Annotated in this window: 52 protein-coding genes, 4 tRNA genes, 1 pseudogene and 1 CRISPR repeat array (2 of these 58 cut by a window edge); of the genes and pseudogenes, 23 read left to right on the forward strand and 34 right to left on the reverse strand. The window is 69.2% G+C overall.

The features are described 5' to 3' along the window. Nucleotides 1–282 carry the 3' portion of a BTAD domain-containing putative transcriptional regulator gene (locus M8C13_RS06625; protein ID WP_252479585.1) on the forward strand. The gene continues 378 nt to the left of window position 1, outside the view, so the window shows 282 of its 660 coding nt (coding positions 379–660); its start codon lies beyond the left edge, outside the window; its stop codon occupies nucleotides 280–282. 50 nt (nucleotides 283–332) lie between these two features. Here M8C13_RS06625 and M8C13_RS06630 read toward each other — a convergent pair whose 3' ends face one another. The 13 genes from M8C13_RS06630 to M8C13_RS06690 form a co-directional block, all read right to left on the reverse strand. Beyond that, nucleotides 333–941: a hypothetical protein gene (locus M8C13_RS06630; protein ID WP_252479586.1), complete on the reverse strand. Its 609-nt coding sequence runs from the start codon at nucleotides 939–941 to the stop codon at nucleotides 333–335. A 44-nt stretch (nucleotides 942–985) separates the two neighbouring features. Beyond that, nucleotides 986–1621: a DUF6801 domain-containing protein gene (locus tag M8C13_RS06635; protein ID WP_252479587.1), complete on the reverse strand. Its 636-nt coding sequence runs from the start codon at nucleotides 1619–1621 to the stop codon at nucleotides 986–988. Nucleotides 1622–1829: 208 nt separating this feature from the next. Continuing rightward, complete coding sequence (locus M8C13_RS06640) at nucleotides 1830–2588, reverse strand: hypothetical protein (RefSeq protein ID WP_252479588.1); 759 nt, start codon at nucleotides 2586–2588, stop codon at nucleotides 1830–1832. Between the two features lie 11 nt (nucleotides 2589–2599). Then, nucleotides 2600–3133, reverse strand: coding sequence for a hypothetical protein (locus M8C13_RS06645; RefSeq protein ID WP_252479589.1), 534 nt, complete (start codon nucleotides 3131–3133; stop codon nucleotides 2600–2602). Next, complete coding sequence (locus M8C13_RS06650; protein WP_252479590.1) at nucleotides 3130–4344, reverse strand: MCE family protein; 1215 nt, start codon at nucleotides 4342–4344, stop codon at nucleotides 3130–3132. Before M8C13_RS06650 ends, M8C13_RS06645 begins: the two co-directional genes overlap by 4 nt. Further along, a complete protein-coding gene (locus tag M8C13_RS06655) occupies nucleotides 4344–5444 on the reverse strand; it encodes an MCE family protein (protein WP_252479591.1) in 1101 nt (366 codons plus the stop codon). Before M8C13_RS06655 ends, M8C13_RS06650 begins: the two co-directional genes overlap by 1 nt. Further along, entirely contained in the window at nucleotides 5444–6532 is a 1089-nt protein-coding gene (locus M8C13_RS06660) for an MCE family protein (RefSeq protein WP_252479592.1), read from the reverse strand. The genes M8C13_RS06655 and M8C13_RS06660 overlap by 1 nt, the downstream gene beginning before the upstream one ends. After that, nucleotides 6529–7518 carry an MCE family protein gene (locus M8C13_RS06665; RefSeq protein WP_252479593.1) on the reverse strand — a complete coding sequence of 330 codons (990 nt, stop codon included), beginning with the start codon at nucleotides 7516–7518 and terminating at the stop codon, nucleotides 6529–6531. Before M8C13_RS06665 ends, M8C13_RS06660 begins: the two co-directional genes overlap by 4 nt. Further along, entirely contained in the window at nucleotides 7515–8534 is a 1020-nt protein-coding gene (locus M8C13_RS06670) for an MCE family protein (protein ID WP_252479594.1), read from the reverse strand. The genes M8C13_RS06665 and M8C13_RS06670 overlap by 4 nt, the downstream gene beginning before the upstream one ends. Next, on the reverse strand, nucleotides 8531–9781 hold the full coding sequence (locus M8C13_RS06675; protein WP_252479595.1) for an MCE family protein: 1251 nt from the start codon (nucleotides 9779–9781) through the stop codon (nucleotides 8531–8533). Before M8C13_RS06675 ends, M8C13_RS06670 begins: the two co-directional genes overlap by 4 nt. A 9-nt stretch (nucleotides 9782–9790) precedes the next feature. After that, a complete protein-coding gene (locus tag M8C13_RS06680; RefSeq protein ID WP_252479596.1) occupies nucleotides 9791–11041 on the reverse strand; it encodes a hypothetical protein in 1251 nt (416 codons plus the stop codon). Between the two features lie 3 nt (nucleotides 11042–11044). Continuing rightward, nucleotides 11045–11665, reverse strand: coding sequence for a DUF6801 domain-containing protein (locus M8C13_RS06685; protein WP_252479597.1), 621 nt, complete (start codon nucleotides 11663–11665; stop codon nucleotides 11045–11047). 485 nt (nucleotides 11666–12150) lie between these two features. After that, on the reverse strand, nucleotides 12151–12423 hold the full coding sequence (locus tag M8C13_RS06690; RefSeq protein ID WP_252479598.1) for an MFS transporter: 273 nt from the start codon (nucleotides 12421–12423) through the stop codon (nucleotides 12151–12153). A 164-nt stretch (nucleotides 12424–12587) separates the two neighbouring features. On the opposite strand from M8C13_RS06690, the gene M8C13_RS06695 reads away from it, so the two are divergent. Genes M8C13_RS06695 through M8C13_RS06715 form a run of 5 tightly spaced genes read left to right on the forward strand, consistent with a single transcriptional unit; the run spans nucleotide 12588 to nucleotide 17679 of the window. Next, nucleotides 12588–15101 carry an RNA helicase gene (locus M8C13_RS06695; RefSeq protein WP_252479599.1) on the forward strand — a complete coding sequence of 838 codons (2514 nt, stop codon included), beginning with the start codon at nucleotides 12588–12590 and terminating at the stop codon, nucleotides 15099–15101. Nucleotides 15102–15104: 3 nt separating this feature from the next. Beyond that, complete coding sequence (locus tag M8C13_RS06700; RefSeq protein WP_252479600.1) at nucleotides 15105–15695, forward strand: Uma2 family endonuclease; 591 nt, start codon at nucleotides 15105–15107, stop codon at nucleotides 15693–15695. A gap of 45 nt (nucleotides 15696–15740) precedes the next feature. Continuing rightward, complete coding sequence (locus M8C13_RS06705) at nucleotides 15741–16088, forward strand: RidA family protein (protein WP_252479601.1); 348 nt, start codon at nucleotides 15741–15743, stop codon at nucleotides 16086–16088. Continuing rightward, on the forward strand, nucleotides 16088–16726 hold the full coding sequence (locus tag M8C13_RS06710) for a transcriptional regulator (protein WP_252479602.1): 639 nt from the start codon (nucleotides 16088–16090) through the stop codon (nucleotides 16724–16726). Before M8C13_RS06705 ends, M8C13_RS06710 begins: the two co-directional genes overlap by 1 nt. Next, nucleotides 16723–17679 carry a threonine/serine dehydratase gene (locus tag M8C13_RS06715; RefSeq protein WP_252479603.1) on the forward strand — a complete coding sequence of 319 codons (957 nt, stop codon included), beginning with the start codon at nucleotides 16723–16725 and terminating at the stop codon, nucleotides 17677–17679. The genes M8C13_RS06710 and M8C13_RS06715 overlap by 4 nt, the downstream gene beginning before the upstream one ends. Here the strand turns inward: M8C13_RS06715 and M8C13_RS06720 are convergent. Both M8C13_RS06720 and M8C13_RS06725 read right to left on the reverse strand, forming a co-directional pair. Further along, entirely contained in the window at nucleotides 17676–20423 is a 2748-nt protein-coding gene (locus tag M8C13_RS06720; protein WP_252479604.1) for an ABC transporter permease, read from the reverse strand. The genes M8C13_RS06715 and M8C13_RS06720 overlap by 4 nt on opposite strands. A 68-nt stretch (nucleotides 20424–20491) precedes the next feature. Further along, nucleotides 20492–21082: a PadR family transcriptional regulator gene (locus tag M8C13_RS06725; protein ID WP_252479605.1), complete on the reverse strand. Its 591-nt coding sequence runs from the start codon at nucleotides 21080–21082 to the stop codon at nucleotides 20492–20494. Between the two features lie 188 nt (nucleotides 21083–21270). Between M8C13_RS06725 and M8C13_RS06730 the strand changes: the two genes are divergently transcribed. The 3 genes from M8C13_RS06730 to M8C13_RS06740 all read left to right on the forward strand — a co-directional run bounded on the left by M8C13_RS06730 (nucleotide 21271) and on the right by M8C13_RS06740 (nucleotide 24250). After that, a complete protein-coding gene (locus M8C13_RS06730) occupies nucleotides 21271–21921 on the forward strand; it encodes a response regulator transcription factor (RefSeq protein ID WP_252479606.1) in 651 nt (216 codons plus the stop codon). An 83-nt stretch (nucleotides 21922–22004) separates the two neighbouring features. After that, nucleotides 22005–23066, forward strand: coding sequence for an L-threonine 3-dehydrogenase (gene tdh, locus M8C13_RS06735; protein ID WP_252479607.1), 1062 nt, complete (start codon nucleotides 22005–22007; stop codon nucleotides 23064–23066). Next, nucleotides 23066–24250 carry a glycine C-acetyltransferase gene (locus tag M8C13_RS06740; RefSeq protein ID WP_252479608.1) on the forward strand — a complete coding sequence of 395 codons (1185 nt, stop codon included), beginning with the start codon at nucleotides 23066–23068 and terminating at the stop codon, nucleotides 24248–24250. Before tdh ends, M8C13_RS06740 begins: the two co-directional genes overlap by 1 nt. On the opposite strand, the gene M8C13_RS06745 is transcribed toward M8C13_RS06740, so the two are convergent. Further along, nucleotides 24247–24873 carry a uridine kinase gene (locus tag M8C13_RS06745; protein ID WP_252479609.1) on the reverse strand — a complete coding sequence of 209 codons (627 nt, stop codon included), beginning with the start codon at nucleotides 24871–24873 and terminating at the stop codon, nucleotides 24247–24249. The genes M8C13_RS06740 and M8C13_RS06745 overlap by 4 nt on opposite strands. Before the next feature lie 73 nt (nucleotides 24874–24946). On the opposite strand from M8C13_RS06745, the gene M8C13_RS06750 reads away from it, so the two are divergent. The 3 genes from M8C13_RS06750 (at nucleotide 24947) to M8C13_RS06760 (ending at nucleotide 28085) form a co-directional block, all read left to right on the forward strand. Continuing rightward, entirely contained in the window at nucleotides 24947–25426 is a 480-nt protein-coding gene (locus tag M8C13_RS06750) for a DUF4383 domain-containing protein (RefSeq protein ID WP_252479610.1), read from the forward strand. 466 nt (nucleotides 25427–25892) lie between these two features. After that, entirely contained in the window at nucleotides 25893–27008 is a 1116-nt protein-coding gene (locus tag M8C13_RS06755) for a glutamate--cysteine ligase (protein ID WP_252479611.1), read from the forward strand. 9 nt (nucleotides 27009–27017) lie between these two features. Beyond that, a complete protein-coding gene (locus M8C13_RS06760; protein ID WP_252479612.1) occupies nucleotides 27018–28085 on the forward strand; it encodes an rRNA adenine N(6)-methyltransferase family protein in 1068 nt (355 codons plus the stop codon). On the opposite strand, the gene M8C13_RS06765 is transcribed toward M8C13_RS06760, so the two are convergent. Next, on the reverse strand, nucleotides 28039–29040 hold the full coding sequence (locus M8C13_RS06765; RefSeq protein ID WP_252479784.1) for a putative RNA methyltransferase: 1002 nt from the start codon (nucleotides 29038–29040) through the stop codon (nucleotides 28039–28041). The two genes, M8C13_RS06760 and M8C13_RS06765, sit on opposite strands and share 47 nt — an antisense overlap. A 182-nt stretch (nucleotides 29041–29222) precedes the next feature. Here M8C13_RS06765 and M8C13_RS06770 point away from each other — a divergent pair, with 182 nt between their 5' ends. Continuing rightward, nucleotides 29223–30143, forward strand: a complete 921-nt coding sequence (locus tag M8C13_RS06770; protein ID WP_252479780.1) for an endonuclease/exonuclease/phosphatase family protein — start codon at nucleotides 29223–29225, stop codon at nucleotides 30141–30143. Here the strand turns inward: M8C13_RS06770 and M8C13_RS06775 are convergent. The 7 genes from M8C13_RS06775 to M8C13_RS06805 form a co-directional block, all read right to left on the reverse strand. Further along, nucleotides 30140–31633, reverse strand: a complete 1494-nt coding sequence (locus M8C13_RS06775) for an FAD-binding protein (protein WP_252479613.1) — start codon at nucleotides 31631–31633, stop codon at nucleotides 30140–30142. The two genes, M8C13_RS06770 and M8C13_RS06775, sit on opposite strands and share 4 nt — an antisense overlap. A 133-nt stretch (nucleotides 31634–31766) precedes the next feature. After that, nucleotides 31767–32606, reverse strand: a complete 840-nt coding sequence (locus M8C13_RS06780) for a TauD/TfdA family dioxygenase (RefSeq protein ID WP_252479614.1) — start codon at nucleotides 32604–32606, stop codon at nucleotides 31767–31769. Between the two features lie 27 nt (nucleotides 32607–32633). Further along, on the reverse strand, nucleotides 32634–32990 hold the full coding sequence (locus tag M8C13_RS06785; RefSeq protein WP_252479615.1) for an L-tyrosine/L-tryptophan isonitrile synthase family protein: 357 nt from the start codon (nucleotides 32988–32990) through the stop codon (nucleotides 32634–32636). A gap of 495 nt (nucleotides 32991–33485) precedes the next feature. Continuing rightward, nucleotides 33486–33560: transfer RNA gene (locus M8C13_RS06790), tRNA-Val, on the reverse strand. Between the two features lie 56 nt (nucleotides 33561–33616). Then, the gene (locus M8C13_RS06795) at nucleotides 33617–34024 is read right to left on the reverse strand and encodes a TIGR02611 family protein (RefSeq protein WP_252479616.1); all 408 of its coding nucleotides are present in this window, start codon (nucleotides 34022–34024) and stop codon (nucleotides 33617–33619) included. A gap of 66 nt (nucleotides 34025–34090) precedes the next feature. Further along, entirely contained in the window at nucleotides 34091–34942 is an 852-nt protein-coding gene (locus M8C13_RS06800) for an anti-sigma factor domain-containing protein (protein ID WP_252479617.1), read from the reverse strand. Further along, the gene (locus tag M8C13_RS06805; protein WP_252479618.1) at nucleotides 34939–35517 is read right to left on the reverse strand and encodes a sigma-70 family RNA polymerase sigma factor; all 579 of its coding nucleotides are present in this window, start codon (nucleotides 35515–35517) and stop codon (nucleotides 34939–34941) included. Before M8C13_RS06805 ends, M8C13_RS06800 begins: the two co-directional genes overlap by 4 nt. 332 nt (nucleotides 35518–35849) lie before the next feature. Here M8C13_RS06805 and M8C13_RS06810 point away from each other — a divergent pair, with 332 nt between their 5' ends. The 4 genes from M8C13_RS06810 to M8C13_RS06825 all read left to right on the forward strand — a co-directional run bounded on the left by M8C13_RS06810 (nucleotide 35850) and on the right by M8C13_RS06825 (nucleotide 36726). Further along, complete coding sequence (locus M8C13_RS06810) at nucleotides 35850–36275, forward strand: SsgA family sporulation/cell division regulator (protein WP_185007996.1); 426 nt, start codon at nucleotides 35850–35852, stop codon at nucleotides 36273–36275. 159 nt (nucleotides 36276–36434) lie between these two features. Then, nucleotides 36435–36507 (forward strand) — tRNA-Gly (locus tag M8C13_RS06815). A 71-nt stretch (nucleotides 36508–36578) separates the two neighbouring features. After that, nucleotides 36579–36650: transfer RNA gene (locus M8C13_RS06820), tRNA-Cys, on the forward strand. A 1-nt stretch (nucleotide 36651) separates the two neighbouring features. Continuing rightward, nucleotides 36652–36726, forward strand: a tRNA-Val gene (locus M8C13_RS06825). Between the two features lie 150 nt (nucleotides 36727–36876). Here M8C13_RS06825 and M8C13_RS06830 read toward each other — a convergent pair. The 3 genes from M8C13_RS06830 to M8C13_RS06840 all read right to left on the reverse strand — a co-directional run bounded on the left by M8C13_RS06830 (nucleotide 36877) and on the right by M8C13_RS06840 (nucleotide 39331). Continuing rightward, the gene (locus tag M8C13_RS06830) at nucleotides 36877–38157 is read right to left on the reverse strand and encodes a site-specific integrase (protein ID WP_252479619.1); all 1281 of its coding nucleotides are present in this window, start codon (nucleotides 38155–38157) and stop codon (nucleotides 36877–36879) included. A gap of 152 nt (nucleotides 38158–38309) precedes the next feature. Then, nucleotides 38310–38870 (reverse strand): hypothetical protein, encoded by a 561-nt coding sequence (locus M8C13_RS06835; RefSeq protein ID WP_252479620.1) that lies wholly within the window; start codon nucleotides 38868–38870, stop codon nucleotides 38310–38312. 131 nt (nucleotides 38871–39001) lie between these two features. After that, nucleotides 39002–39331 (reverse strand): excisionase family DNA-binding protein, encoded by a 330-nt coding sequence (locus M8C13_RS06840; protein ID WP_252479621.1) that lies wholly within the window; start codon nucleotides 39329–39331, stop codon nucleotides 39002–39004. Nucleotides 39332–39751: 420 nt separating this feature from the next. Here M8C13_RS06840 and M8C13_RS06845 point away from each other — a divergent pair, with 420 nt between their 5' ends. The 3 genes and pseudogenes from M8C13_RS06845 (at nucleotide 39752) to M8C13_RS06855 (ending at nucleotide 43458) form a co-directional block, all read left to right on the forward strand. After that, nucleotides 39752–40591 carry a helix-turn-helix domain-containing protein gene (locus M8C13_RS06845; RefSeq protein WP_252479622.1) on the forward strand — a complete coding sequence of 280 codons (840 nt, stop codon included), beginning with the start codon at nucleotides 39752–39754 and terminating at the stop codon, nucleotides 40589–40591. A 1269-nt stretch (nucleotides 40592–41860) separates the two neighbouring features. Beyond that, nucleotides 41861–42031, forward strand: coding sequence for a hypothetical protein (locus M8C13_RS06850; RefSeq protein WP_252479623.1), 171 nt, complete (start codon nucleotides 41861–41863; stop codon nucleotides 42029–42031). Between the two features lie 105 nt (nucleotides 42032–42136). After that, nucleotides 42137–43458, forward strand: a pseudogene (locus M8C13_RS06855) (IS701 family transposase). On the opposite strand, the gene M8C13_RS06860 reads toward M8C13_RS06855, so the two are convergent. Genes M8C13_RS06860 through M8C13_RS06870 form a run of 3 tightly spaced genes read right to left on the reverse strand, consistent with a single transcriptional unit; the run spans nucleotide 43455 to nucleotide 45906 of the window. Continuing rightward, the gene (locus M8C13_RS06860) at nucleotides 43455–44063 is read right to left on the reverse strand and encodes an AAA family ATPase (RefSeq protein WP_252479624.1); all 609 of its coding nucleotides are present in this window, start codon (nucleotides 44061–44063) and stop codon (nucleotides 43455–43457) included. The pseudogene M8C13_RS06855 and the gene M8C13_RS06860 sit on opposite strands and share 4 nt — an antisense overlap. Beyond that, nucleotides 44060–44698 (reverse strand): 3'-5' exonuclease, encoded by a 639-nt coding sequence (locus M8C13_RS06865; RefSeq protein ID WP_252479625.1) that lies wholly within the window; start codon nucleotides 44696–44698, stop codon nucleotides 44060–44062. Before M8C13_RS06865 ends, M8C13_RS06860 begins: the two co-directional genes overlap by 4 nt. Continuing rightward, nucleotides 44695–45906: a radical SAM protein gene (locus tag M8C13_RS06870; protein ID WP_252479626.1), complete on the reverse strand. Its 1212-nt coding sequence runs from the start codon at nucleotides 45904–45906 to the stop codon at nucleotides 44695–44697. Before M8C13_RS06870 ends, M8C13_RS06865 begins: the two co-directional genes overlap by 4 nt. A gap of 143 nt (nucleotides 45907–46049) precedes the next feature. Between M8C13_RS06870 and M8C13_RS06875 the strand changes: the two genes are divergently transcribed. Genes M8C13_RS06875 through M8C13_RS06885 form a run of 3 tightly spaced genes read left to right on the forward strand, consistent with a single transcriptional unit; the run spans nucleotide 46050 to nucleotide 49131 of the window. Next, nucleotides 46050–47552, forward strand: a complete 1503-nt coding sequence (locus tag M8C13_RS06875) for a helix-turn-helix domain-containing protein (RefSeq protein ID WP_252479627.1) — start codon at nucleotides 46050–46052, stop codon at nucleotides 47550–47552. A gap of 40 nt (nucleotides 47553–47592) precedes the next feature. Further along, nucleotides 47593–48654 carry an asparaginase gene (locus M8C13_RS06880; RefSeq protein WP_252479628.1) on the forward strand — a complete coding sequence of 354 codons (1062 nt, stop codon included), beginning with the start codon at nucleotides 47593–47595 and terminating at the stop codon, nucleotides 48652–48654. Nucleotides 48655–48657: 3 nt separating this feature from the next. Next, entirely contained in the window at nucleotides 48658–49131 is a 474-nt protein-coding gene (locus tag M8C13_RS06885) for a PPC domain-containing DNA-binding protein (protein WP_252479629.1), read from the forward strand. 441 nt (nucleotides 49132–49572) lie between these two features. Next, a CRISPR array of direct repeats spans nucleotides 49573–50613; the repeat unit is 19 nt; unit sequence GTTGCGATCCTCACCGGCC. 166 nt (nucleotides 50614–50779) lie between these two features. Here the strand turns inward: M8C13_RS06885 and cas7c are convergent. From cas7c to cas3, 4 genes are all read right to left on the reverse strand, one after another. After that, nucleotides 50780–51670, reverse strand: coding sequence for a type I-C CRISPR-associated protein Cas7/Csd2 (cas7c, locus tag M8C13_RS06890; protein WP_252479630.1), 891 nt, complete (start codon nucleotides 51668–51670; stop codon nucleotides 50780–50782). 72 nt (nucleotides 51671–51742) lie between these two features. Further along, entirely contained in the window at nucleotides 51743–53539 is a 1797-nt protein-coding gene (gene cas8c, locus M8C13_RS06895; protein ID WP_252479631.1) for a type I-C CRISPR-associated protein Cas8c/Csd1, read from the reverse strand. Further along, on the reverse strand, nucleotides 53539–54165 hold the full coding sequence (gene cas5c / locus M8C13_RS06900) for a type I-C CRISPR-associated protein Cas5c (protein ID WP_252479632.1): 627 nt from the start codon (nucleotides 54163–54165) through the stop codon (nucleotides 53539–53541). Before cas5c ends, cas8c begins: the two co-directional genes overlap by 1 nt. Nucleotides 54166–54524: 359 nt before the next feature. After that, nucleotides 54525–56213, reverse strand: the 3' portion of a protein-coding gene (cas3, locus tag M8C13_RS06905) for a CRISPR-associated helicase Cas3' (RefSeq protein WP_252479633.1). 582 nt of this gene lie beyond the right edge of the window; 1689 of the gene's 2271 nt are visible here — the last part of the coding sequence; its start codon lies beyond the right edge, outside the window; its stop codon occupies nucleotides 54525–54527.

Consider the following 56213-nt stretch of genomic DNA (forward strand, 5'->3'; position numbering starts at 1 on the left):
TGGTTCCACGAGCTGCGGCTGCGCGCGCTGGAGGCGCTGAGCGAGGCGCACCTGCGCCAGGGCAGGCCGGTGCCCGCCTGGGCGGCGGCCACCGCGGTGGTGCGGGCCGAGCCGCTGCGGGAGAGCGGGCACCGGCTGCTGCTGCGGCTGCACCTGGCCGAGGGCAACGCGGCGGCGGCGCTGCGGCACTACGAGTGGTTCCGGCGGCAGCTGCGGGCCGAGCTGCGGGTCTCGCCCTCGCCCCGGCTGCACCGGCTGATCGCGCCGGTGTTGCGCGGTTGAGCCGCCCCTGACCGACGACGGCGGTCAGGGGCGGCTCGGTCAGCGGGCGGTCAGACCACGCGCTTGAGGTTGAGGCTGATGGTGTTGTCCGGGCCCGGGATCATGAAGTTGATCAGCAGCTCGGCCAGGTGGCAGTTGCTGAACTCCGGGATGGTGTAGGCGCCGCTGAGCTTGCCGCCGGTGAGCGGGTTGAAGCCCGGCTCGCTGGTCAGGTCGATCTGCATCGGGGCCTTGCTCTGGCACTTGTCCCCGACCGGGTAAGGGATGCCGCCCGCCTTCACATCGCGCAGCCGCAGCACCACCTGGGAGCTGGAGGTCACCACCCCGCGCACGATCTTGCCGGTGGTCTGCCCCTGCGGCAGGAACTCGATCGTCGCGGTGACCGGGATCAGGCCGAAGACCTTGAACTCCGAGTGCGCCGGCGGCAGCGTCAGGTCACCCGTGAGGTTTCCGGTGGCCGCGTTGAGGTCGACCGACAGCGCGCCCGGCCCCAGCGGCAGGGTCGAGCCGGTCTTCTTGACCACGCTCTGCCCCTCCACCGAATAGTTGATTTTCACCGCCGGACCGGCGGGCTCGGCCGCCGCGCCACCGGCGAAGGTGACAACTCCGATCAGGGCCACCGCGAGCACCCGTAACGCCGACTTACCCGATCTCCTCATGGACATTCCCTCCACGGATCGAACTACGGAATTCGTTTTCGCGCTTACCTGGCGGCGGTAACCGGAATCTTGGCCAGCAGCGGGTCCTGCCCGGCGTCCTGCTTGCAGGTCAGGTCGAAGGTGCCCAGCTCGGTGGGCGAGCCGTCGGCCTTGCGCGGGGTGAGCTTGGAGACGTGGTCGCCCACGCTGACCCCGATGTGGCCGGGCGCCCGCACGCCGATCCCGGGCACCGGGCCGCGGGCCACGGTGACCAGGTCGCCGGTCTTGGGCACCGGGGTGCTCGGGATGCGCAGGCCGGGCAGGGTGACGTCGATCAGCGCGCCGTTGGCGTCCACCGCGAGCATCGCCTCGGCGTCACCCTCGATGGTCTCGGCCTCGAACAACAGCAGGGCCTGGGCGGTCGCCTCGGGCACGGTGATGGTCGCGGAGAAGTTGGTGGTGCGCATGAGCTCGCCGACCTTGACCGTCTCCGGCATGGTGACGTCGATCTTGGTGGTCAGCTGGGACGGGCCGATCAGCGGGAACTCGCAGGTGTAGGTGAGGGTCTTGGTGATCGGCCCGCTGGCGGCGGCCGGCGCGCTCGCCCCGGCGTCGGCGACCGCGCCGGTCAGCACCAGTGCGGCGGCGCCGAGGACGGCGGCGGCTCGTCGGGACAACCGTGCGGAGAATGCGGCTCTCATGTCGGACGTCTCCTTTGACATCGAATCTCAGAGAGGGAACGGCTGATCCGCGGATGCCGCACAACTTGCGACGAATCGGAGCCTACTCGCAAGTAGGTAACGTCACAAGAAATTCACTGCCCCTTCTGTGAACCGATCGCAGAAACGTACTCCGGTGATAATTCAAGCCGACGTGCGACGGTGTTGTTTTGTCATCTGAATGCAGTCCTCAGCGCGGTTGTAGTTCGGTGATCAACCATTTTTCGCCGGTGCGGCGGGCGGTGACGCCGAGCTGGGCGGCCGAGGCGGAGGTCTGGTTGTTGTCGCCGCGGGTGGCGGTCTGGTCCAGGAAGACCAGCAGCACCGCCCGGTCGGCCGACAACTCCCGGACCCCGGTGGTGACGGCCTTGGTGGAGAGCACCAGTTTCTGCTGCGGGGCCTGCTCGCGCACCTGGGCGAACAGCGCGTCGTACTGCGCCCGCGCGGCGTCCACCAGCACCTCGGCCGCGGCCGCCTCGGTGCTCGCGGTGTCGTCGTGCCGGTAGGAGAACACCCGGCGCAGCGCCTCGGCCACCTGCCCGGCGACCTCGGCCGTGGCCGGCCCGTTGACCAGGGCCTGGTTGCGCGCGGCCGGGCTGCCGCTGGTCCGCCAGCCCTGCACCAGGAAGAACCCGGCCAGCAGCGCGAGGGCGACGGTGAGCGCGACCAGCCAGCGCCCCGCCCGGGGTGGCCGGGACCGGACCCGTTCCGCGACAACAGGTTCGGCCCCGGCCTCGTCCGCCGCGGTGACTTCCTCGGCCACTGCGGCAGCACCGGTCCCCCGAGCAGCGTCGGCCACGGGTGCGGCACCGGCCGCCGGGGCGGTCTCCGCCGCTTCCGGCCCGCCGGCGTCCCCTTCCTGGCCGGGCCGCGCGGGGTGCGTGCTGCGGGTGCCGGCCACCGCGGGCCTGCGGCGGTGCGGGGCGGTGGCGCGTCGGGTGGGAGCCATCAGAGGTCCTTTCAGGAGGCCGCGACCGGGACCGGACCGAGCCCGCTGAGCTTCCAGCCGGTCTCGGTGCGGGTCAGCTCGGCCTGGAACCGGTTGCGCTTGGTGGTGGCCGCGGCCCCGTCCGGGGCGACCTCGATCTCCACCGCGGCGATCAGCTTCGCCTTGCCCGCGCGGTCGTCCAGCTCGGTGACGGCGGCGTCGGTGACCCGCCCGGTGGTGACCGTCTTGGTCTCCTCGATCTGCTTCTTGCTGCTGGCCCCGGTGTTGCGCAGCTCCTCGTGCAGCGCGCCGGTGGAGGTCTCCAGCCAGCGGCGCATGCCCTCATCCACCCGCCGGTAGTCCAGGCTGTTGAACTCCGCCACCGCCCGCTCCCCGGCGCTGCGCACCTGCTCGCGCAGCTCGGCGAACTTGACGCCGTCGTCCTCGGCGGCGGCGTACCACCACCAGCCCGACCCGGCGGCCAGCAGCGCGGCGGCCACCGCGAGGATCACGGGCAGCCGCAACGGGTTCCGGCGTGCGGTGGCCGGTTCGGTGGTCTCGCTCATCGGTTTCCTCCCGGCAGACCGAGCAAGCCGCCAAGGGTGGCGGTGTCCGGACTCAGGCTTTCCAGCTGTGCGGGTTGCCAGTTCGAGGTGGCGGCGGTGGCCTTGCCGCCCTTGGGCGCGTTCTGCGATCCCCTTACGCCCGTGGGGTGTCCGCGCGGCAGGGTGCAGGCGGCCTGGGTGTTCAGCGGCTTGCCCGGGGTGGTGGTCAGGCCGTTGCGGTACTCGGTGCCCTCATAGCCCTGGGTGCAGGGCAGCGGGTTGAAGTAGGTGACGGTCATGCCGAAGTGCGCGCCATCGGCCCGCGCCACCGTGCTGCCCGCGGCGACCGCGGCCGGCGCGGTGAACAGCAGCTGCTCCAGCCCGGCGTTGCGGGTGACCATGACGTTGGCCGTGGTCAGCAGGTTCGCGATGACCACGCCCAGGTTCGGCCCGGTCTCCCGCAGCACGGCGGAGACCTGGTCGGAGACCGGCGGCACCGCGGCCACCACCTTGCGGAAGTCGCCGTCGGAGGAGCGGAACTGCTGGGCCAGCAGCTTGGCGTTGCGGGTGAGGTCCTTGAGCGCCTGGGACTGCTCGGCCTGGGTGTCCAGCACGGTGCGGCCGTCGGTGAACAGCTGCTTGGTCTGCGGCAGGTGCTCGATCGCGGCCTCGGTGAAGGAGCCCGCGGAGTCCAGGATCTGCTGGAGGTTGCGGCCGGAGTCGGTGAACGCGGTGCCCAGCTCGTCCACCACGGTGCGCAGCGACTTGGTGGGCACCGAGGACACCAGGCCGTCCACGGCGGCCAGCACGTGCTCCACCGGCTTGGGGATCCTGGTGTCGCTCTGGCCGATCACCGAGCCCTGGGCCAGGTACGGCCCGCCGTCGCGGCGCGGGCGCAGGTCCACGAACTGCTCGCCGACCGCGGACCGGTTGCTCACCACGGCTTGCGCGTCGGCGGGCACCTGGGGGCCGTCGTCGTCCAGGATCAGGTCCACCTCCACGCCGCGGGCGGTCAGCCGCAGCGGGCCGACCCGACCGATCGGCACGCCGCGGTAGGTGACCTCGGCGTTGGTGAAGATGCCGCCGGAGTCGGCCAGCTGCACCCGCACGGTGTAGCCGGCGTAGCCGAACCAGCGGTCCAGTCCGGCGTAGCGGGCGCCCACGTAGGACACCCCGACCAGGGCGACCAGCACGAAGATGCCGATCTGCCAGCGAATCCGCGCGGAGAGCATCAGCGCACCCCCGTGGAGACCGCGGGCACGCCGTCCACCGGCGGCAGCGGCAGCACCGGCTTGGCCGCGTTGTCCGGTTTCGGCTGGGTCCGCTGTTGTGGTTGCTGTGCCTCAGGTCCTGGGTTCTTGACGTGCAGGGTGAGGTAGGTGTTGAGGTAGTCGCCCTTGATCGCGTTGAGCGCGGCGTCCGGGAACGGGTAGGTGAACAGGATCTCCAGTGACTGCGGCAGGTTCTGCCCCGCCTCCACCAGTCGTTGCAGGATCGGTTGCAGCGCCTTGAGATCGGCCACGAAGTCGTCCTTGCTGCGCCGCACGGTGTCCACCGCGACCTTGCCCATCTTGTCCAGCGCGGCCAGCATCGCCACCATCGACTCCCGCTGCTCGTGGAAGACCTGGAGGCCGGGGCCGAGGTCGGTGATGGCCTTGTCGATCTGCCCGGTCCGCCCGGCCAGCACGGTGTTGAGCCGGTTCATCCCGTCCAGGGCCTTGGTCAGGCTCTCCTTGTTCTGGTCCAGCTGGGTGACGAACTTGTCCATTGTGGACAGCAGCGCCTTGAGCTGGGTCTCGTTGCCGTCGAAGGCCGAGGCCAGCTCGCGGCTGATGTCCCGCAGCTGCTGCACCCCGCCGCCGTTGAGCAGCAACGACAACGCGCCGAAGACCTCTTCCACCTCGGGGTTGCGGTTGGTCCGACTGACCGGGATCACCGCCCCGTCGGCCAGCATCGCGGTGTCCGCGCCCTGCTCGGCGGGCCGGGCCAGCTCCACGTACTTCTCGCCCAGCAGGCTGGACTGCCGCAGCCTGGCCAGTGCCGCGGCGGGCAGCTTCACCTCTCCGTTGACCGCGACCGTGACGTCCACGGTGCGCCCGTCCTCGGCCAGCTCGATCCGCTCCACCTTGCCCACCGCGACGTCGTTGACCTTCACCGCGGCCTGCGGCACCAGGTCCAGCACGTCCCGGAACTGCGCGGTGACCCGGTAGGGCCGCTCGCCGAGGTCCGCGCCGCCGGGCAGCGGCAGGTTGTACAGCCCGTCGAACCCGCCGACGCCGCACCCGGTGGCCAGCAGCGCCACCGCGCCCAGGGCCAGGATCTGTTTGCGCATCACCGTTCTCCTGCCGGGAGGGTGTGCAGGTCGCCGACCACCGGCAGCGGCAGCACGGGCAACTTCTTGGCATCCGCGCCCGCACTGACCGGGACCAGCCTGGTCTTGGCCTTCGGCGAGAGCTCCAGCAGGTTGACCCGCCCGTCGATGACCCGCTGCTCCGGGTTGTAGGCGTTGAGCAGGTTGGTCATCGCCAGCGGGGCCACGTCCAGGGCCTCGGCCAGTGCGGAGCGCTGGTCGGCCAGCACCTTGGTGATCCCGGTGAGCTTGTCCACTGTGGACTTGACGCGACCGCGGTGCTCGCCGATGAACTCGCCGACCTGGCCGAGCGCGGCGGGCAGCTCGGCCAGCGCGGCGCGCAGCGCGTCCCGGTCGGCGGCCAGGAAGCGGGTGACCTCGGCCAGCTGTTGTTCGGCCGCGACCACCTGGTTGTCGTTGCGGGCCAGCATGCCGGTGAACTTGGCCAGGTTGTCCACGGTGCCGAACATGTCCTGCTGCGAGCCGTCCAGGGTCTTGGCGGCCTGGCCGAGGTCGCGGAACAGCTTGTTCAGCGCGGCCCCGTTGCCTTCCAGGTTGGCCGCGCCGGTCTCCAGCAGGCTGGAGAGCGCGCCCTCCTTGTTGGCCCCGTTGGGTCCCAGCGCGGTGGCCAGCTTCTCCATGCTCTCGTAGAGCTGGTCCAGCTCCACCGGGCTGGCGGTGCGCTCGACCGGGATCACCGCGCCGTCGGCCAGGACCGGCCCGCCGCGGTAGACCGGGGCCAGCTGGAGGTAGCGGTCGGAGACCAGGCTGGGCGCGATCGAGACCACCTTGGCCTCGGCCGGCGCTTTCACCCCACTGTCCAAAGTGAACTCGACGCGGACCCGTTGTCCTTGCGGCTCAACGGAGTCGATGGTGCCGACCCGCACGCCGAGCATCCGCACGTCGGATCCGGCGTACACGCCGACCGCGGCGGCGAACCAGGCGGTGGCCCGCACCCGCTCGGCGCCGCCGCGCCACCACCACACCCCGGCCACCCCGGCGACCAGGGCGAGCACCGCCACCCCGATCAGCACCCGGGTTCCCTTGCCACGACTGCGGAACCAGCTCATTTGCCGCCTCCCTTGGGTGGCACGCAGCCCTCTTCGCCGGAGACCGGCGCGAGCAGGCCGCACATGTAGCTGTCCACCCACCGGCCGTTGCCCGCCGCGTTGTTGATCAGCCGGTAGTACGGACCGGACAGCGAGAGCGCCTTGTTCAGGTTGTCCTGGTTGCGCTGCAACACCTCGGCCACCTTGTCCAGCCGGTCCAGCGCGGGCCCGAACTGGGCCTTGTTGTCCTGCACCAGCCCGGTCAGCTCCCTGGACAGGTCGCGGATGCCGGTGAGCAGCTTGCTGATCGCCTCCCGCCGGTTGCGCACCTCCGCCAGGAGCTTGTTGCCGTCGGCGAGCAGGGTGGCGATCTGTTCGTTGCGGTCGCTGAGCGTCTGGGTGATCTTGCGGCTGTTCTCCAGCACCTTGGCCAGCTCCAGGTCCCTGGAGGCGATGGTGGTGGACAGCGCGGACATCCCGTCCAGTGCCTTGCGCACGTGCTCCGGCGAGTCGCGGAAGGTCTCGGAGAGCACCGTGAAGCTCTGCGCGAGCTGCTGGGTGTCGATCTGGCCGATGGTGTCGGTCAGGCCCTGGAAGGCGTCGCTGATGTCGAACGGGGTGCTGGTGCGCTCCTTGGGGATCGGCGTGTCGCCGTCCAGGCTGCCGCCGCCCTGCGGGTCCAGCGCCAGGTACTTCTGGCCGAGCAGCGTCTTGATCCGGATGGACGCGCCGGTCTTGTCGCCGAGCTCCACGCCGGAGACCTTGAACCGCACCGCGACCCGGTCCCCGGCCAGCTCGACCGCGCTGACCGTGCCGACCTTGAGCCCGGAGACCCGGACCTCGTCGTCGGGCTTGATCCCGGCCGCCTCGGTGAACTCCGCGGTGTAGGTGGAGCCGCCGATCATCGGCAGGTCCTCGAAGAAGAAGGTGGCCAGCACCGCGATCCCGATCGTGGTCAGGCCCGCCAGGCCGACGGTGACCGGGTTGCGTTCCCGGAAGGGCTTCATCCCTTGCACCTTTCGTGGGTGAGCGGGATCCCGACCGGCGGCCCGCCGGGTGCCGGGGGCACCCCTGGTGCGGAGGCCGAGCAGAGGAAGAAGTTGAACCAGGAGCCGTAGGAGCCGATCCGGCCGATCGCCTCGAACTTGGTGGGCAGCCGGTCCAGGAACTCCGTGAGCAGCTTCGGTTGCTCCATCAGGTTCCCCGACAGCGCGCCGAGTCCGGCGATGTCGGCCTTGAGCGGGGCGCGCGCCTTGTTCAGCAGGTCCGCGGTGGCCCCGGTCAGCTCGGACATCGAGCCGATCGCCTCGCCGATCGGCTTGCGGTCCGCGGCCAGCCCGCTGACCAGCTTCTGCATGGTGCCGATCAGGTTGGCCAGCTGGTCGCCACGGGAGTTGACCGTGCTGAGCACGGTGTTCAGGTTGTTGATCAGGTCACCGATCACCTTGTCCTTGGCCGCGATGGTCGAGGTGAGCGAGGCGGTGCGGGCGAGCAGGCTGTCCACCGTGCCGCCTTCCCCTTGCAGCACCTGGACGATCTCGTAGGACAGCTTGTTCACATCATCGGGGTTCAGCGCCTGAAACAGCGGCTTGAACCCGTTGAACAGCAGGGTGAGATCCAGCGCGGGCGTGGTGCGCTCCAACGGGATCTGCCCCTCCGGCGGCAGGGTCGCGGTGGTGCCCGCACCCTGGTCCAGGGCCAGGTAGCGCTGGCCGACCAGGTTGCGGTAGCGGATGGCGGCGGTGGCCGAGGCGAAGATCCGCCGCCTGCCCTCGACGGAGAACTGCACCTCGACCACCCCCCGGCCGGCCAGTCGCAGTCCCTCGACCTTGCCGACCCGGACCCCGGACATGCGCACGTCGTCGCCCTCGTTGAGCGAGGTGACATCGGAGAAGCGCGCGGTGTAGAAGTTCGCGCCCACCGCGGTGGTGTTGGAGATCGTCACCGCGAGCAGGGCGGTGACCAGCACGGTGAGCACGGCGAAGACGCTGAACTTGAGCAGTGGCGCGGTGACTCCCCTCATTTCAGGGTCACCTCCGTTCCCCGGTAGATCGCGCCGAGCAGCACGCCGCTCCAGGACGGCACCGCCTCGGGGGTGCGGCCGAGCGCGGGCGCGAGCAGCTGGGCGAGCAGTTGGCTCTCCTGTGGCGAGTTGGCCAGGCCGAGGTCGGCGGTGTCCCCGCTGACCGGCAACGCGACCGCCTTGCCGCCGCTGGGCGGGCTGCCGAAGGGGTAACAGCGCGGACCGCCGCGGGCGTTGTACACCGGATCGTCCTTGCCCGGCTTGTACTCCCCGCGCGAGGGCACCGGGTGCAGGTGCACCTTCAGGCCCGGCCGGTCGGTGCCCGCGCCGAAGGCGGAGTTCATCACCGACTTGAACTTGGTGAGCGTGTCGGCCATGCACGGCCACGAAGGCGAGTACCTGGCCATCGTCTCCAGGGTGGCCCTGCTGGCGTCGGAGAGCCGGATCACGTTGTCCTTGTTGGCGCGCAGGAAGCCGCCGAGGTCGTTGGCGGTGGCGCCCAGGCTGCGGTACAGCAGCTTCAGGTTCTCCCGCTGCTCGACGAAGGTCTTGGTGGTGACGGTGAGGTCGCTGAGCGCGTCCAGGGCGTCCGGGATCGCGGTGCTGTAGGTGTCGGCCACCTTGACCAGCTCGCGCATGCCCTCGGTGAGCGCGGGCACCTCGGGGTTGATCTCGGTGAGGTAGTGCTCCAGCCGGACCAGGTTCTGCCCGAGCGCCTTGCCCCGGTTGGCCAGGGCGGCCGACATCGCGCCGAGGGTGACCGAGAGCTTGTGCGGCTGCACCGCCTCCAGCATCGGCATCAGGTTGGCCAGCAGGCGTTCCAGCTCGATCGCGGTGGCCGAGCGGTCCTGTCCGATCACGTCGCCTGCGTCGAGGGTGTCGCCGGTTCCGTTGTCCGGCAACATCAGCGCGACGTAGCGCTCACCGAAGAGGGTCTTGGGCAGCAGCCGGGCGGAGACGCCCTTGGGGATGAGCGCCAGCTTGTCCGGCTGCATGGCCAGCTCCAGCTCGGCGCCCTCGCCGCGGCTGGAGATGCGTTTCACCGAGCCGACCACCAGTCCGCGCACCTTCACGTCGGACTCGGTCATCAGCTGGTTGCCCACGTGGTCGGTGCGCAGCAGCACGCTGACCGCGGAGCTGAAGTCGCCGCGGTAGACCGCGACGGTCAGGCCGAGCAGCAGCGAGATGATCACCAGGAACAGCAGGCCGAGCAGGCGGCCCCTGAGCACGTGCGGGTTCGGCGGCATCGGCGGGCCTCACTCATATCCGAGGAAGGTGAGGGTCAGGTTCAAGGTGTTGCCGGGCCCGGAGATCAGTCCGGTCAGCAGCGAGTCCAGCGGCTCGGTGACACCGCAGTTGCCGAAGGGCGGGATGGTGTAGGTCGCGCTCATCGGGGTGGGCCTGGTGGGCAGGAACGGCGGTGGCGGCGGGGCCGAGACCAGGTCGATCACCGCGGGTTCCACGGTCCTGCAGTTCGGTCCCACGTCCAGGGGCACGCCGCCGACCTTGATGTCGCGCAGCTTGATGAACATCTTCGAGGTCGCCTTCACCTGGCCGCGCTCGATGATGCCCGCCACCTGGCCGACCGACTCGAACTCGATCACCGAGTTGTTGGGCACGAACCGGAACAGCACGAAGTAGCCCTTCGACGGCGGCAGGGTGAGGTCGCCCTTGATCTCGCCGACCGGCAGTTTGATGATCACCTCGGTGAGCATCTCGCCGGGGCCGATCTTGACCTCGGACTCCATCTTCTTGATCCGGGACACCCCTTCGACCTTGTACCGGATCCGCCGGGCCAACGGCCCCAGCTGCTGGTCCTCGCCCGCGCCCGGTGCGGTCGTTCCGGTGCTGGGCAACGGTTTCCCGCCGGTGGTGGGCACCGGCAGGGTGCCGCTGGGGGCGGGCACGGTGGTCAGGTTCCGCCCGGTGACCGGGAGCTTGACCAGCTGGGCGTCCTGCCCGTCGTCCTTGGCGCACTTGAGGATCAGCGGCGGCCCGTCGGCGGTGGCCGAGCCGAGGGTCAGGGTCAGCTCGGTCGCGGTGACGGTCAGGTCGCCGGGTTTGACCGGGGTGAGCGCGGGGGCCTTGCCGGTGGCGACGACCTTCAGCTCCCCCTTCTCCGGCACCTCGGTGGCCGCGACGCTCAGCTCTTCCGCGGTGACCGCGGTGGAGAGTCCCGCGCCGCCGACGGCCAGGCCGAGAGCGGCGGTGCCGATCACCGACTTCGCGCCGCCGAGGGCGGGCAGCACCGTCTCCGGCAGGGTCGCGGTGACGGTGAGGGCGGACTGGACCGGCGCGCCGACCGAGCCCGAGGCCGGGAACACGCCCGCGACCTCGGTGACCACCTGGGCGGTCAGCTCCGGCGTGGTGCAGGTGTAGGCGATCCGGCGGGCTGTCGATTCGGCGGCCGCGCTGCCGTCGCCGACAAGGGAGACGCCGAGTGCCGGCACCAGCAGCGCCGCGGCCGCGAGGGCCCCGAGCCGGTGCGCCGATCCAGTCCGGGTCATCTGCTACTTCCTCGCCGCGGCGACCGGGATCTCGCCGAGCTTGAGGTCCTGCCCCGGGTTCTCCTTGCAGGGCAGGTCGAAGGTGCCCAGCTCGGTCGGCGAGCCGTCGGCCTTGCGCGGGGTCAGCTTGGCGTCGAACCCGCCGCTGACGATCGCCTGGGCCTGGCCGGGGTTGTCCACCGTGGTCGGCGGGACGTCGCCGGTGGCGGGCACGGTCAGGTCACCGGTGTCCGGGATCGGGGTGGACGGCACGGTCATGCCGTTGATGTCGACCGTCTTGCTCACCCCGGCCGCGTCCTTGACGTCGAAGTGCGCGACCGCGGAGCCGTCCAGGGTCTTGGCCTCGAACAGGTCGAAGGCCTCCACGATCCGCTCCGGCACCAGCACGCTGACCTTGAAGTCGGTGGCCTGCGCGGGCTGGCCGACCACGGCCGAGTCCGGCAGGTTCACCGAGATGGTCACCTGGAGCTCGTCGGGGCCGATCAGCGGGAACTCGCAGGTGTAGGTCAGGGTCTTGGTGACCGGCACCGCCTGCGCGACCCCGGCGCCGACAGCGGCGAGGGCCAGGCCGGCGAGCACGGCTGTGGTCCGAGTCAAGATGGTGGTCAAGTGGCGTCGAGCCATGTGAACTTCTCCCTCGGTCAGCGAGCGTCATTGTTCGCCGAATTCACTCGAACGACTCGTTGACAGAAAAAATCCGGGGCAGGGGAGTCGCCGAAAGAAACCCGGAAGGCAGGCGGCAATACGGCAGGTGACCTGCACGAACGGCCTCCTACTAGCCGGTAGGTTACTGTCGTGTGTCATAGCTAGGCAAGAACCAAACCGAGGAAACTCCCCCAAGAGGCCAACATTTCGGCCGTTTTGTCACCAGCCTGACAATCCACTCCGCCGAACGTGCTCACCGGGGCACCAAATTCCCGGGTCAAGTTGTCAGCGCATCAAAATAATGACCCGATGGAGTGATGAGGGCGCACCCATTCCCCGGCATAGGCGTTTGCGATACCGCCGAAATGTGCCGCCGGTTAGGCCGAACGACCGGCTTCCGCCTGCGACAACGGCCGCGCTGGCCCCGGCCGAGGCGAAGAAGAACACCGCGGACCAGGCCAGGGTCAGCCCGGTCGCGGACAGCGCGCCGTTGCCGACAGCGCGGCGGTGCCGATCAGCAGCAGCCCGGAGCCGAGGTAGCAGACCGAGATCATGAGGTAGAGCACCAGGGTGAGCAGGAACAGCTTCTTGCGACCGAACCGGTCGGTCAGGTAGCCGAAGACCAGCGAGCCGAGCACCGCGCCCAGCACGTAGCAGGAGGCGGCGAAGCCGACCTCGAAGTCGGTCAGGCCCAGTCCGTTGCCCGGTTCGGTGAGCCGTTCGGCCAGCGCGCCCACGGCAGCCGGTCCAGCCGCGCCGGAATGGCCGTCTCCACCTCGCCCGCCGCCCGCCGCGGCCGCTGCTCGTCACCGAGACGCATGAGCGCCGGGATACCCGGTGGATCACCAACTACTCCCCGCTGGTGACCAGGTCAGCCGGGTAAGGCACGATCGGGGGCACCATGACGCTCACCGAGTACCTGCCGGACGGCCAGGATCCCGACGCCCTGTTCGACGCCTTCAGCACCTGGGCCGCGGGCCAGGGGATCGAGCTGTACCCGGCGCAGCAGGAAGCGCTGATCGAGATCGTATCCGGCGCGAACGTGATCCTGTCCACGCCGACCGGCTCCGGCAAGAGCCTGGTCGCCGCGGGGGCGCACTTCGCCGCGCTGGCGAACAAGCAGCGGACCTTCTACACCGCGCCGATCAAGGCGCTGGTCTCGGAGAAGTTCTTCGCGCTGATCGAGATGTTCGGCGCGGAGAACGTCGGCATGATGACCGGCGACTCCAGCGTCAACGGCGACGCGCCGATCATCTGCTGCACCGCGGAGATCCTGGCCAACATCGCGCTGCGCGACGGCGCGGACGCCGAGGTCGGCCAGGTCGTCATGGACGAGTTCCACTTCTACAGCGAGCCCGACCGCGGCTGGGCCTGGCAGGTCCCGCTGATCGAGCTGCCCAAGGCGCAGTTCCTGCTGATGTCGGCCACCCTGGGCGATGTCAGCCGGTTCGAGGAGGACCTGACCCGGCGCACCGGCCGCCCCACCTCGGTGGTCAGCTCGGCCGAGCGCCCGGTGCCGCTGTTCCACTCCTACGTCACCACGCCGCTGCAGGAGACCATCGAGGAGCTGCTCTCCACCCAGCAGGCCCCGATCTACGTGGTGCACTTCAGCCAGGCCGCCGCACTGGAGCGGGCGCAGGCGCTGATGAGCATCAACGTCTCCAGCCGGGCGGACAAGGACGCGATCGCCGCGCAGATCGGCAAGTTCCGGTTCACCGCCGGGTTCGGCAAGACGCTGTCCCGGCTGGTCCGGCACGGCATCGGCGTGCACCACGCGGGCATGCTGCCCAAGTACCGCCGCCTGGTCGAGCAGCTGGCCCAGGCCGGTCTGCTCAAGCTGATCTGCGGCACGGACACCCTGGGCGTGGGCATCAACGTGCCGATCCGGACCGTGGTGTTCACCGCGCTGAGCAAGTACGACGGGGTGCGCACCCGCATCCTCAAGGCGCGCGAGTTCCACCAGATCGCCGGCCGGGCCGGGCGGGCCGGGTACGACACGGTGGGCAACGTGGTGGTCGAGGCGCCCGACCACGTGGTGGAGAACGAGCGCGCGCTGGCCAAGGCAGGCGATGACCCGAAGAAGCGGCGCAAGGTGGTGCGCAAGAAGCCGCCGGAGGGCTTCGTCTCCTGGGGCGAGCCGACCTTCAAGCGCCTGGTCGAGGCCGAGCCCGAGCCGCTGACCTCCAGCTTCCAGGTCAGCCACGCCATGCTGCTGAACGTGATCAACCGCCCCGGCGACGCCTTCGCCGGGATGCGGCACCTGCTGGAGGACAACCACGAGGACCGCCCGGCGCAGATCAAGCACATCCGCCGCGCGATCGCGATCTACCGCGCCCTGCTGGCCGCGGGCGTGGTGGAGAAGCTGGACACCCCCGACGAGGACGGCCGCACGGTCCGCCTGACCGTGGACCTCCAGTTCGACTTCGCCCTCAACCAGCCGCTGTCCCCCCTGGCGCTGGCCACCATCGAGCTGCTGGACCGGGACTCCCCGACCTACGCGCTGGACGTGGTCTCCGTCATCGAGTCCACAGTGGACAATCCGAGACCCGTTCTCTCCCAGCAGCAGTTCCGCGCCCGCGGCGAGGCCGTCAACAAGATGAAGGCCGAGGGCATGGAGTACGAGGCGCGGATGGAAGCCCTGGAGGAGGTGACCTGGCCCAAGCCGTTGCAGGACATCCTGGAGGCGGCCTACAACATGTACCGCCGGGGTCACCCCTGGGTCGCCGACCACGAGCTCTCACCGAAGTCGGTGGTGCGCGACATGTACGAGCGCGCCATGACCTTCGTCGACTACATCGCCTTCTACCAGCTGGCCCGCTCCGAGGGCCTGGTCCTGCGCTACCTGGCCGACGTCTACAAGGCCCTGCGCCAGACCGTCCCCGACGACGCGAAAACCGAAGAGCTCACCGACCTCATCGAATGGCTCGGCGAACTGGTCCGCCAGGTCGACAGCAGCCTGCTGGACGAGTGGGAGCAGCTCCGCAACCCCACCGACGAGGACGACCCCGAACAGTCCACAGTGGACACCGGCCCGCCGCCGGTCACCGCCAACCCCAGGGCCTTCCGGGTCCTGGTCCGCAACGAGTTGTTCCGCCGCGTGGAACTGGCCGCCCGCCGCGACTACTACACCCTGGGCGAGCTGGACGCGCACGCCGGCTGGGACGCCGAGCGCTGGCGCGAGGCCCTGGAGCCGTACTTCGAGGAGTACGACGAGATCGGCACCGGCCCCAACGCCCGCGGCCCAGCCCTGCTGATGATCAACCAAGACGAGCACCCCGGCCAGTGGGTGGTCCGCCAGGCCTTCGACGACCCGGCAGGCGACCACGACTGGGCGATCACAGCCGAGGTGGACCTGGCGGCATCGGACGAGGCGGGGAGCGCGGTGGTGCACGTGACCCAGGTCGCCCCGGCCTGACCGATGCCCGGGACCAACTGGCCCTACCCGCCACCGAACGGCTGGACCGCCGCCGATCTCGACCAGATCGGCGGCGACGGGCCGTGCGGGGAGCTGGACGCGCTCCAGCACATCGAGCTGGTCGACGGTGAGCTGATCGTCATGGCGCCGCGGACCGAGTTCCACCGCCGCGTCGTGGAACGTCTGCGGGACGAGCTCCAGCGGCAGGCGCCCCCGCACCTGGCCGCCACCCGTGAGATGGACGTGGTGCTCGGCCCCCGCCAGCGCCCCTGCCCCGACGTCTCCATCGTCACCGCCACCGCCGCCCGCGACCTGGACCGCACCTTCTACCAGCCCGAGGACGTGCTGCTGGTGGTCGAGGTGGTGTCCAAGTCCTCGGAGATCAGGGACCGGGAGACCAAGCCCCGCCGCTACGCCGAGGCGGGCATCGCGCACTTCTGGCGGGTGGAGAACAACTCCGGCGCTCCGGTCGTCTACGTCTACGAGCTCGACCCGGCGAGCCGCTCCTACGCGCTGACCGGCATCTTCCACGACCGCCTGGAATGCCGCGTGCCCTTCCCCGCTGACATCCGCTTGGACACCCTGGTTCGCTAGCTCACACTCCTTGGACACTCAGTCCAGCAGTTGTACATTTCGTCCATGACCGACGAGCACCCGTACTCCACCGCCTTCCGCACCGGCGACCTGGTCGCCGTCTCCGGCCGCCTCGGCGTCACCGAACCGGGCGTCCTGACCCCCGGTGGCTTCCCCGCCGAATGCGCCCAAGCCTTCGCCAACCTCGACGAAGCCCTGGCCGAGGCGGGCGCGCGGCGGAGCGACGTGGTGCAGGTGACCGCCTACCTCACCGACATCGCCGATCGGGACCGGCTCAACGCCGCCTTCGCCGGGTTCTTCGCCGAGCCGCGGCCCGCGCGCACCTGTGTCGGGGTGGCCAGCCTGCCCTACGGCGCCTGCGTGGAGATCGACGCGCTCGCCAAGGTGCTCTGATGGCGGAGCGGGAGGCGATCCTGGCGGCGCTGGGGCCGGTGGCCGACGGGATCGTGGCCACCTTCGGCGGGTGTTGCGAGGTGGTGGTGCACGACTTCCGGCGGCCGGCGAACTCGGTGGTGGCCATCGCGGGCGCGGTGACCGGGCGCGGGGTGGGCGGGTCGATGAGTGAGATCGGCATGGGGCTGCTGGCCAGGGGCGATGACGCGGCGGACCAGCTCAACTACATCACCCGCACACCGGACGGGAAAATGGTCAAGTCCTCCACGATGTTGTTGCGGGACAGCGACAACACCGTCTTCGGCGCGCTGTGCGTGAACCTCGACCTCACCGGGCTCACCCAGGCCCAGCAGCTGCTCGGCGGGCTCGCCGGGGTGGACAACCCGCTGCCCGCGCCGACCACCACCTTCGGCGACGACATCGACGCCGTGATCGACTCCATTGTGGACAGACGTCAGCTGGCCGATCCACGCCCCTGGGCCGAACTGGGCCGAGCGGAGCGCCTGGCGCTGTTCCAGGACCTCAACGAGCAGGGTGTGTTCGCGGTGCGCCGCGCGGTGCCCAGGGTCGCCTCCCGCCTGGGCATCTCCCGGGCCTCCGCCTACAGCTACCTCGCCCAGATCAAGGAGAACTCATGACCGCCCTCCCGGTGACCCTGGCCGACGTGCGGGAGGCCGCCGCCCGGCTGGCCGGGGTGGCGCACCGCACCCCGGTGCTGCGCTCCCGCCAGCTCGACGACCTCGTCGGCGCGCGGGTGCACCTCAAGTGCGAGAACTTCCAGCGGATCGGCGCGTTCAAGTTCCGCGGCGCCTACAACGCGGTCTCCCGGCTCTCCGAAGCCCAGCTGCGCAAAGGGATCGCGGCATATTCCTCCGGCAACCACGCCCAGGCCGTGGCGCTGGCCGCCCGCGAACTGGGCAGCAGCGCGGTGATCCTGGTGCCCGAGGACACGCCACAGTCCAAAAAGGACGCGACCGCGGGCTACGGCGCGGAGCTGGTCACCTACGACCGCTACACCGGCGACCGGGTCGCCATCGGCAACCAGCTGGCCGCCGACCGCGGTCTCGCGCTGATCCCGCCGTATGAGCACCCGCACGTGATCGCCGGCCAGGGCACCGCCGCGCTCGAGCTCCTGGCCGAGGTCGACGACCTGGACACGGTGCTCACCCCGGTCGGCGGCGGCGGGCTGATCGCCGGCTCGGCCACCGCGGCCAAGGGCCTCTCCCCCGGCATCCGGGTCATCGGCGTGGAACCCGAGGCCGGCGACGACACTCGCCGCTCGCTGCTGGCCGGTGAACGGGTCTCGGTCCCGGTGCCGCGCACCATCGCCGACGGCCAGGCCGCGGAGATCCCCGGCGAGCTGACCTTCTCGATCAACCGGCGCCTGGTGGACGAGGTGGTGCTGGTCAGCGACGAGGAGATCCGGGCGGCCATGCGCTTCGCCTTCGAGCGGCTCAAGATCGTGCTGGAGCCCAGCGGCGCGACCCCGCTGGCCGCGCTGCTGACCGGCAAGCTGCCCACCGGCGGCCGGATCGGCGCGATCCTCTCCGGCGGCAACATCTCCCCGGAACGGTTCGCCGAGCTGATCTAGGTGTGCCTGCGGTCGATGGTCACCCTTCGGCGCACGCAGGCCAGTGCCACCAGGGCGGCGATCGCGGGCACCACCACCAGCACGAACCCGATCACCGGCCAGGGCAGGACCAGCTCGTAGGGCAGCGCCACCGGCCCGTCCCGCCACATCCGGCGCGCGCCCTGGGCGGAGACCACCGCCGCGGGCAGGATGCCGACCAGCACGCCGAGCACGCTGCCCAGGCCGGAGATGATCAGTGACTGGGTCACCGCCAGCGAGCGCCGGGTGCGCAGCGAGGCGCCGACGGTGGCCAGCATGATCGAGTGCCGCCGGGTGTCGATCAGCGAGAGCACGGTGGCGGTCACCGCGGCCGTGGTGCTCAGCAGCGCGGTGCAGGCCAGCAACAGCAGCGCGAACAGCGCCGCCTCCCTGGTCGTGCCGCGCTCCACGTAGCCGCTGAGCCCGAAGGCGCGCACCACCTCGCCGATCCGGTCCTGCTCGAACCGGCTCAGCCGCCGGTCCAGCTCGATGTCCAGGCCGCGCAGGCTCGGCGCCACCCCGGTGCGCGCCGCGGTCTCCGGCGGCAGCACCATCAGCGCGGAGCCGACCTCGCTGGGCACGGCCAGCGCGGGCAGGGCGAGATCATGGCGGCCCTGCGGGGTGTTCACCACCAGCCTGGCCATCCCGTCCTGCACGTACCTCGCGTCCAGCACCACCGCCTCGCCGCGGGCCAGCGCCGCCGCCGCGGCCGGGTCGGTGACCCCGCTGACCCGGCGCAGCAGCTCGGCGTCGCCCACCAGCACGGTGCCCAGCAGCCGCCGGTGGTGCACACAGTCCGGCCCGCCCGGCGGCAGCCACTGCTCCCTGGTGGTCCACTCCGGCCCGCACCCGGCGGCCGGGGACATGGCCACCTCCACCGTGTGCGGGCAGCCCCCGCCGCCACAGCGGTCCCAGGTCCCCGGCAGCGCGGTGACCTCGGCGAAGGACCGCGCGGGCAGCGCGCCGGCCAGGGTGCGCCGCAGCGCCTCCCACTCGGGCGGGCGGGTGGCCGCGTCGGGCACCAGGACCGCGGCGTGCCGGTCCGGCAGGGTCGGCCAGTAGCGGCCGGAGGTGTAGGCGTTGCGGGTGACGTCCAGGGTGGCCAGCGCGATGGTGCCGATCACCACCGCCATCACCGCGGCGATGGCAGGCGCGCTGCGCGCCCGGTGCCTGCCCAGCTCGCGCAGCGCGATCCGCACGCTCACCGGCAGCGCGGGCGCGAGCGCGGCGATCCCGCCGACCAGCGCGGGGAAGCAGGCGAACAACCCGACGCTGACCAGCAGCGTGGCCACCGGCACCAGGCCGCGCCAGTCCAGCGCGAAGGCCGCCGCGGCGGCCACCGCCAGCCCGGTGAGCACCAGCGCCGCGCCCAGCACCGGGGTCACCCTGGACGGCCGCCGCTCGCTGCGCCGGTCGGCCAGCAGCTGCCCGGCCCTGGTCCGGCCAGCCCGCACCGCCGGCACCACCGCGGCGGCCAGCCCGGCGAAGACGCCCAGCGCGAACGGCAGCACCAGGTCGTCCAGGCCCACCTGGAACCGCCAGATCCGCGGCAGGTCGAACCGGTGGAACAGCTCGATCAGCACCCCGGCCCCCACCGTGCCGACCACACTGCCCAGCACCGCGCCGCCCAGGCCGAGCAGCAGGCCCCACAGCAGCAGCAACAGCACCAGGTGCCCGCCGCCTGCCCCGTTGGCGGCCAGCGCGCCCAGCTGCCGCCGCCCCAGCCGGATGCCGACGGCGAACATCGCCCCGCCCAGCAGCACCACCTGCACCACCGCGATCCAGACCAGTAGCATGCCCAGCCGCTCGCCGGTGGACTGGCTGCGGTCCTGCCCGCCGGTCAGGTCGTCGATGAGCAGGTCGTGGAAGCTGCGGTAGACCTCGGTGGGATCGGCGGGCAGCGGCACCCGCTCCGGCGGCGGCGGCTCGGTCACCGCGCCCCTGGAGTACACCGCCAGCCCGTGCTCGTTCGCCGCCAGCACGGCGGGCCAGTCGAAGTCCTTGTCCACCAACCACATCCGGCCACCGAGCCGGGGCCGCTCACTCGGCGGCAGGCTCGCGGCCAGCTGCTCGTAGAGCGCGCCGGGCTGGGCGTAGAGCACCAGCTCGCCGTGGTCCCTGGCCGGCCGGGCCACCCCCACCACCAGGAAGGCGCGGCCGGCCTCGGGCACGGCGACGGTGGCGCCGAGCTCGATCCCGGCCGCGCGCAGGAACTCCGGCGAGGCGGCGAGCTCATCCGGCCCCTTCGGCGCCCGGCCGCGCACGTGCTCGGTGATGCCCCGGGCCAGCGGATGGAGGTAGTCCAGCTCCTGGAACTGGGCGCTCAACCGGGTCTGCCCGGCCTGCGCGGTCAGCAGCGAGCGGGTCATGGTCAGCGTGGTCGCGCCCGGCGGCAGCTCCGGCCAGGTCGCGTGCCGGTGGGCCGGGGCGCCCTCTCCCGGTGGCGCGGGCCGCACCTGGGAGCCGTCCAGGTTCTGCAGGATCGGCACGTCGCCGTAGCCTGCGTCGGCCACCCTGGCCCCGGCCTGGCCGATGGTCTGCTCGATGGTGCGGCGCGGGCTGGTGCGCTGGGCGTCGGAGAGCACGTCGCTGAGCAGGGTGGCGGCCACCGGCACCGAGATCATCACCGCCAGCGCCAGGCTCGCGCCCCTGGTCACGCTGATCCAGCGCAGCACCAGCCGCAGCACCGCCCGCACGGCGGGCAGGCAGAACACGCCGCGCCGCATCGACCGTCCCTTCCGGACCGGGTTCCCGCTGTCGTCAGCGGCAGTCTTCCCGGCGGGGACGGCTCAGGTCATCCTCCGACTCGCCCGGGTTCGGCCTGTTCGGCCACGGGCGCGGCGGCCGGGGCCGGTGCGGTCTCCTCGGCCTGGGCGCGGCGGGCCAGCCGCTGTTCGCACTGCTCCAGCCAGCGCACCTCGGCCTCGGCCTGGAACACCAGCGAGTCCAGCACCAGCAGCCAGGCCAGGTCCTCATCGGCGGAGGCCTGCGCCTTGAGCCGGGTGTAGTTCTGCAGCACCCGCAGCGTGTGCAGCCGCTGCACCCGGACGATGCCGCGCGCGTCCACCCCGGGTAGCGCGGCGGCCAGGGCGATCTTGATGGCCAGCTCGTCGCGGGCGGGCGCGCCGCGGTCCACCGGGGACTGCAGCCAGCGCTGCACCTCGCCCCGGCCACCGTGGGTCAGCCGGTAGTAGATGTGGCCCTCGGCGTCCTGCCCGGCCGGTTCGACCAGGTCGTCGCGTTCGAGCCGCCCCAGCGTGGTGTAGACCTGCCCGATGTTGAGCGGCCAGGTCGACCCGGTGCGCGACTCGAACTCGGCGCGCAGCTGGAAGCCGTACTTGGGCCCCTGCTGTAACAGGGCCAACAGGGCCTGGCGGATTGACATGACCCCGTAGGTACCATCTCCGACCCCGCTTGTCGCCCCTCCTGTCGAATCTGGTTTGGACCAGTTACCGCTCCGCGCACCGGCACAAGCAGGCCGAATTGAAAACTCAAAAGAGCATACAGTGCCACTATATCGAGTATGCTACTCTGCGAAACCCCTGGCGCCGCCCCTGCGTTCCCGAGGTTTCCATGGCCGTCCAAGCAGATGTCCGGGTATTCGTCATTGATCCGCAGCCTATTGTCATAGCCACCCTGCGCACCGTGTTCGCCGGCACCGCCGACATCACCCAGGTAGGTGGCGCCACCTCATGGCTTACCGCGTATCCCCAGTTCAACCGGTGTCCTCCGGATGTCGTACTCCTGGAGCTGGCCAGCCCGCTGGACGACGGCCTCGAACTGATCCGGCACTTCCGCGAATACCACCCCGGCGTCGAGGTCCTGGTGTTCAGCGGCGAAGGACGCCGGGTGCTGTGCGCATTACGCGCGGGCGCCCGCGGTTTTCTGCTGAAATCCACCGGCCGGACTCAGCTCATCGAGGCGGTGCGCCGGGCGCGGGCCGGTATCGCCACCGTGTCACCAGAACTGCTGTGCCAACTGGTGGCCGAGGTTCAGCAGGACGGCAGCAGGCCAAAACTGTCAGCCCGCGAACTGGAAGTGCTCCGGCTGGTCGCCGCGGGCCACCGCAACGCCGACATCGCCCGCGACCTGTTCGTCACCGAGGCCACCGTGAAGAGCCACCTGCAACGGGTCTTCGGCAAGCTCAAGGTCAACGACCGGGCCGAGGCGGTGCGGGCCGCGACGGCCGCCGGACTGCTCTGTGCAGAAGGACTGAATCGCTAGTTCAGTAATCGTCGATGGACGCATGCGCACGTGCGCACCCAGACTCAGGCATCGCGTAACCGCTAGTTGTCTGGAGATGCCTGGTGAAAGCACTGATCAAGGCGAAGGACGAGCCCGGCCTGTGGCTGGAGGACGTCCCGATGCCCGCCGTCGGCGCCGACGACGTGCTGGTGCGGGTGCGCCGCACCGGCATCTGCGGCACCGACCTGCACATCCAGGACTGGGACGACTGGGCCCGGCGCAACGTGCCGGTGCCGCTGGTCACCGGGCACGAGTTCGTCGGCGAGGTGGTCGAGGTCGGCTCGGCGGTGCGCGAGGTGGCGGTGGGCGACCTGGTCAGCGGCGAGGGCCACCTGGTCTGCGGCAAGTGCCGCAACTGCCTGGCCGGGCGGCGGCACCTGTGCGCCCGCACCAAGGGCCTGGGCGTGCACCACAACGGGGCCTTCGCCGAGTACGTGGCGCTGCCGGCGACCAACGCCTGGGTGCACCGCAACCCGGTGGACCTGGACGTGGCCGCGATCTTCGACCCGTTCGGCAACGCGGTGCACTCCGCGCTCAGCTTCCCGATCATGAACGAGGACGTGCTGATCACCGGCGCGGGCCCGATCGGCGTGATGGCCGCCGCGGTGGCCAAGCACGCCGGCGCCCGGCACGTGGTGATCACCGACGTCAGCCCGTACCGGCTGGAGCTGGCCGAGCAGGTCGGCGTCTCGCTGGCGCTGGACGTCAGCAAGCACACCATCGCCGACGCGCAGCGCCAGCTCGGCCTGCGCGAGGGCTTCGACATCGGGCTGGAGATGTCCGGGCAGCCCTCCGCGCTGCGCGAGATGATCGCGAACATGACCCACGGCGGCCGGATCGCGATGCTCGGCCTGCCCAGCAAGGAGATCCCGGTGGACTTCTCCACCGTGGTGCTCAACATGCTCACCATCAAGGGCATCTACGGCCGGGAGATGTTCGAGACCTGGTACTCGATGTCGGTGCTGCTGGAAGGCGGCCTCGACCTCAGCCCGGTGATCACCCACCGGTTCGGCCACGAGGACTTCGAGGAGGCCTTCGCCACCGCCCGCGAGGGGCGCTGCGGCAAGGTCATCCTCGACTGGACCACGAACTCCAGCACCGACCCAGCACGGAAAGGGACCTGATGTTCGGCAGCATGCGCGAGGACCTGCGCAACAGCCTCCAGGAGATCCGCGAGGCCGGCCTGTACAAGGCCGAGCGGGTGATCACCACCCCGCAGAACGCCTCGGTCGGCGTCGGCGGCGGCCCGAAGGTGCTCAACTTCTGCGCCAACAACTACCTCGGCCTGGCCGACCACCCGGAGGTGGTGGCCGCGGCCAAGGCGGCGCTGGACGAGTGGGGCTTCGGCATGGCCTCGGTGCGGTTCATCTGCGGCACCCAGCAGATCCACAAGGACCTGGAGGCCCGGCTGTCGGCCTTCCTGGGCACCGAGGACACCATCCTGTACAGCTCCTGCTTCGACGCCAACGGCGGGCTGTTCGAGACGCTGCTCGGCGCCGAGGACGCGGTGATCTCCGACGAGCTCAACCACGCCAGCATCATCGACGGCATCCGGCTGTCCAAGGCCAAGCGCTTCCGCTACAAGAACCGCGACATGGCCGACCTGGAGCGCTGCCTCATCGAGGCCAAGGACGCCCGCTACCGGCTGATCGCCACCGACGGCGTGTTCTCCATGGACGGCTACCTGGCCCCGCTGGATGAGATCTGCGCGCTGGCCGAGAAGCACAACGCGCTGGTCATGGTGGACGACTCGCACGCGGTCGGCTTCACCGGCCCGACCGGCGCGGGCACCCCGGAGCTCTTCGGCGTGCAGGACAAGGTGGACGTGCTCACCGGCACCCTGGGCAAGGCCCTCGGCGGCGCCAGCGGCGGCTACGTCTCCGGCCGCGCCGAGATCGTGGAGCTGCTCCGCCAGCGCTCCCGCCCGTACCTGTTCTCCAACTCGCTGGCCCCCGCGGTCACCGCCGCCTCGCTCAAGGCCCTCGACCTGATCAGCACCTCCGGCGACCTGCTGGAGAAGCTGCGGCAGAACACCGAGCTGTTCCGCCGCGAGATGACCGCCCGCGGCTTCGACGTGCTCCCCGGCGAGCACCCGATCGCGCCGGTCATGATCGGCGACGCGGCCGAGGCCGGCCGGATGGCGGAGGCGCTGCTGGAGCAGGGCATCTACGTGATCGGCTTCTCCTACCCGGTGGTGCCGCACGGCAAGGCCCGCATCCGCACCCAGATGTCGGCCGCGCACAGCACCGACGAGGTCTGGCAGGCCATCCACGCCTTCGAGAAGGCCCGCGAGACCCTCAACGGCTAAGGCTCCACCAGGGCGGGATGCCGAGGATCGTCGACCCGGACAACCAGATCGGCCAGGTTGTCCGGGTCGACCTCCTCCGCGTACCGCTTGTACGCGGGCAGCGTCCAGTGCAGCTCCGCGGCCGTGCGCCGGGCCAGCGCCGCCTCGGACAGTCGCAAGTGGACGGTCAGCTCCAGCGGAAGTCCTTGTCCCATCAGCAGTGCGCCGTCCAGCAGCAGCACCCCGCCCGGCGGCAACGGCACCCGCCGCGCCCTGGTCGCCCGGTCCGTGACCGGGTTCCACAGGCTCGGCAGCACCAGGCCGGATCCCTGTGGCGCCAACGGGTCCAGCACCTCCCGGCGCAGCGCGCCCGCGTCCAGCCAGTTGAGGTAGAAGGAGTCCGGGTCCCGCCTGCCGTGTTCCAGCCGCAGCGAGGCCGGGCGCAGGAAGTCCCCCGCGGAGACCCGCAGCACCGGCCTGCCCCGCACCCGCAGCGGCTCGGCCAGCGCGTCGGCCAGCAGGCCCGGCTCGGCCGCGGCGGCCCCGTCCACGGCGACCCTGGCCCACAGTTGCCTGGGCAGGGCGGCGATCCGGTCGGCGACCTCGGTCACCAGGACGTCGAAGGACACCGGTCGCACCCGCATCCCCCCATCCTGCCAACCGGTCGCGTTTGGCCGGGAACGCCCCGGGTAGCCGGGGTCCACGAGGAGGTTTGCGATGAGCGAGCGAGTAAAGCCTGCCCGGTTCCCCTGGCCGCAGATGGTCGCGCTGAGCACCGGCGCCATCTTCTTCCTGCTGGGCCTCGGCGGCTTCGCCGTGACCGGCTTCACCGACTTCTTCCGGCACGACCCGGTCATCGACGCGCTCGGCTTCACGCTGAACCCGATGCACAACGTGATCCACTTCGTGCTCGGCCTCGTCGGCGGGATCTGCGCCAGCGGACTGCGCGCCACCATGGCCTACGGCTGGCTCCTGATCGTCGCCTACGGCGCGGTCCTGGTCTACGGCCTGTTCGTCACCGGCGACCCCGCGCACGACCTGCTCAACCTCAACTGGGCGGACAACGTGCTGCACCTGGCCGCGGTCGGGGTCGGCGTGCTGATCGTCATCGGCGCCAACCGGATCGGCCGCGAAGACGGCTGGGTGGTGCCCCGGCCGGGCGCCCCGACCCCCGGCCAGTCAGCCAATCGAGGGTGAGCTACTGCACGTGCGAGTTCCGGAACAAGAAGGAGTGGTAGACCGTTGAACAAGTTGACTGACGCGTGCCAGATCCGGCGACGAGCATCCCGAGAGTCGCTGTCGAACCCGGGTGGCATGCGGTGAACCCCCCAGACCACCGCCTCCCCCATCCGGTGGAGATCGCCGCGTCAGTCCACCGCCGTCGGTCGGTAACACCCCCCTCGCCGGCCGACGGCCCCCTTCGTTTTGGGGAACAAACGGCAAGTGCGATAAGTTGTACTTGGTGGTCGGCGTGTTACGTGTCCCCCGGGCTCACTTTCCGCCTTCATGGAATACCGTTCGGCTGGAGCCATGTCGTGCCTTTCGCCGAGAGGCGACCTAGCGCGTCGACCGCCCCAACTTCCCCGGCAACCGCCGGGATGCCCCGGGTAGCCACCCGGATGCGCGCAGCCTTCGCCCGCCCCACTGCGGCAGGGTGATGGGCATGAGCGAGTGGACCTTCGGGGTCGAAGAAGAGTTCATCCTCGTCGACGCGGACACCGGCAGGCTGGCGGCCCAGGCCGCGGCCGTGCGCCGCGGCGCCGACGCCGGCGGGTCCGATGAGCAACTCCAGGAGGAGCTGACCCGCTTCCAGGTGGAGACCGCCTCGCCGGTCTGCACCACCGCGGAGGAGCTGACCCACCACCTGGCCCGGCTGCGCGGCAGGCTGGCCGACAGCGCCCGCGAGCTGAACCTGTGGCTGCTGGCCACCGGCACCGCGGTCTTCCCGGAGCCCTGGCCGCCGCCGCTGGCCGGCAAGGACCGCTACCACCTCATCGCCGAGCGCTACGGCGGCCTGGTGGACACCCTGTGCGGCTGCCACGTGCACGTGGCCATCCCGGACGCCGAGTTCGGCATCCGGCTGTCCAACCACCTGCGCCCCTGGCTGCCGCTGCTGCTCGCGCTGAGCGCGAACTCCCCGTTCTCCCGGGGCCAGGACAGCGGCCACGCCAGCTGGCGGCACGTCAGCTGGGCTCGCTGGCCCTCCGCGGGCCCGCCGCCGTTCTTCGACTCCCCCGCCCACTACGACGCCAGCGTGAGCGCTCTCCTGCGTGCCGGGGCGGCCCTGGACCGCAAGATGGTCTATTGGGACATCCGCCTGTCGGAGGCCCAGCCGACCCTGGAGGTCCGGGTCTGCGACGTGGCGGCCACGGTCGAGGAGGCAGTGCTGCTGGGCGTGCTGGTGCGGGCCCTGGCCCAGGCCGCCAGCCACGACATCGAGGCCGGGGTGGCCGCGCCGCGGATCCCGCACGAGGTGTTGCGCGCCGCGCTGTGGCGGGCCGCGCGGGACGGCCTCGGCGGCCACTGCCCCGATCCGGAGTCCGGCTCGTTGCTGCCGGTCAGCGCGGTGCTGCGGCGTGCCCTGCGGCGGCTGCGGCCGTTCCTGAGCGCCAACGGCGAGCTGGAGCTGGTCGAGCGGCTGACCGAGCACCTGTTCACCGTGGGCGGCGGCGCGCAGCGGCAGCGGCAGGCGATGGCCCGCCGCGGCGAGCCGATGGATGTGGTCGAACTGCTCGCCAGGCAGACCACGGTTTCGTCATTACTGGACTCGCCCAGCTAGCGTAGGAGGGTGCAACCAGGTCGTCCGCCGCGTCAGCGCCAGCCCAACCACTCCAGTGTCCACCTGCTGTCCTCCTCGAAGGTGATCAGCGACCTGGTGGTGAACGCCCGGCTGGGCCCGGACGACCTGGTCATGGACCTGGGCGCGGGCACCGGTGCGATCACCGCCGAGCTGGTGCGCACCGGGGCCCGCGTGCTCGCGGTGGAGCGGGACGAGGAGTTCGTCGGCGACCTGGAGCGCCGCTACGGCGAGCACGAGAACCTGCGGGTGGTGCACGCCGACCTGCTGTCGGTGCCGCTGCCGCACCGGGAGTTCGCGGTGGTGGCCAACATCCCGTTCTCCATCACCACCGCGCTGCTGCGCCGCCTGCTCAACACCCCGAACGGCTCGCTCACCCAGGCTGACCTGCTGGTGGAGTGGGGCCTGGCCAAGCGCCTGACCGCGGCCTGGCCGAGGGACCTGGAGAACGCCTGGTGGGCGGCCCGGTTCGAGATCGCCATCAAGCACCGGGTCCCGGCCACCGCGTTCCGCCCGGCCCCCAAGGTCGACGCCGCGCACCTGGTGCTGCAACGCAAGTCCGGCCAGAGCCGCCACCTGCAGGGCGTGATCTGGGCGCTGCTGAGCACCGCCTACGGGTCGCCGAACACCCCGGCGCGGACCGCGCTGACCTCGTTCATCACCAGGGGCCGGGCGCACCGGATGCTGCACGAGATCGGCATCGAGTCGCAGGCCGCGGTGGGCACCATCAAGCTCAGCCAGTGGCTGGGCATGGCGGATGAGCTGGCCGCGGACCGCTCGCTGTCCTGGCCGCCGCTGCCGAAGAACCTGCGCACCGACGGCAGCCGCCGCGAGGAGTCCACCAACCGCGGCCTGCGCGCCCCCCAGGGCAAGGCAGCCGCCCAGGGCCGCTCCAGCCAGGGCAAGTCGGGCCAGGGGAAGCCGGCGCACGGGAAGTCGGACCAGGGCAAGTTCGGGCACGGCAAGTCCGACCAGGGCAAGTCCGCTTACGGGAAGTCGGGCCAGGGCCGCGCTACCGGCAAGCCCGACGGTAAACCGCGACGCGCACCGAAGCGCTGACCGCACAGGGCTCCGGCAGCACACCGATCCGCCCGGCCAGCTCGGCCGGATCGGTGTGCCAGGCGCTCGGCCCCATCCCGACCACGGTCGCGATGTCCCGATGCGCCAGAGACAACTCGAACGAGCGAACATCGTCATCAACCCGGGTGAAATAGGCGCCAAGCTTCTCCTCCACCCGCCGCGCCTTGCCCTCATCCACCCGCAACAGCCCCAGCGCCCCCACCAGCTCACCCAGGTGCCCAGCCTCCGGCGTCACCACCACCAGCCGCCCGCCAGGGGCCAGGATCCGGGCCAGCTCGGGCCCGTTGCGCGGCGCGAACACGTTGAGCACCACCGAGGCCACCCCGTCCCGCACCGGCAGCCGCCGCCACGCGTCACACACCACGGCCCCCAGCCGGGGATGTTCCCTGGCCGCCCGCCGCGCCGCGAACTTGGACAGATCCAGCGCCAGCCCGACGGCCCCCGGCGCGCCACGGAGCACCTGCCCGAGGTAGTACCCGGTCCCCGCCCCGAGATCGACCACGGCCCCACCGGTCGCCCCGCCCACCGCCGACGCCTCCCGGGCCGCCGACTCCGCTGCCCCGCCCGCCGCCAGCGCATCTCCGGCCACCATCCCGGCCGTCCCGCCCGCAGCCAGGGCCTCTCCGGCCGCCGTTCCCGCCGCGCTTGCCGCCCCCACTGCCCCCGCGTCAGCCGCCAGCGCCTCCCCCGCCGCCGCGCACACCGCCTCCGCGACCGGCCGGAAATGCCCGGCCCCCAAGAACTCCGCCCGAGCCGCCACCATCGCCGCGGTGTCCCCGGTCCCCGCCCCCGCGTCCCCCGCCAGCAAGCTCAGGTACCCCTGCCGCGCCACGTCGAAGGAGTGCCCCGCCGCACACCGCACCGCCCGCCCCTCGGCGGCCAGCTCCAGCCCGCAGTGCGGACAGGCCAGCAACGACAACACCTCTGAGATCACCCCGCCACTCCACCACAGGAGCCGCCGCCCAGCTCGCGCAGGTGCCCGGCCACCGGACCGCGCCCCAGGCCCGCTGCGCCTTCCGGCGGATTTCCCTTACCGGCCACCACATCGACACGTTCGCCCGCCCCGGAGCCTGGCAGGGTGAACGGGATCGTCCCCGAACCCCCCGCGGAGGAACCATGTCCCGGCGAGCCCACCGCGCGAAACCGTTGCTGGCAACCCTGTTCTGCGCGGCCCTGGCCGTCCTCGGCCTGACCCAGGCCACCCCCGCGCTGGCCGCAGAGACGCCGGTGATCGGCCCGGCCCGCGGTGACACCCTGCACGTGATGTCGTTCAACCTCCGCTACGCCGCGACCACCCAGCCGAACTCCTGGCCGGTCCGCCGCCCGGTGCTGGCCGAGCTGCTGCGCCGCGAACAGCCCACCGTGCTCGGCACCCAGGAAGGCCTCTACGGCCAGCTCAAGGACATCGAAGCCGACCTGCCCGCACACTACGACTGGATCGGCCTCGGTCGCGCGGGCGGCAGCCAGGACGAGTTCATGGCGGTCTACTACGACACCCGCAGGCTGACTCCGCTGGCCTTCGACCACTACTGGCTCTCCGACACCCCGAACGTGATCGGCTCGAAGTCCTGGGGCAACCGGGTCATCCGCATGGTCACCTGGGTCCGCTTCGCCGACCGCCGCACCGGCACCGAGTTCGTCACGGTCAACACCCACTTCGACCACGAGTCGGAGAACTCCCGCCAGCGCAGCGCCGAACTGGTCCGCGACCGGATCAACGCCCTGTCCCCCGGCCTCCCGGTCATCCTCACCGGCGACTTCAACACCGCCGCCGGCAACACCCCGACCTACGACATCCTCCGCACCGGCGCCACCCTCACCGACACCTGGCCCGCCGCCACCGAACGCCGCACCCCCCTGCACGCCACCTTCCACGGCTACCGCCCCCTGGTGCCGAACGGCGACCGCATCGACTGGATCCTCACCAGGGGCGCGACGAGCATCCGGGCCGCGGCCATCAACACCTACGCCCGCGACGGCCAGTTCCCCTCCGACCACCTGCCGGTCCAGGCCCTGCTCACCCTGCCCAAGGGCTAGGCCAATGACTCCAGATAGCCGACGATCGGAGCAGGGTCATCGATCGAGCCTGACGCAGCGATGTACGAATCAGGTCGCACCAGGAGCAACTGACCTGAATAGGGACACTCGTCAGCCCAGTAAAGCCCTGCGCCAGGAGTGTCGTGAACCTGAATTGTCCGCACGAATGGAGGCAGGTCGAAACCTGGCTCATCATCACCAAAGACAAGAAGCGTGAAGAAGCGGTAGTCGAGCAACGAGTAAACCCGCGTTTGTCCGTCATGACCGCAAACCATGAAGTCGAAAAGCCGAGAGCCCGCGAGCCCCTGCTCGCCATAGCGGATTCCCATGCCGGTAATGTTGCCCGCCCTCTTCTCGACCGTCTTGACGTAATCCACCGCGTGCGTCCCGCCCTCCGAATACTTGGTCGATCGCACCAGCACCCCAGAGGTTTCAACGACACTCAGCGCGACCGGCTTGCGCTCTTGCTCGTACGTTCGCAGGATCTCCGTCGAGGAGTCCGCGTTGACGGCCATACCGATCTTCCACATGAGGTTGAACGCATCCGACAGCCCGGTGTTCAACCCTTGTCCACCATTTACGGAATGAATGTGACAGGCGTCGCCGGCCAGATAGACCCGGTCGTCGACAGAAAATTTCTCCGCAACGGACTCCTTGACCGAGAAGCGGGAGAACCATTCCACCCGCTTCAAGGTCACCTTGTGCGGACGCATGGCCCGATTGATCTTGGCGACGACTTGTGCCAGGTCAAACTCGGCTACGTCCATTCTTACATAGAAGCGGTCGATCTCCCCTTCACGTGGGATCCATGCCACGTCCGACGTGTCGGCCTGAAAGACGATGATCTCCGGAACCTTGGGGAAGTCAGTCTCGAAAACTCCGTCCAAGACAGCCCAAGTCAGCTCCGGCCGAGTTATCTCGAACGGGATCCCAAAGAAACCTCGGACGGATGAGCGAGAGCCGTCCGCGCCGATGACGAACTTCGACTCAACCAGTTCTCCGGAGGACAGGTTCGACCGGCAGCCACTCTCAGTGATTTCAACGTGGTCGACCGAGGTGTTTCGTCGCACCGCGCAGTCCATTTCACTGACTTTTCGATCGAGCAACCTCTCGACGGATGCCTGACCAAGCATCAGAAAATGCTTGTGAAAGCATCCCTCCAGATTATCCCACCAGGTGGACTGACGAGAAAGGAACTTGCCTTCCGCCCACACCGAGCTGGTATTGCAGGTCTTGCCGAGCCGATAAAGATCATCAAAAAGGCCGACAACCTCCAGCAACTGCAGCGAACGCGCGTTCAACGCGTCAGCCCGTCCTGTGCGAAGTGGCTCAGAAGATTTGTCAACTATCAGGACGCGCAGATTGTGCAGCCGCCCGAGCAGAGCGCACAACAGGCCGACCGGACCAGCCCCGACGACCAGAACATCGACCTTCACTTCACCGGCATTGATTCGACCGTTCTCGGTCTGCGCGGGGGCCTCGTTCGACACTACTGACATCTCCGACCATCGACTTGCGGGGAGCGCTATCAACAACACGGGTCAATCCGTGCGCCCATCGTATTCGCATCGCACCGTTACCTGAGCTCACCCAGGTCCTCGTTGGCAACGGCGGGCTACCCGGTCATGAGCGGACCAACGCGGGGTTGTCCAGCGGCGGGTCACCGAGCACGTGCACCCGGCGCAGATGCCGGGGCGCCCGGCTGGTGAATGCCTCACGTCCGTGCAGCAGCGTGTAGTTGTCGGACACGACCACGTCGCCGTCCTGCCAGGTGTGCGCGTAGAAATGCCCTGGCGCGTAAAGAGCTTCCCGGAGACTGTGGTGGAACCGCTCCAGCTCCTCCGCGCCGACGCCGGTGAACTCAAGGTCGGGATGGTTGATGAAGTCCGGGTCCCCGGCGATCGCGGGCTCGCCGTAGCGCAGCACCGGGAACCCGCCGACGGGATGCGTGGTAACCACCGGGGAGACGGCTTCGCTGTCGTAGAACTCCATCTTGCGGCGGTAGGTGCCGGTGACCCGCTCCCACAGCTGCCGGGTTCGCGGGTCCGCATCGGCCAGCACCGCGGGGGTGTTCGAGAAGGTGGTCCGGCCGCCCTGGTGCTCGCCGGGGGCGCTGACACAGTGAAAGATCTGGAACTCCGGCACCTGCGGCCGGTACATGCCGTCCCAGTGCAGCGGAACGTAACTGTGGTCGAAGATGTGGTCGTCGGGCTGGTCGTGCTCGACCAGTTCGAGGACCGCGCCGAAGGGCCACATGGCGATCTCGCCCCAACCGCCACACCACCCGGTGAGTTCGGCAGGCCCGGCGAAGGTGGAGAAACCCCGCAGCAGCACAAGGTGGTGGGTCCTGGCCAGCTCGCGCAGCCGGTCGACAGGCAGCTCGGTCACTGCGGCGCCAGGCCGCGCCGGACGCACCACCACCCCGAACGGGCTCAGCTTCTCGACGGCGAAATCGGCGGTCATGTCCTTCTCCTTGTCCGGCAACACGTTCTAGGCGACTTCGGCGCGGGACCACGGCAGCGCGAAGTAGCTCAGCCGCCCGTCCCCACTGACCAGTTCGGCCCCCGCGGCTTCGGCCTCAGCGCGTTTCATGAGCATGACCCGATCGCCCAGATCCGGCACCGTACCGAGCACCTTGGCCTCGTTCGGTGACTTACCGGGAAAGGCGGGCAACACGAACACGACCGGCGAACCAGCTTCGACACTGCGTTCCACCTGACCGAGATGAGCGGACAGACACCGCTCGCAGCGCGGTGCACGACACCCCACGGGCCCGCCGAGCTTGCGCTGGTGGGCAAGCACCAGCTCCATGACGCTCTCGGCGACCCGCCGCGTTTCCTCCGACATGCCAAGCCTTCCACCCGGTCTTCGCGAACTTCAGCGTGACCGAGCGGCAAGGCCGTCCATACTGACTTCTCGGTATGACACGGCGTAATGAAAGCGGGTCTCCCCAACGATCGGTTATTCACGATCGAGGGCAGGATGGACGGCACGCATGACCCGGATCCACGGCCTGACCAGCACCGACCAGGATTCGGCCCGTGACGGGGCCAACGGGCAGCGGTGAGCGGTCAGCGCGGAGTCCTTGAGTTGCGGGCTGGATCAGACCGTCACGTCATCGGGATCCTTCGCCGCTGCCAGGCGTCTGGCCAGCCAAGCGGAAGACACCGCGGCACGCGGTATACCGCCGACTGGCACCGCCCTGGGCGAGATCCACTTCCACCGGTTGGAACGTGTGGGCCACAAGCGAAAATACATCGACGGCGACGCCCGCGATCCCCACAACGGCAAATGGCCTGCCGATGAAGATCATCGACAGGCCATCTGACCAGGTGGAACCCGTGGTGGGCGATACTGGGATCGAACCAGTGACCCCTTCGGTGTGAACGAAGTGCTCTCCCGCTGAGCTAATCGCCCGGGTCTTCCTGCCCTGCCTTCCGGCCGGGCAGGAAGAACATTACACGATCCACTCGCTACCGCGAAAACGGGGTCCCGGCCCACGGAAGGTCCAGGTCAAACCACCCGGCGATCATGCCGAAGACGTTGAGCAGCCACAGGGTCGTCAGCACGACGAGGCCGGTGAGAGCGAGCACGCCCCAGCGGACCGCCCAGTGCTGGCGGCGCAGCCAGCGGGTCCAGGCGTCGTACTTGGACTTGGCGTAGGCGAGGGCCTTGCCTGCCCAGGAGAACTCGGTGGCCAGGATGGCCAGGCCGGCGAAGACGACCAGCCAGCCGGGGCCCGGGTACGGGATGAGCACGACGCCCAGGGCCAGCACCAGGCCGCCGACCACGCCGACCGCGATCCGGAAGGCGAGGCGGAGGGTGGGGCTGTTGCGGATCTTGGCGGCGAAGCCCCAGCGCTCGGCGAGGCGGTCCAGCACGTGGGGCTGGGCGCCGTCCTTGGTGAAGCCCGCGGGCTCGTGTTGTTCGGAGGTGCTGCTCAGCGCCTACTCCAGGTTTCCTTGGCCCACGACGGTCGTCGGGCTCGCGGGTGCGGCACGCCCGTCCTCCAGGGACACCGCGTACCCGGTGAACTGCGGCGCGTTATCGCCCCAGCTTACGGTCCTGGGCTCGATTTCCGGGCCCGCCACGTCGAAGGCGCCCAGCGCCCTCGGCGGCTGCCCCGGGCTGGACAGGCCCCACAGCACGTAGATCTGCCGGGACTGGTCGTTGGCCGGCAGGTCCATCGGCACGATCGCGCCGCGACCGCCAGCGGCGACCATCATCGCCACCGGGTGACCGTCGCTCGCCGCGCCGATGAGGGCACGGCGCATGTTCGGGTCGCCGACCAGCTGCACCGCCTTGGTCAGCGCGGCGGCGCGGGCGGCCTCGGCGTCGCGTTCGGCACCGAGCTGGAAGACCCGGATGCCCAGTCCGCCGATCGTGACCACGGCCAGCACCGCCGCGGCCACCGCCAGCCACCGCCGGTTGCCCGGACGAACAGACTTGCGGGCGGCCCGCCGGTTCGAAAGTTCATCATCAGGCTGCCGTTCGCCGACCGTTGGCGACACTTCGGCGATACCGCCGGAATGGCTCCCCGAACGGGCGGACACCTGGGGTTCTTGGTCAATTCGGGCGAACAGGTTCGCCCGAAGGTGCGGTGGTGGATCCTCTTGCGGCACCGCGGCACCGAGCTCGGCGCCGATCTCCTGGGTGGCCGTGACCACGTCCCGGCACCGTGTGCAGCCGGCCAGGTGCGCCTCGAACTCGGCCACCTCCGCCGGTTCCAGCACGTGCAGCGCCCAGCCGGTGGCCAGCTCCTCGTGGGGGCAGTCCTGGCCCCGAAACTCCGTGTTCACCGCTGCTCCCCGAGGTCACGGTCCTGGTCGTTGCCACTGGTCAGCAGCGTGCGCAGCCGACGGACCGCGGCGAACATCCGCGACTTCACCGTGCCGAGCGGGACACCGGTCATCGTGGCGACCTCGCACTGGGTGTAGCCGCCGTAGTAGGCCAGCACGAGGACTTCCCGCTGGTCCTCGCTGAGCTCGCCGAGCGCGCCGCGCACCTGCTCGCCCAGCACGCCGGTGATCGCCGCGGCGTCCGCGCCCGGCGCCTCGCGCTCGCTCGTCATGGCCTGTTCGGCCTGCGCGGCCGAACGTTTGCGCTGGGTGTTCTCCCTGCGCACGGCGTCCACCGCGCGGTGGTGCACCACGGTCAGCAGCCAGGTGCCGACGCTGCCCCGCTCGGCCTGGTAGCGGCCGGGGTCGCGCCACAGTGTGAGGAAAGCCTCTTGCACGACGTCCTCGGCGAGCTGGGTGTCGACACAGACACGTTTGGCCAACGAGTACGCCTGTCGGCAGTACCGGTCGTACAGGCTTGCGAACGCTACGCGGTCACCTTCCGCCAACCGGGTGACGAGCTCGCGGTCGGTCACTCCTCCGGCGGGCCGCCCGTCTTGTTCGGCGGTGCTAGCGTGGTCGAGCCGTGCAGCCGGGTATCTCGGCCGATCAGCAACCAAGGGGTTCCTCACATCCAGCGTTCGCACGACGGCGCGGACCGGTTCAGGCTAGACCTCGAAACCAAATCCAGACACGATGACTGACCACTCAGCGCAACGCTCTGGTCGCCCACCGAAGTAGTTCTGCCCCGGATGGGTGATCTATCGGCCATAGGCGAGCGCAACTGGCCACTCCCACGTCACAAATACAACGCATGGCCGTTCCTAGGGCGGCAGGCAACGGCAGCAGTGCAGAAAGGCGGGCGACGATGCGCAACGACCATGTGACCCTCCGTTCCACGGCGGTCTTCGACCTCCTGGCCCCGCGGACCCCCGCGGTCCCGGTCCAGGTCGAGCTTCGCTACGACACCCGCGACCCGTACGCGGTGGTGGCCGCCTTCCGGACCGGGCGCACCGGCTGGGTCGACTGGGTCTTCTCGCGCGACCTGCTCGCCGACGGCCTCATCGCCGACGCCGGTGACGGCGACGTGCGCATCCGCCCGGCCGTGGACGACCCCGAGGTGGTCGTGATCGAGCTCAGCTCCCCGTCCGGCCACGCCATGTTCGAGGCCTCCGCCCAGGAGCTCGCCGACTTCCTGGACCGCACCTACGACCTGGCCGCCCCTGGCAACGAGAACCTGTGGGTCAACATGGACGAGGCCCTCTCCCAGTTGCTCTCCAACGACCTGAGCTGAGGAAACGGCGTGCGGTGCGGCGCGCGCCCGCGGTGGGGGACCCCCGATTTGATCCGGCTCCCCCTCGTCCGATAAGGTTCTCCTCGTTGGACGGCAACAGCGAAAACCCCCGGTAACACAGGGGGAAGCAGCACGGAAACTTCGCCTAGCCGAACACATGCGGATGTAGCGCAGCTGGTAGCGCATCACCTTGCCAAGGTGAGGGTCGCGGGTTCGAGTCCCGTCATCCGCTCTGGGCGGCTCGTTCACGGGCCGGACCTCTGTAGGGTCGTGATCTTCGGATCGCGGCTTCCCACAGGGAACGGCGGAGTGGCCGAGTGGCTTAGGCAAGGGCCTGCAAAGCCCTGTACGCGGGTTCGATTCCCGCCTCCGCCTCGGACGATTAGCTCAGCGGGAGAGCACTACCTTGACACGGTAGGGGTCACTGGTTCAATCCCAGTATCGTCCACCAGTTATATTTGCAGCTCAACGAGGGTCTCAGCGGAAACGCTGGGGCCCTTTTTCATGATCAAGAGGGGCAAAAGAGGGGTTTCAGTCTTGACTGAAGATCAAGACAAGCCCTTTCCCAGATCATCTGGCGATCCGGTGAGCTTTGTCACAATTAGGCCAGATGGGGGAACGCTTCGCGGTAGGTGATCAGCTCGCTGCGGGTGAGACTGGCCAGGCCACGCTCCCACCGTGCTAGCAGAGCGGTCAGGATCATCTCTTCCATCGCGGCGGTGACGTGGGTGTAGATGGCGCCCATGCCGTGCATTTTCTGCCCCAAGCGGGCGCGCCGGGCGACTTCGGGGATGCCGTCTTCGGTCAGCCAGGTCTCGTGGGTGTGCCGGCACTCGTGGAAGGTGAACCACGGAATCACCGCGGGAATGTGATTCGGCGAATCGGGCTCGTCCGGGTCAACGCCATTCCACGCTGGGGTCCAGATGCGGCGATTGAAGTTGCTGCGCCGCAGCGGGCGGCCCCTGGCGCTGACGAACAGATACGGCTCCTCGTGCAGGGTGAGCAGCCGGTTCACCGACAGCCCGATCGGCTCCGGCAACGTCACCGGCCGCTCCCCCGCAGGAGTCTTGGCCCGCCCCTTCGCCTTTTTCCTGTCCTTGGGGTTGCGTTTGGCCTGCTTGCTCAGACGCTTCGCCGGAAGCGCAGGCGCTTGGTCGGCCGAGACTCCCTTCTTGAACAGGTGCCCGTTGACCTCCTGCAGCGGAGCGGTCAGATGAAGCGTCCACGCCGCGGCGTCGTACTCCTTCCGCAACTGGCCCACCAGCTCACCCCACCGGGCACCGGAGTAGAAGCCCGTCACGGCCAGCGTCGCCAATACCGGGCCCGCTCGGTCATAGACGCGCAGCACTCCCTGTATCGCTTGCTCCGGGGAGGCGATCGCGTGTTCGGCCTGGTAGTCCGCTCCCCGTTTGATGTGGCGGCACGGGTTGACCGCGATGATCTGTACGAACTCCGCGACACCGAGCAGAGATGAGAAGTAGGCCACCAACGAGTCGGCGGTGCTGTCGCTGTATTCGCTGTACAGTTCGGAGGCCCACTTCTGCACCGCCAGATAGTTGCGGTCCAGTTCCCCGAGGGTGTAGTCCTCCCAGTATTCGGTGAAGTGGACTTTGATGTAGAGCCGGTACTTGGCCTGGGTCGTGAGCGCTAGGCGCTTCTTGGATGACTCGAACATTTCCCAGGCCCAATCCAGGAAGGGCATCGCGCTCCCGCGTGGGTCGATCCATTTCTTGAGGCGGATGAGTGCTTCTTGCTCCTCCCCGAAGTCTTTGGCCGCCTTCTCAGAGGTGAACCCTCCCTTGCTGCCGATCGTGCCGTCGGGGCGCTTGTACCGTGCTCGCCACGGCGTCGTCTTGTAGCCCGTGGATTCAGCCCAGGCCATAGATCACCTCACTTCTTGCTGGGGCGCTGAGTGGTCGCGACATTGCTCACCCGTCTGCACAGGCCGGTCATCGCCGGCGAGACAGCGCGCGGTCCGGGCAGACGGCACCGCCTCGTGTGACGAGCGGGGTCGGGTCGAGGTCACCGACGGTCCTACGGCGCGGATTCCGGGGCGCTCCCGGGCTCGGGCGGAGTCTCGTGTGGTCCGGGCGACCGTCGGCTAGAGATGGGCAGTGTGCAGTGCTGGATAATGCGGTGGCAGGGGTTGTGCTGGATATGCCCGTCGATCTCAGCCTGGTTCAGCAGGCGCGAGAAGTAGAAGAACACCGCGTTCGCGGTGGCCCTGGTGTACTTCTCACTCAGGCCCTCCCACCATGTCCCCACCGCACGCTCGTTGCGATCCAGCTGGGCCAGAGTCCAGCCGGCCCAGGCAGAAGCGAAGATGGTGTCGATATAGCGGTGGTATTTCCCTCGTGTCGCAGGCGCCAGCTTCTTCTCCGCTTCGGTGAAGCACCTCCAGGCCCAGTCCAGAAACAGCATGGGGCTGCCTTGGGGGTCAACCCAGGTTCCCTGCGCGATGAGGTGCTCCTGGTGTTCGCCGTGAGCTCGGGCTTCCTCAGCTGAGGAGAACCCGGATTCGACGATGTACTGATTGTCAGGCCGTTTGTAGCGGACCTTCCAGGTGTTGTCGTCGGCACCTTGGATCCAGACCATGTGTCACCTCTTCTGCAGGGAATGGTGTCGGCGGCGGTGCCGACGAGGGCTGTCAACGGTGTGCCGCTGCCGCGTGTGAGGACGCCGCTGCGCCAGCAGGGTGCGTGGACGTCGCTGGGGTCAGCGCAGTCCTAGTCGTAGGTTCGGCGCGGCCTTTTCACACCGCCGCCGACGTGGCACTGCTGCACGATGGCCCGCACGTCGGTGCGGGAAAGGCGGTAGTGCTTGCCCAGGCGCACGTGCGGCCAGATCCCGGCGGCCAGCTTCTCCTGCAGCGTTCGGGTGGGGATCTGCAGCAGACCGGCCGCCTGTTCCGGGGTGAACAGCGCGTCCGGGTCGGAACTGGCTCCGTCGACGGCATCGGTGGCCAGGTAGGCCAAGAACCGGTCGAGCCGCTCCGCGGCCGAGTCCACCGCATCACCCGGCCTGGAGAGCGAGTGCCGCTGGGCGCTCTCGCTCATGGCCGCCACCGTGCTGCGCAGACGCCGACCGGGCACCGGCGCCCCCCGCGGCCGCTCGCACAGTCCCGCACAAGCCCCCGCCCGGTAGGTGGATAGGCCTCGGGCATGTGGTCGCACGCACGGGGCCAGCCACGGCGGGCATACCGGCCTCGAGTACGTCGGACCGGTGCGGATCGGTGTTCTCGCCTGGGCATCACGTCTCCCTGTGAGGCCACCCCGCGCCGCTCGTCACGCCTGAGACCGGCACACAGCTACTACTGGCAGTAGCTGTTCGCGGCGGTTGGTAGGCGACCTACCTCGAACTTTCCTCGTTTGCTTGTGCGAACACTACCTGATATCACTCTAGGTAGCCACTGTGGGCGCTCGGCAACGCGGTGACCTGGCACAGCGCCCTACCCCGGGGAGCGAGGGAAGCAAACCGTGTCTGTCGAGGCGATCGTGTGGGCCCTCAACGACGCACCCCTGCCGCCGGAGGAACCTGGCCAGCCCAGCCGCTCCGCCCTGGCTTTCACCCTGGTCGCACTGGCCAACCACGCCTCACCAGATGGCACCGCGGCCTTCCCGTCAGTGCGACGGCTGGTCAGCTACACCCACCTGTCCGAACGCACCATCCGCGCCTGCATCCGGCGCCTGGAGACCTGCGGGCTGATCACCCCGACCAACCCGGCGATCGTCGCCGCGCACATCGCCCGCGCTGACCGACGCCCGCAGGGATGGGACCTTGCCCTGCACCGCACCCGTGACCCCGAGCACCTGGATCCACCAGGAAAAACAGACGGGGGGCAGCCACTGCACCCCGCTCGCGGGCACGAGGGGCAGCCACTGCCCCCCGTGGAGGGCCACGGGGTGCAGCCACTGCCGCCACGGGGTGCAGCCACTGCCCCCGAACCGTCCTTGAACCGAACTAGATCTCCGGATGAGTCCCAGCCTCCGCTGCCGGACATGCCCGGCTCCCGCCACGGCGACCGTTGCCCGGCGCACCGGGACAACCGGGCCGGCTCAGCCCGCTGCCACGCCTGCGCCCAAGCACGAGCGACCGCAGAAGAGCACATCCGCTCGCAGGCCTACGCCGCCGCGCAGGCACGACGGGCCGCGATCAACCGGTGCGGTCTCTGCGATGACGACGGCTACCGCGGCACGCAGGTCTGCAACCACCGCGACCCCGGAGCCGGAGCCGAAGCGCGACGCCGCGCGAAGGAGTTCCTGGCCGACCGGCTGCGCGGCGACCCACGACCAGGACAACCCCCATCACCGGACTAGCCGATGACCGGCGCCGCCGGGGCGGGTGTGAGGTCCTGGCGGCTGACCGAAGATTCACCACCTCACCCCCGGGACCGCCCTGCGCTGGAACGGCGCCAACACGCGGCACGCGCGGTCCCGGGGGTGAGGTGGTTGACTTCGGTGCCGCCGGAACTCCACACCCGCCCCGGCGGCACCGGCTGAATTCACCAACAACGATGACCCACCCGTGCCAGGCGGGTTGCCCACCGCGAACATGCAAGACCCTTGTGGCGCAACGGGTTCTGCCACTTCTGGCGGGTCAGAACAGACGGCCACGGGGCAGGCGCGCACCTGGGAGCACCGGGTCCACGCCTGCGGGCTGCGCTACAGCTGTGCCCACAGCTCACGTTCACGTTCACGGAAGTCTGTGTCGGCGGGCGATGGAAGCGGCCAAGGTGCCGGCGAGCCAGGCTATCCGGCCGCCGGTCACCAGCTCACCGCGATCGTGGCGTTGCAATGGCGACGACGGTTCGAGCACTTGGGCGAGGGCCCATACCTGCTACGCCCCGGGTGGCGGTTGTCGCTGGTTCTTTCAAACACTCAGCAACCCGAAGCGGCAAATTTTTCCAGCAAAGATGGCAATAACCCTGTTCTCATAGCACACGCGGTTAGCTCTCCGACCAGCAAAGACCGAACCTTGTCAAAGTTATGAACAAGGATAATGCCTACGATCTATGGTGCTGAGTTTTGTACTCATGGACGACAAACGAGGATGCTCCGATGTCGCGCACGTGACATGTTGACCGAGGGTTGCCCCAGCCCGGTGGCATGCCAGTGAGGTCTGCGAGTGGCACTGACGTGCACTCAGAGCACGGATGTGCACTCAGAGCACGGACGTGCGCTCAGTGTGTTTCATGCGTTGGCTCGTCGCCACCTGAGGAGGAAATCACCTCCACTGGAGCGGGCGTTCACCCGGAAGTGGCTCCCCCAGTCCACTTTCACGAAGTGGACTGGGCGGAGCGCTCTCGCGATTTTGCTCTTTGACGCTCTGTCTCTATGCTCCCGAGTCAACAACCCGCTGTGGCGCGTAGTCGCCCAGGTGGTTCCAGGTGGATTCACGTGGACATTAGGGGTGCCGAATGCTCGTTGCTGGCCGTAAACGATCGGCGCTCCTTGCCCTTCCCCCTATGACACGACTTTTCGCCAACCCGGCGGCAGCAAGTGTCACCACCTGCGGCTACACGAGGGGCACGGATCGCCGACGAGGAGGACAGGCGGATGTGGGATTGGCTTTTCGGGGGGTTCTGCGTGGTGCTGATTGTGGTGTCCGCGGCCGCTGGCGGCTTCGCGCTGGTCCCGGGCTGCCGTGAGAGGAGGGCCGATGGCTACCGGGTGCTCAAGCTGGCGCTGGCCGCGCTCGGTGGAGCGGGCGGCATCCTCGCTCTCGGGTACAAGCTGGTGCAACTAGGTCTCGTGTAGGGGTGCGTCGTGAGGACTCCAAAGCCGCATACAGTGTCCGCGCCAGCAACTTAGTACGACAACGACAGGTTGTGATCTGTCGTCGGGATCTGGTAGTTGATCTCTGTGTCGGTGGAGTTGGTGGCGGGGTGGTCGGCGGCGTTCGACGCGTTCTTGGGTCGGTTCGCGGGGCGGTTTCCTCGTGTGGAGTCACGGCGGCGGATGCGTTGGTATGTCAAGGGTCTGCTCTCCGAGGTGGAGCGGAAGAACGGTTGGACGCTGGCGGAGGCCGCTGGCGACAGCGGCCCGGAGGGCATGCAGCGCCTGTTGAACTTCTACGCCTGGGACACCGATGGGCTGCGCGATGACGTGAGCGCTGCGGTGGTCGAGGCGATCGGTGACGCCGAGGAGGGTGTGCTGATCGTGGACGAGACCGGTTTCCTGAAGAAGGGCACCAAATCCGCCGGGGTGGGGCGTCAGTACTCCGGGACAGCAGGACGAATCGAAAACTCGCAGATCGGCGTGTTCCTGGCCTATGCCTCGCCTCGTGGACGGGCGTTGATCGACCGGGAGTTGTACCTGCCCAAGTCATGGACCGAGGACCGGGATCGTTGCCGGGCGGCGGGAATCGGTGACGAGGTCGGGTTTGCCACCAAGCAAATACTCGCCCGGCGCATGATCGAACGCGCGCTGGAAGCCGGGGTGCCGTTCGGGTGGCTGACCGCGGACGAACTCTACGGCAACGACACGATGTTCCGTCTGTGGCTGGAAGGTCTCGAGGTCCCGCATGTGGTGGCGGTGCCGAAGAACGCGATGGCGGTGTCGTTCGACCTGCTGAAGGTGCGTGTCCACCGCCTGATCGCCCAGCTGCCCGACACGGCATGGGAAAGGCTTTCCTCCGGCGCGGGGACGAAAGGAGCGAGGATGTCGGACTGGGCAGCAGTCGACATCCGGCCGCTGCGCAGACCGGGATGGGGCCACTGGCTGTTGGCGAGGCGGAGCATCGCCGATCCGTCCGATATCGCTTACTACATCTGCTTCAGCCCGGTCGGCACCACGCTGCAACGCCTGGTGGGCGTGGCGGGTGCCCGATGGGCGGTCGAGGAGTGCTTCCAGACCGCGAAGAACGAGACCGGCCTGGATCACTACCAGGTCCGCGGCTACCAGGCCTGGTACCGGCACATCACACTGTCGATGACCGCCCTGGCCTTTTTGGTGATCACTCGCGAGATCACCAAAAAAGGGGCTTCGCGGTCGGCGTCGGCCAACCACTGATTCCGTTGTCCATCAACGAGATCCGTCGGCTATGGAACCGGCTCGCCACCCGGCTTGACCACACTGTCGACCACATCCTGCACTGGTCGACGTGGCGGCGAACAAGCCAAGCCCGTGCCCAGATCAGCCACCACAGAAGACGCGCACATCACAACCTGTTGTTGTCGTACTAACGAGCGAGCCGAGCGGTGACGAAGCTGATCGCCTGGTCGAGGGCGGCATCGTGGCCGTCGGCATGCAGCAGCTCGTGGGGCAGTTCGAGGTCCCGCACGACTTCGCCGACGTGCTTGTCGGCGAGTATGCGGAACTCGGTGTTGCTGTCGCGGATCTTGTTATTGCCCAACGGGATCGTGGGGTCCAGTGTGGTGCGGAAGGTCAGGTCGTAGCGGTCGCTGTGGCCTCGGGCGATCTCGTGGAGCTTGGTGAGCTGGACCGGATCGGCCGTCTCACGACGGTATTCCAGGGCAGCCCTGTAGTAGCCGAGGGCATCCGGAACGGGGCGGTCGACAAGCACGACATCGGAGTGCAGCGAGGCTTCTATCTCGTCGCTGATGCCACGGGTCATGATCCACAGGGTGGAGGCCCAAGTATGGTTGAACAGGATCGGCAGCCCGATCCGCTGGGCCTGCTCGCCGAGGTCAGCGACAGTGCCCACGGAAATGTGCCGACGGCGCAGCTCGTGGGCGAGGCGGGCGAGGAAGGTGGACTTGCCGGTGGAATGAGTGCCGAGCACGGCCACGGTGACCGGCTGCTCGACCGGGTTCGCGGGGACGGTCACCACAGCCCGCTCTCCGGTTCCTCCGGGGTGACCAACCCGGGCAGAGCGGCGACCTTGACCAGCCCCATCCAGTCCATTTCGCCGTCCTCGACCAGGCGCAGCAACAGTTGCCAGGCGCACCAGGCGTCGTAGGTGGCCCGGTGATGGCCTGTCGCAGCGAACCCGGCGGGGTCGATCCCGGCGTGCGCGACGAGCTTGTCCAGGCCGTAGCCGGGCAAGTCCAGCCACACGTACTTGGCCAGGCGCAGGGTGTCGAGCACCATCGGCGGTTGCCAGTCGGGCAGGTGCGCACCGATCACCCGGTGTTCGACCGAGGCGTTGTGCGCCACCAGGATCCGGCCGTCCAGAAGCGCGGTGATCTCCTCGGCGACCTCGGGCCAGGCCGGGCTGCCTGCCACATCGGCGTTGCGGATGCCATGGACCTTGCGGGTGACCATCGCGGTGATCGGCTTCTGTGGCCGGATCAGCCAGGTCCGCATGTCGGCCTCGGCGCCGCGGTGGTCGGTGTCGACGGGCAGCCCGGCGAATTCGATGATCTCCGGCGGCTGGCGGCCGTTGCCTTCGACATCGGCCACGATCAGGCGCTGGCCGTGCAGGGCGGCGGGCAGTTCGCCGGTGGTTGGGGCCGGGGTCATCGGGACTCCTCCGGGTTCATGGTGGTGGCGGGCCAACCGGTGTCGGCGCGGCCGTGCTGGTGGCGGCGGTGTGGCTTGGCGACGTCGTGGACCTGGTAGCCGAGGCTGTGCTGGATCAGGTAGCGGGGCTGCTCATCCAGGCCGGCGACGACGACTGCGCGGTCGTTGATCTCGACCAGGGTGCCGCCCAGGCGCCTGGCTGTCTCGGCGACCCGCCGTTCATCTGGACGGGTCCACGCCTGCTGGCAGCGCAGCACCTGCCGGGTCGGGCAGATGTCGCACAGCTCGCGGATGCCGACGTGGCCGTTGTAGTCGGCTAGCCGGTGGGCGTAGGCGACCCCGCAGGAGGTCTTGCGGAACAGCGGCGACCCCGCCGTGCGCGTACCGGCCGCGGCGAGGATCCGCTCCTCCAGATCCTGAGGGAAGAACTTGCGGCGGGCACCGTCCTCATACGGTTCGGGCAGGCCGTGAGCCTGGTAGTAGTCGCGGATCTGGTCTTTGAAGAACAGCCCGGTGAACACGGTGGCGTGGGCGTGCTGGCTCAGCTCGATCGCGCGGGCGATGTGCTCGTCGGTGTCGTTGAGACCGGCAACGATCGGCCGCCAGTACAAGACCACTCGGTAGTTCTCGGCGAGGTCGTAGGCGGTGCGCAGCGAGGCCGCGGCGATCGCGGAGTCGACCGGCTCAATCCGGGCATCATCGATGCCGGAGTGCGTGATGAGGATCGTGAGTTTGATGTTGGCGAACGAGTTCAGGACCGCGCAGTCCTCGGGCTCGATCCGCCAACGGGTGATCACCAGGACGTGGTTGGTCAGGCCACGGTCGTCGAGCTCGCGCAGCATCGCGAAGGTGTGCGGCTTGACCTGGGGCAGCATGGGGTCGGTGGCCCGGTTCAGCAGTTGGATCGGGGTCACGTGCGGCACAAAGTACTGGTGCCCGGTCAGCAGTTCCGCCGCCTGGTCCTCGCGCAGCAGCGCCCGGGGAATCGTCATCTCGAAGTTGTCGAACAGGTGCCGCACGCAGTAGCCGCAGTCCAGAGGGCAGCCGATGATCCAGTTCACACTCAGCCCGGACTTGCGGTACTCGATCACCTCCAACAGCTCCGGCCGCACCTTGTCCCTCTGTGCCAGGGACAGCAGCGGCAGCGGCCGCCTGGCCGGACCGAGCGAAGACGGTGTCGCGGCCAGTCCGTCCGCCGTTGTTGCCACGGATCCTCCCGATCGTGAGCGGGTCGGTGTTTCCCGTGATCAGAGGACCAGGACCCGCTACGATCGCGGAACGAGGCAAGTCGGCTACACCCCGTATTTGCCTCCCTGCCCGTTCCGCAGGCCCAAGGTGAGCGGGAGCCACCGTGACCGAGCACAACCCCGCCAGCAGCGACATCTCCGACGGCGCCGCCGTCACGCTGGCCACCGAGATCCGGCGGCTGCGCAACCACGCCGGGCTCAGCCAGAAGCAGCTCGCCGCACAAGTCGGCTACACCCGCCAGTACGTCGCGCTGGCCGAACGCGTCGGCGGCAACCTCCCGTCGCTAGAGCTGACCCTGGCCCTGGACGCCCGGCTCGCCGCGGGCGGACGCCTGCTCGCCCTGCGCGAGCAGGCGCGAGCCGAACAACGCTCACTACGGCACGCCCTGCCGCCCGCCCCAACTGGGGCGCAACAGCTGGGATTTGCCTCCCCGCTCAGCCTTGCCTTCCCACCTGCGGACCAGATAGGTGGGAGCCAGTTCGGGATCTCGGCCCCGGCGGGCCGCTTTTTCGCTGGATCGACGATCACCGCGACCAGCTACCCCGCGGTCGAGGACGGCCGGGTCCTCGTGCACGTACCCACCGGCCTCGCCAACGACCCGGTACTGCGCCGCCCCGGCCGCAGCTTGGTCATCGGGGCCGCCGAGGGACCGACCGGGCCGCGACTGTTCGGACTGGACAGCCGCGCAGCCCGCACCCGGCTGACCAAGGCCGTAAACGGTGCTCCACTGTTGATTCCGGACGCCTACGAACTCGACGACCTCACCCTGGCCGTGTTGTGGTCGGTGGCCAACCTCGACGACGCCCTGCTCGACGACGACAACGCCCTAGCCGCCGCTGAGGAGCACCTGCGCGGGGTCGACAGCACCACCCGTTGCGCCGGCGGCGGCGACCTCGCCGCCGACCTCACCGCCGTGTCGCGGATGTGGCTGGGCTCAGACTTCTGCGCCCGCCACATCCTGCGCCACGCCGACACCCTGCACGAGGTACCCGCCTTCTGGACCCGTGAACAGCGCGGCGAGGAGTCCAGCACGTGGGTGCTGTTCGCCCACAAGTACGACTACCTCGCCCGCACCGCGGCCACCTTCGCCACCACCGGTGTGAACCCCACTCGCACCTTCTGCATCCCACCCCAGACCGTGACCGACTCCCGGCGCCCTGAGCGGATCCTGCTGCTGCTCGCGGTCGCGCTGATGGAGTCCTTCGACATCACTGTGCAGGTGTGCGCCGAACCCGAGTACAGCTCCGTCACCGGGTTCGCCCTCGACCAGCGCCGCCGCGCGATCGTGGCGAACTGGGTCGGCCACGACGGCATCTGGCAGGTCGATGTCACCGACGACCGCCCGGCGCTGCGTGAGTTCGCCGACGCCTGCGGCTACGCCGCGGCCCACTCCGTGATCGCCGGACCAACCCCGCCGGCCCGGCTGCGGGCGCTGGCCGACTACCTCGACCTGGACTGGGCCTGGCTCACCCGCCGCTGCGCCGACCTCGGCGACTACGGCACCGCAGGCCTGGCCCGACCACGCAGCAGGCTGCTCTCCACTGCCGGACTGGACAACGCCTGCCGATTCCTCGGCGGCCTCAGCGAGCGCAACGCTGAGCAGTAGGCTGCCGATCATTGTCCGCACATGGCCCGAGGGAGCCCGGGTGCCTGAGGCCCAGCAAGCCAGCCGCCGTGTCGTCGTGTTCGGCCTCGGTGGCACCATCGCCATGACCAGCAGCGACATCGGCGGAGTCGTTCCTGCCCTGTCGGCTGAACAACTCGTTGCCGCAGTTCCCGGCCTCGCTCAGGCCGGCATCGCCGTTGACGTCGTTGACTTCCGCCGCAAGCCGGGCGCGTCGCTGACCGTCGACGACCTGACTGAGCTGGCCGAGGCGATCACCACCCGGTTCGCCGACGGCAACCTGGACGGCGCGGTCATCACCCAGGGGACGGACACGATCGAGGAGACCGCCTACCTGCTCGACTTGCTCCACCAGGGCGAGCAGCCGCTGGTGGTGACCGGCGCGATGCGCAACCCGACGCTGGCCGGGGCCGACGGCCCGGCGAACATCCTCGCCGCCATCCAGACCGCCGCCAGCCCCGAGCTGCGTGGGCAGGGTTGCCTGGTCGTGTTCGCCGATGAGATCCACGCCGCTCGCCGCGTCCGCAAGACCCACGCCACCAGCGGCGCCACCTTCCAATCACCCAACGGCGGCCCGCTCGGCGCGGTCGTGGAAGGCAAACCCCGGCTGCACAACCGGCTCACCCACCGGACCACCCTCCCTACCGGACAACGGCTGCCCGGCCGCCGTGTCGCGCTGGCCACCATCTGCCTCGGAGACGACGGCACCCTCATCGACGCCGCCGCCGACCGGCTCGACGGGCTCGTCGTAGCCGCATTCGGTGTCGGTCACGTCCCTGCGGACCTCGTGCCGCTGCTGGCGAGGATCGCCGATCGGATCCCCGTGGTACTGGCCTCCCGCACCGGCTCCGGGTCCACACTCCGCTCGACCTACGCATTCCCCGGCAGCGAACACGACCTACTCGGCCACGGTCTCATCGGCGCCGGGTTCCTCGACCCGCTCAAGGCCCGCATACTCCTGCACGCTCTGCTCACCGCCGACGCCGACCGCGCCACCATCGAGGCGGCATTCGACGCCGCAGGCGGTCACGCCCACCCCAGCACGTGGCCCTGGAACACCCCCGAACCGCGCCAGGAGCCCTGACCCGTGCGCAGCCATGACCTCACACTGGGACGCACCTTCGGCGTCACCTTCGACCACGGCGAGGACTTCTTCACCGCACTGGCCGAATTCTGCCGCACCAACAACGTCCGCCACGGCTACATCCCCTCGTTCATCGCCGGGTTCGCCGAAGTCGACATCGCGGGCACCTGCGACAAACTCGACGACCCAGCCGCACCCGTCTGGACCAAGGTGCACTTGACCAACGTGGAAGCCTTCGGCGGCGGCACGCTCGCCCACGACCCCGACACCGACCAGGTCCTCCCACACATCCACGTCGCCGTCGGTCTGAAGGAACAAGCCGCCGCCGGCTACACCAGCCACCTCCTGCGGGCACAGGTCCTGTTCCTCACCGAGATGCTTGTCATCGAGGTCACCGACCCGGTCATGCGCCGCGAACGCCAGCCCGACCTCTACGACGTTCCCCTCCTGCGGTTCGGCCCTGGCGCCAGCGAGTGAGCTGAGGCAGGCGATGACGCCTTCGTGCCCGTTGCAGCAGGCCGGGCCCGTCCAGTTCGACCACTCATCCGCTTCGCTGGCCGCCCAGCGGGCATCTTGTTCGCCCTGTTCGTTGAGGATGTTGTAGCTGCCATGTCGCCTATGCAGCGACTGGACAGCATCCTCTGGGAGCAGATGCTTAACGGGGTCGCTCCGTTCATCGCCGCAGAAAACCAGCGCATGATCTGCTGTCGGAGAGCCCGCCGGACCACCTGCACTGGCTGAACAAGAACCGTGCCTGGCCGCTCTGGGGGCTGTTCTTCCCCCTGCAAGTCCACGTCGTTATCACCACTGTTCATCACCACTTTGGCGCGCCAGAGCCACATCGGCGACGGCCACGAGACCGCCCGAAGGACCTGTGCTGTCGTTGCACCGCAACACGCTTGGGGCGACGGTGAGCAGGTTGTGATCCTCACGGGCCCACAGGGCCGGTGCTGTCTTGGTCGGGGTCGTCACTCTCGACCGTCACGGTGTTGCGATCCTCACCGGTCCCGAGGGCCGGTGCTGTCACGAGCTGCTGCACCCCCGTGACGCTCCTAGGCACGTTGCGATCCTCACCGGCCTGGGAAGGCCGGTGCTGTCCTCATCGGCGGGGAGGTTCTTGCAGCCGTTGAGGCTGTTGCGATCCTCACCGGCCCGGGAAGGCCGGTGCTGTGCCCGCGCCACCGCCACCAGGGTGCTCAACGAACTGTTGCGATCCTCACTGGCAGGGAAGGCCGGTGCTGTGGTGGTGCTCGGCATCAGGCAACAGGTCCCAGTTGTTGCGATCCTCACCGGCCCGGGAAGGCCGGTGCTGTCTGCTGGCGGCATCTTCCAGGCCGACGTAGAACCGGTTGCGATCCTCACCGGCCAGGGAAGGCCGGTGCTGTACTGGCTGCCCAGCGTCTCGGACGCGGCGCGCATGTTGCGATCCTCACCGGCCTGGGAAGGCCAGTGCTGTCGGGCCGAGCTGGCGCAGGCCGTGGCCGCGTTCGAGTTGCGATCCTCACCGGTCTGGGAAGGCCGGTGCTGTTTGCAGCGCCAGGGCGTTACCGCCGACTTCATGATGTTGCGATCCTCACCGGCCTGGGAAGGCCGGTGCTGTCTGGTCGCCGTGCCCGATCTGCCCGCAGACCGGGAGTTGCGATCCTCACCGGTCTGGGAAGGCCGGTGCTGTTGCGGTGGCCAGCCGCGGTCAGGCCCGCGCCCGGAAGTTGCGATCCTCACCGGTCTGGGAAGGCCGGTGCTGTCCGCGGAGGCAGTGGCCAGCGCGGGCCCGGCGGTGTTGCGATCCTCACCGGTCTGGGAAGGCCGGTGCTGTTGGCCGGGCAGGTCGCGAACCCGAGTAGCTACAAGTTGCGATCCTCACCGGCCCGGGAAGGCCGGTGCTGTCTCGCGACCCTGGTCGCGGCCGAGCAGATGCTCAAGTTGCGATCCTCACCGGCCCGCGAAGGCCGGTGCTGTGCGATGATGCGGATGCTGCGTGCGCGAGATCGCCGCGCACGGTGTCCACAGTGGACTCGAAGTAGCCTTCTTGGTGGATCAGAACAGCCTGCCGGGGCAGTAGGCGTGGTGCTCGATCGCCGAGATCGGGATGCTGAGCTCGGCAGGCATGTCCCGCGTTTCCGGTTCAAACACCAAGGCGGGTGAGAGTGATGCCGTGGGGCATAGCGTTTTCGTTAACGTCAACCTGGTAGTCGGTGAACGCGCGCGGTGGGGTGCGTGGGTCGTTGCGCCGGACTTCGACGCGATCGAAGAGCTTGTGTGCTGGGGCGGAACCGAAGGCGTCGGCGTGGCTGAAGATGTAGATGCCGCGAGTGGTCATCTGGCCTCGGGTGGCGGAGCGGTCGTGGTCAAACATCATCTCCAGCGTGCGGAAGAGCAGTTCGAGGTCGCGGGAGCCGACCCCGGTTTGCTTGCCGCGGTTGGCGGAGTAGGCGATGGTGGTCTTGTACAGTCCATAGGGGACGGTCCATTTTCCGCCCATCTCGGTGCTTTCGCCCTTGTCGATGTCCTCTTGTTTGGTCTGGGTGACCCGGGTGATCGCGTGGTCCATCGGCAGGATCGGGTCGATGCTGCGCGCGATGCCGACTTGGAGGGGGCCGTGGATTTGACCGAGTGCGCTGGTCTTGCCGACCGAGAGCACTCCGCCGAACAAGCGGATGTCGACGTAGCGTTCGCACAGCCAGGCCCGTGCGGGTTCGGCGGCTTTCCTGGTGACGGACTTGTCCAGCTTGAGGCCGTGGGCGGCGTAGGAGGCTTCCAGGCGCGTGTTGAGTGCGTGGCCGGCCTCAACGAATATCCCGTACCCTTCCTCGCCTTCCGCGGCCAGCGCGAGGGTGTCGCGGATCTTGCGTTTGATCGCCACGTCGCTGACCAGGCCCTGGTTGGATTCATCGTCCATGCGGGGCCGGTTGCCGGCGTCGGGATCACCGTTGGGGTTGCCGTCGATGACGTCGAAGAGCAGGACGATGTCATGGCGGACGGTGGGGTCGAGGTGGGTGGCGATGCTGCTGGTCATCGGAGCGGTGTCTCCTTGTGCGGGAGGTCTGGTCGAGGTGTCGTCCGGGCGAATGCCCGGAGGTCGTGCCACTCAGGCCGGGTCGGCGTCGGTGAGCGGGTCTTTGGCCTCTGTGCGACGGGCCCGCTGGTGGTGGTAGCCGAGCATGAACAGGGCCTGCTGTTCCAGGTTGGCGGTGAGCAGGATGTTGTCGTTGACGTCGTAGAGCTCGAACAGTTCGTTGAGTTTCTTGTCGTAGAAGCTCGCCAGGGCTGGTTTGGTGCGACGAAGTTTGCGCAGCCATGCCACGGCATCGCGGCGTCCGGCTACCAAGGCGGCGCGCGGGTTGGCTGAAGCGCTGGCGAAGAACCGGTCGCCGTAGGTGGTGTTCACCTGGCCGCTGGTCTTCTTCTCCCCCGCGGCCGCACGATCGGTTTGCTGAGGTGTGCGGGGGCGGTGGGCCTCGTACTGGATTCGTTCGAGCAGGGCGAAGGTTCGGCCGGCCAGGTAGCCGGGTTGGGTGTTGGTCTCGTCGAGTCCAGGCATGGGGATGCCTTCCAAGTAGGGCAGGCGGTTCAGAGACAGGCGGATCAGCGCGGCGCGGGTCTCATCGAGGTGTCCGTCAGTGCGAATGCGGTGGAGTAGGTGCACCAAGAGCGAGCCGGGCACGGGCGTGCCGTGGATGGCCGCGCGCAGCAGGTCCCGTTGCACCGTATGGGGTCGGGCTGCGTTCTTGGCGTCGAACTCGGCATACCGCTTGGTCTTGGTGATCCAGCGCCCTGTGGCCAGAGCGAGGGTGCGGATACTCGGCCGCGGTAGGTCGGAGTCCCAGCGGCTGGTGATTTCCAGGTCGGTGAACCAGCGGCTGATCCGCTCGTCCAGGTCGGCCAGGGGCATGTCGATCCAGTCACGCACCATGACGCGGGCGATGTTGCCGCCGACGGTCAGGGAGTAGAACTTCTCGGTGTTGACACGGCGGTCAGGTTTTTGTCCTGCGTGGACGGATTGGATCAGCTTGGTGATCCGTGCGGGGTCGGGTTTGAGCAGGAGTCGCGCAGAGACCTCTGTGTCGGGGTTGGTGGCCCACCAGGCGATGCGGCTGTCCTGTCCGCCATAGCTGGCGCTGTCCGGGGAGGAGAGCACACCGAGCAGGCCGGAGTTGAGCGCATCGCCACAGCTCATGCAGATCGGGGTGTGGCCGAGTCCGGTGGTCAGGTCGTAGCCGAAGACTCGTTCGTTGACCGAGATCAGCGCGGCGTCATTGGTGGCGCCGGGGATCCAGCGGGCGGGGATCTTGCCGGGCACGGTGTCCAGCAGCGGCCCATGTTGGCCGCACACCAGGCACAGGCCGGTGTGGCCGCCGCCTTTGCGGCGCCCGACCTCCTCGGTCCAGAACGGCACGACCGAGGGTGCCTGGTAGGCCGGCTCGCCCGCGACGGTGATCAGGATTCCGTCCTTGGCCGCGACCGGTTCCTCCGGCAGGACCTGGTTGATCTGGCCGCGCTGGAAGAAGGCCGCGATCGCGGCGGGGACGGGATCGTGCTGTGCGTGCGGGCTGTGCGCCCAGCGCTGGGTCAGCTCGACGAAGGCGTGGTGGCACTTGGCCACTCGCTCCGGTTTGGTGGTCTCGTCACCGTGGCCCAGGACGTACTGGGCGTCGTCGGCGGCCAGGTTCGCGGCCACCCCGACGGTGCGCACCGCGGTGGGCACGGTGTGCAGCTGCCCGCGGTTGCCGCGAGTGTCATCGGCGGATTGCAACGGCAGCAACGGTGCGGCGGCCTGTCCGTCGAGAGTGAGTTCCAGGCGCCACCGGAACTCCCGGCCGCGGTGGAACGGGCGTGCGGCCGGTGAGCGGCGCTGGGCATACTCGACCAGTCGTTGGATGAGCATTAAACCGCTCCGACGGGTTGCGGTTGCACGGGAATGCCTTCGAGCGGGATGTCGATCACGCCGTTGCTCATGCGGGCGTGAAACCAGGTGAAGGACAACGGCTCGGTGGAGCGGTCCACGGTGTGCAGCATCAGGCCGAGGTCGGCGCTGAGGTCGATCGGCGGGTCCGGGGTGGGGTCGCCGAAATAGGCGGTGAACTCCTTGGTGCCCAGGTAGGGCTGGGAGAAGCACCTTCCGGCGGTGACGCGGCGGCGGAACTGATCACGGTAGGCCGCGACCGGTTTGGTGGCGCGGTCGCGGAGTTCGACCTGGGCGTGGATGCGGTAGGCCACGTCCTTGAGGCAGACCGCGTTGCGCTGGACGCGGTGGGCGGCGGTGTCGATTTTCCTGCGCCCGGTGACGGCGTCGGCCAGGCTGGGCAGGTCGATGGTTTCGTTGCGGCGGAAGGTGAACTGGCGGATCGGTTTGAGCATCTCGATGCAGCTGACGCGCCAGGCCATCTCGGGCTTCCAGAAGATCGATTCCAGGATGCCGGCGGCAGCTGACGGCGTGGGCACGTCGTAGCTCATCCGTTCGACCTTCAATTCCGGGCGGGTGAACAGCGCCCCCTCGCCCCATACCTGCACCACGACCGGTGGCAGGCCCCCTGGCCTGGCCGCACCAGTGAACTCTGATCTCATGAGTCCATGTTCATCTGATTGGTAGTTGTTTCGAAGCTGATCGGCGTGGTTTCACTCGACCGAGAGGCTGGGCTACCTGAACGGCCTAGTGGGGCGTGAGCGGGCTTCGCGGCGAGCAGATCGCCCAGCCGGGAGCGGACGTCGAACCGCCCCCGGCTGACCTGCGGTGATCTCTACAACGACCACACAGATGTTGCGATCCTCGGCAGGCATGACTGCCAGCGCTGCGGACATCTTGACTGCCGCAGCTCGTGTCGGCCACGTCAGTGCCTGACACCTCACACCTACTGGCCTTTTGCCCATCGCTAGATCACAAAACCCTCGCCGAAGCTTTCCTCGTCCAGGCCAAGGTCTGGGTCGTAGGCGCCACGCCACTCGTAGAGGTCACCGATGACGGGGCTCAGCAGCGGGACGATGTCCGCGCGGCTGGCCAGGTCGGCGCGAAGGGACACAGTCCAGGGCTGAAGCTGGCGGAGGGTGTCCCGCTGGGGACGGCCGGGGTCGCGAAGGTCATCGAGGCGTTGTCTCACAGTCTCGCTGGACTTCCAGCTGGTGATGGCGACGCTGATGCTGTCGTCGTCGATCATGCGGAAGGCCAGGGATCGATCTCGGCGCGCACTCCGGCCGGCGTCCTTCTCCGGGCCATCGGCGACTGCGAGGAAGTCCAAGTGCCTTCGGTTGCGCTGGATGACCTGTCCGCGGGGTGCGGCAGACCAGTCAGCTCCGGCTTCGTTGTCCAACCCCAGGGTGAGGTAGAGGTCCTCGAAGTAGCGCTGGAGGGCCTCCAAGTTGTCCGGATCGGCCAGCGGCGCCCTTCCGAAATGGAGCCGGGTGCTGCCGGTTGCGGTCCGGTAGTCCCGGGGCTGCCCTCCCTCGACAGGGTCGAAGATCACTACCCGCCCGCGGCGGAGATGCCCTTCCCGGTTGGCGCGGCCGGCGGCCTGCAACAGGGACTCAGCCGGTGCCAACGCCCGGAACACCACCGGGAAATCGACGTCTACTCCTGCTTCCACGAGCGGTGTGGCCACCACGGTCACCGGCTTTCCCGTCTTCAGGCGCCGGGTCGTCTTCGCCAACACCTCCAGCCGGTGGCGTGGGCACATCCGGGTCGACAGGTGCAGCGGTGTCTGGCCGGTGGCTTTGTGGAGCATGTGGAAGACGGTGCGGGCGTCGCGGACGGTGTTGACCACGACCAGGGACTGCTGCTCGACCGCGACGGCGGCGACCACGTCGGCCCAGGACGGCTTGGGATCCAGCCACCACCGGAAGTCCACCCGCTGCGTCTGGGCGAACATCCGGGCCGGTTCCCGGACCACCTCGTGGATCTGTAGATCGTCCCAGACGGAGAGGCGTTCGAAGGTCGGCTGGGTTGCCGAGGTGAGCAGCACGGTGAGGCCGAAGTGCTCGACCAAGGTGCGCAGCGCGCTCAGGATCGGCAGCAGCAACGGCTTCGGCAGGGCTTGGACCTCGTCGAGCACCAGCACGGCGTTGCTCAGCCGGTGCAGCTTGCGCATCCGAGAGGGTTTGCGGGCGAACAGGGAGTCGAACAACTGCACGGTGGTGGTCACCACGAACGGGGCGTCCCAGTTCTCCGCAGCCAGCTTGGCCCACCGCTCGCCCGCATCGGCCTGTTCGGCCGTCAGTTCCTTGCCGCTCTTCTCGAAGGACACCGAGGAGTGGTGCTCCAGCACGACCGGGTCGTCCTCGTCGTCGAGCAGGGATCGGTAGACCGCCGCGTTCTGCTCGGTGACCGTCATGAAGGGCACCGCGACGATCACCCGGGACTTGCCGTGCCGGGCCGCATGGTGCAGGGCGAAGGCCCCGCTGGCGAGGGTCTTGCCCGAACCGGTGGGAGCAGCCATCCGGTAGACACCGGGTTTCCCTTGTGCTGCCGCGACTGCGGCGTCGTAGAGCTCGGCGCGCACCCCTGCCACCGGCGAGGCGGCCTGGCCCGCGATCATCTCCGCACGGTTGCGGTCGAAGCGCTCCAGCAG

It is taken from the genome of Crossiella sp. SN42 (genome assembly GCF_023897065.1).
In the GTDB taxonomy this organism is placed as follows: domain Bacteria; phylum Actinomycetota; class Actinomycetes; order Mycobacteriales; family Pseudonocardiaceae; genus Crossiella.

Coding starts and splice junctions, on each gene's coding strand:
- M8C13_RS06630 (WP_252479586.1), bottom strand. CDS start 941: ATGAGGAGATCGGGTAAGTCGGCGTTACGGGTGCTCGCGGTGGCCCTG.
- M8C13_RS06635 (WP_252479587.1), bottom strand. CDS start 1,621: ATGAGAGCCGCATTCTCCGCACGGTTGTCCCGACGAGCCGCCGCCGTC.
- M8C13_RS06640 (WP_252479588.1), bottom strand. CDS start 2,588: ATGGCTCCCACCCGACGCGCCACCGCCCCGCACCGCCGCAGGCCCGCG.
- M8C13_RS06645 (WP_252479589.1), bottom strand. CDS start 3,133: ATGAGCGAGACCACCGAACCGGCCACCGCACGCCGGAACCCGTTGCGG.
- M8C13_RS06650 (WP_252479590.1), bottom strand. CDS start 4,344: ATGCTCTCCGCGCGGATTCGCTGGCAGATCGGCATCTTCGTGCTGGTC.
- M8C13_RS06655 (WP_252479591.1), bottom strand. CDS start 5,444: ATGCGCAAACAGATCCTGGCCCTGGGCGCGGTGGCGCTGCTGGCCACC.
- M8C13_RS06660 (WP_252479592.1), bottom strand. CDS start 6,532: ATGAGCTGGTTCCGCAGTCGTGGCAAGGGAACCCGGGTGCTGATCGGG.
- M8C13_RS06665 (WP_252479593.1), bottom strand. CDS start 7,518: ATGAAGCCCTTCCGGGAACGCAACCCGGTCACCGTCGGCCTGGCGGGC.
- M8C13_RS06670 (WP_252479594.1), bottom strand. CDS start 8,534: ATGAGGGGAGTCACCGCGCCACTGCTCAAGTTCAGCGTCTTCGCCGTG.
- M8C13_RS06675 (WP_252479595.1), bottom strand. CDS start 9,781: ATGCCGCCGAACCCGCACGTGCTCAGGGGCCGCCTGCTCGGCCTGCTG.
- M8C13_RS06680 (WP_252479596.1), bottom strand. CDS start 11,041: ATGACCCGGACTGGATCGGCGCACCGGCTCGGGGCCCTCGCGGCCGCG.
- M8C13_RS06685 (WP_252479597.1), bottom strand. CDS start 11,665: ATGGCTCGACGCCACTTGACCACCATCTTGACTCGGACCACAGCCGTG.
- M8C13_RS06695 (WP_252479599.1), top strand. CDS start 12,588: ATGACGCTCACCGAGTACCTGCCGGACGGCCAGGATCCCGACGCCCTG.
- M8C13_RS06700 (WP_252479600.1), top strand. CDS start 15,105: ATGCCCGGGACCAACTGGCCCTACCCGCCACCGAACGGCTGGACCGCC.
- M8C13_RS06705 (WP_252479601.1), top strand. CDS start 15,741: ATGACCGACGAGCACCCGTACTCCACCGCCTTCCGCACCGGCGACCTG.
- M8C13_RS06710 (WP_252479602.1), top strand. CDS start 16,088: ATGGCGGAGCGGGAGGCGATCCTGGCGGCGCTGGGGCCGGTGGCCGAC.
- M8C13_RS06715 (WP_252479603.1), top strand. CDS start 16,723: ATGACCGCCCTCCCGGTGACCCTGGCCGACGTGCGGGAGGCCGCCGCC.
- M8C13_RS06720 (WP_252479604.1), bottom strand. CDS start 20,423: ATGCGGCGCGGCGTGTTCTGCCTGCCCGCCGTGCGGGCGGTGCTGCGG.
- M8C13_RS06725 (WP_252479605.1), bottom strand. CDS start 21,082: ATGTCAATCCGCCAGGCCCTGTTGGCCCTGTTACAGCAGGGGCCCAAG.
- M8C13_RS06730 (WP_252479606.1), top strand. CDS start 21,271: ATGGCCGTCCAAGCAGATGTCCGGGTATTCGTCATTGATCCGCAGCCT.
- M8C13_RS06740 (WP_252479608.1), top strand. CDS start 23,066: ATGTTCGGCAGCATGCGCGAGGACCTGCGCAACAGCCTCCAGGAGATC.
- M8C13_RS06745 (WP_252479609.1), bottom strand. CDS start 24,873: ATGCGGGTGCGACCGGTGTCCTTCGACGTCCTGGTGACCGAGGTCGCC.
- M8C13_RS06750 (WP_252479610.1), top strand. CDS start 24,947: ATGAGCGAGCGAGTAAAGCCTGCCCGGTTCCCCTGGCCGCAGATGGTC.
- M8C13_RS06755 (WP_252479611.1), top strand. CDS start 25,893: ATGAGCGAGTGGACCTTCGGGGTCGAAGAAGAGTTCATCCTCGTCGAC.
- M8C13_RS06770 (WP_252479780.1), top strand. CDS start 29,223: ATGTCCCGGCGAGCCCACCGCGCGAAACCGTTGCTGGCAACCCTGTTC.
- M8C13_RS06780 (WP_252479614.1), bottom strand. CDS start 32,606: ATGACCGCCGATTTCGCCGTCGAGAAGCTGAGCCCGTTCGGGGTGGTG.
- M8C13_RS06785 (WP_252479615.1), bottom strand. CDS start 32,990: ATGTCGGAGGAAACGCGGCGGGTCGCCGAGAGCGTCATGGAGCTGGTG.
- M8C13_RS06810 (WP_185007996.1), top strand. CDS start 35,850: ATGCGCAACGACCATGTGACCCTCCGTTCCACGGCGGTCTTCGACCTC.
- M8C13_RS06830 (WP_252479619.1), bottom strand. CDS start 38,157: ATGGCCTGGGCTGAATCCACGGGCTACAAGACGACGCCGTGGCGAGCA.
- M8C13_RS06835 (WP_252479620.1), bottom strand. CDS start 38,870: ATGGTCTGGATCCAAGGTGCCGACGACAACACCTGGAAGGTCCGCTAC.
- M8C13_RS06840 (WP_252479621.1), bottom strand. CDS start 39,331: ATGAGCGAGAGCGCCCAGCGGCACTCGCTCTCCAGGCCGGGTGATGCG.
- M8C13_RS06865 (WP_252479625.1), bottom strand. CDS start 44,698: ATGACCCCGGCCCCAACCACCGGCGAACTGCCCGCCGCCCTGCACGGC.
- cas7c (WP_252479630.1), bottom strand. CDS start 51,670: ATGACCAGCAGCATCGCCACCCACCTCGACCCCACCGTCCGCCATGAC.
- cas8c (WP_252479631.1), bottom strand. CDS start 53,539: ATGCTCATCCAACGACTGGTCGAGTATGCCCAGCGCCGCTCACCGGCC.